Source organism: Microbacterium sp. CIAB417 (assembly GCF_022788845.1).
In genome coordinates this window covers 1-51256 of sequence record NZ_JAHZUT010000016.1, presented here as the reverse complement: position 1 = coordinate 51256, position 51256 = coordinate 1, and the positions used below count along the sequence as shown (strand labels likewise).

Genomic DNA, 51256 nt, shown 5'->3' with positions numbered 1-51256 from the left:
CCAGACACGAGCGCCCCCGACAGCTCCTCGAGCGAGTCGACAGGGGGCGCTTTGTGTCTCTGCCGCAGAACCGATCCGAGGAAGCCATGAAGTCGATCACCGTCGCCGAACTCGCCGAGCGTTCGGGCACCCCTCTCATCGACGTGCGTGAGCGCGACGAGTTCGCCCGCGGCCACGTGCCCGGTGCCGTCAACATCCCGATGTCCGAGATCGGCGGTCGCCTGGGCGAGCTCCCCGGCGAGGCGTTCGACGTCATCTGCCAGATGGGCGGCCGCTCCGCCCGTGTCGTCGAGGCGCTCGAGTCCCGCGGCTACGACGCCACGAACGTCGACGGCGGCACGGGGGAGTGGATCGCCCAGGGGCGCGAGATCGAGATCCCCGCAGCGTGACGACGCTCACGCTCATCGGCAAGCCCGACTGCCACCTCTGCGACGTCGCGCGCGAGGTCGTCGACGCGGTGCTCGCGGACCTCCCCGAGGAGACCGCGGACCGCATCGAGGTCATCGAGTCCTCGATCGCCGACGATCCCGCCCTGTACGAGCTGTGGTGGGAGAAGATCCCCGTCGTCCTCGTCGACGGCGAACTGCACGCGCACTGGCGGGTGTCGCCCGACCGGCTGCGCGAGAGACTGGAGAGCGCATGACCGTCCGTCACGTCGTCACGTGGAAGCTCGCGAGCGACGATGCCTCCGAGCGAGCCGCCCAGGCCGCCGAGGTCGCGCGGCGACTGAACGCCCTTGCGGGCGTCGTCCCGCAGCTGCTGTCGATCTCGGCCGGTGCGAACAGCCTGTATCCCGACGCGAACTGGGATGTCACCCTGGTCGCCGACTTCGCGGATGCCGCCGCTCTCGAGGCCTATCAGGTGCATCCCGCGCATGAGGAGGTCGCCGGGTACATCCGCTCGGTCGTGGCGGGCCGGGTCGCGGTCGACTTCGAGGTCTGAGGATCGGATGTGGAACCGGGTTCCACATCCGATGAAACCGAACCGTAACCTGTGACGGGCGAATATCCACGGTCAACGTCGCCGCGACGTGTTTAGATGTGTTCACCAACCCGTCAGCGGGCGTTCTCGCCCCGTCACACAGGAGCGATCATGTCCCGACGTCGCACCATCGCCTCCGGAGTCGCCCTCGCCGCGGCCTCCGTCCTCGTCCTCACCGCCTGTGCCGGCGGCACCTCACCCGACCCGGAGTCCCCCGCCTCCGGCGGCGAGGACTACGGACTGATCCAGGAGGGCGTGCTGACGGTCTGCTCCGATGTGCCCTACCCGCCTTTCGAGGACTTCGACGACAGCACCGAGAGCGGGTACACCGGCTTCGACATCGATCTGCTCACGGCGATCGCCGAGAAGCTCGACCTCACCATCGCGGTGCAGGACGTGAGCTTCGACGCGCTGCAGTCCGGCACGACCCTCGTCGCCGGCACGTGCGACATCGGGGCCTCGGCCATGACGATCACCGAGGAGCGCAAGGCCAACATCGACTTCTCCGACCCGTACTACGACTCGCTGCAGTCGCTGCTGGTCCCCGCCGACTCCGGCATCGCCTCGATCGACGACCTCGCCGGAAAGGTCGTCGGCGTCCAGCAGGGCACCACGGGCGAGGCGTACACGACCGAGAACGCGCCCGAGGACACCGAGATCGTCCGCTATCCGTCCGACGGCGAGCTGTGGCCCGCGCTGCAGGCCGGGCAGATCGACGCGATCCTGCAGGACCTGCCGGTCAACGTCGAGCACGTGCGCGCGGACGACACGTACACGATCGTCGAGGAGTACGACACCGAGGAGAGCTACGGCTTCGCCTTCGCGAAGGATGAGAAGCCCGAGCTGCTCGAGGCGGTGAACGGCGCGCTCGCCGAGCTGCGCGAGGACGGCACCTACCAGGAGATCTACGACACCTACTTCGCCGCCGAGTGACCGCCCCCGACGAGTACGACGAGGTACGACGATGGCGATGAGACGCCGCACCCGGCAACGGCTCTACCGCTTGGCGATGTACGCGATCTTCATCGCGGTGGTCGCGTGGGCGATCGTGGCGACGGACTGGCCGCGCCTGAGCAAGCAGTTCCTGAACCCCGAGGTCGCGGCGAGCCTGTTCCCCGACATCATCACGGTGGCTCTGGTGAACACGCTGATGTACACCGTGATCGGATTCGTCGGCGGCGCGCTGCTCGGCATCCTGCTGGCGATCCTGAAGCTCTCCAGCATCCTGCCGTTCCGCTGGTTCGCGACGGCGTGGATCGAGCTGTTCCGCGGGCTCCCGGCTCTGCTGACGATCTTCGCGGTGGCGTTCATGCTGCCGATCGGTCTCGGCATCAAGATCCCCGGCGGTGCCGCGGCGCAGGGTCTGGTCGGACTGATCCTCGTCGCCTCGGCGTACATGGCCGAGGTCATCCGCGCCGGAATCCAGGCCGTCCCGAAGGGTCAGACCGAGGCATCGCGGTCGCTGGGCATGTCGCCGACGAAGACGATGTTCTGGGTCGTGCTGCCGCAGGGCTTCCGCATCATCATCCCGCCGCTGACCAACGAGTTCGTCCTGCTCCTCAAGGACACCTCGCTGCTGTACATCGCGGGGACGACGATCCTCACCCGCGAGCTGACGACCTTCGCGCGCGACACCTCGACGGCGACCGCGAACGGCACGGCGCTCGTCGTCGCGGCGGCGCTGTATCTGCTCGTGACCATCCCTCTCACGCGCCTGGCCGCGTGGCTCGAACGACGACTGGCGAGGCAGCGATGAGCACGGATCTGATCGACATCCACGCTCCGGCGATCGAGGCTCGGGGCCTGGTGAAGAACTTCGGCGACAACGAGGTGCTCAAGGGGATCGACCTCACGGTGACCGCCGGCGAGGTCGTATGCGTGATCGGGCCGTCCGGCTCGGGCAAGTCGACCCTGCTGCGCTCGGTCAACCTCCTGGAAGAGCCCACCGACGGCGCGATCCTGATCGAGGGCATCGACATCACCGATCCCGACGTCGACATCGACCGGGTGCGCACCCGTATCGGCATGGTCTTCCAGAGCTTCAACCTCTTCCCGCATCTGAGTGTGCTCGGGAACCTGACGCTCGCGCAGCGCCGGGTGCTGAAGAGATCCAAGACGGATGCCGAGGCCATCGCCCGCGAGATGCTGGACCGGGTCGGACTGGCCGAGAAGGTCGACGCCTATCCCGGTCACCTCTCCGGCGGGCAGCAGCAGCGCGTCGCGATCGCCAGGGCACTGTGCATGAACCCCGACATGATGCTGTTCGATGAGCCCACGTCGGCGCTCGACCCCGAGCTGGTGGGTGAGGTGCTGCAGGTCATGCGGTCTCTCGCCGACGAGGGCATGACGATGCTCGTCGTCACCCACGAGATGGGCTTCGCGCGAGAGGTCGGGTCGAGGCTGATCTTCATGGACGGCGGTCGCATCGTCGAGGAGGGCGACCCGCGCGCCGTGCTCGCGGACCCGCAGCATCAGCGCACGAAGGACTTCCTCTCCCGCGTGCTGTAGGCGCGGCGGGCGCGGCTACGCCGATTCGCGCAGAACGAGGCGATGCGGCACGACGCGGTGCGGGCCGACGTCGCCGTCTCCTTCGCCGAACGCGACGGCGAGTTCGAGCGCATGGCGGGCGACCTCGTCGAAGTCCACCGCGAGGGTCGTGAGGGTGGGAGCGACGAGCGTGCCGACCGTGAGACCGTCCACGCCGGCGACCCGGATGTCGCCGGGGACGTCGAGCCCCGCGTGACGGCACGCCGACAGCACGCCGAGCGCCATCAGGTCGTTGAACGCCAGGATCGCATCGGGGCGCGTCGTGCGGCGGATCACCTGCGCGGCGACGGCGGAGGCGTGCTCCGGCGTCGGAACGGACGCATGGACCACCTCGGGGGAGAGGCCCCGTCGTTCGAAGGCCTCGACCATCGCGATGCCGCGCCTGCTCGGCATCGGGGGTTCGGAAGCGTCCAACACGACCGGTCGGCGCGTGCCGAGTGCGACGAGGTGTGCGGCGAGGTCGTCGATCGCCGCGATCGGGTCGAGGTCGACTCCGGCATGCGCGATGTCCTCTCCGGCGTCGAGGAGGACGAGCGGCGTCGCGCCGAACCGGCTCTCCCACGCGGAAGCCCACGTGCCGAGGTAGCCGACCACGACGTCCGCCTGGGCGTGCAGCGAACGCAGCAGGCGGTCCGCGGCTCCGGCGAGGCCGATGTCGACCAGCGAGACGCTCCATCCCTCGTCGGCGGCGCGGCGCACGACGGCCGCGGCCAACTCGGGCGAATACGGGTTGCGCAGGTCGTTCACGACGAGCCCGAGCTGGCGATCGCCGCCGGTGACCAGCCCGCGGCCGAACCGGGACGGCCGGTACGAGAGGGCTCCGGCGGCGTCGAGCACCCGCTTCTTGGTGTCGGCGCTGATGCCCGGCATGTCGTTGATCGCGCGCGTGACCGTCTGCCGGGACACGCCCGCCGCGGCGGCGACATCGAGGATGGTCGCGCGCCGGCGCGCGGCGGGCGCCGCGGGGTCACCCGCGCCGGTCAGCTGCGCAGATTCAGCCATGCCACCTCTTCGGGCGTGAGATCGACGGTGAGTCCCCGCATCGACGAGCGGGTCTCCTCGATCGTACGGGGTCCGAAGAGGGGGAACGTCGGGAACGGCTGCGCGAGCACGTAGGCCAGCGCGATCGCCGTCGTGGGCACGCCGCGCTCGGCCCCGAGACGCTCCGCGCGGCGGAGACGCTCGAAGTTCTCGTCGCTGTAGTAGCAGCGCACGAGCTCCGGGTCGCTGAGGTCCTCCGGGCGGGCGCGGCCGGCGAAGAACCCGCGCGCCTGCGACGACCACGGCAGGAGAGGCAGCTGCCGGTCCTCGAGCCAGCGCTTCGAGGCCTCGTCGGTCACGTGGACGCACCCCTCCCATGGCACGTCGTAGGCCTCGGCGAGTCCGAAGTGGTCGCTCACGACCCCGAATCCCTGCCGTCCGTTCGCCCTGGCGTAGGCGTTCGCCTCGTCGATGCGCGCGGGCGTCCAGTTCGATCCCCCGAACACGCGGATGCGCCCGGCGCGCGCGTGCTCGTCGAGTACGTCGACGAACTCGCCGACGGGAACCTCCGGGTTGTCCCGGTGGAGCATGTAGATGTCCGCGTAGTCCGTGCCCTGCCGCTCGAGGCTCTCGAGCAGCTGGCGCGAGACGGATTCCGGATCGCAGTACGGTGTGTGCCCGCCCTTCGTGATCACCACGACGTCCTCGCGGACGCCGCGGTTCGCGATCCACCGGCCCAGGCGCTTCTCCAGCTCGCCGTCGCCGTAGATGTACGCGGTGTCGAACACGTTGCCGCCGCGCTCGGCGTAGACGTCGAAGATCGCCGATGCGTGCGCGAGGTCCGGCTGGTTGTCGACGCCCATCACGAGCCGCGATACCGGTTTGCCGACCCCGGGGATCTCCCCGTACCGCATCTCGCCGTCACGGGTGTCGCCGCCCGGGACGAACGCACCGCGCACCGGGGGGATGTCGGCGTCCTCGGCCTCGAACGGGTAGCGCAGCCCGACGGCGGCGCGCCAGCGGTCCAGTGCGCGCGCGGTGGCCAGCGTCTCGGCCGTCGTCATCTCCGGGACATCGAGGCGACCCTCGCGCAGCGCGGCCAGAGTCGCCTCCGCCTCGAGGGCGTAGGCGTCGGCCTCGTCGATCACGATCGTCTGCACGCCGTCGGTCGTCGCGAGTTCGATCTCGGTGGCGCCGACCGGCACCCAGGGCTCGGCGACGCGGATGCTGCCCCGCTCGCCGAGGATCGTCACCGTGTTGGGCGCCGGGACCATGACACCGGTCGTGAGCGTCGCGGTGATGCCGCTGCGATAGGTGGCCCTCGCCACCGTCCACTCGTCGACACCGGTCGGCCCGATCGACCCGTCAGCCGTCAGCTCGACCGGCTCGGAGGCGTGCACGCCGTCGGCCGCGTCGACGACGGCGGCGGCCATCGTCACGGTGTACCCGCCGACATCGAGGATGCCTCCGCCGGCGACCCCCGGATCGAGGAGGCGTCCGCGGCGTTCACCGACGCGGAACGCGAACGACGCGTCGATGTGGAGGACCCGGCCGATGGCGCCCTCGCGCACGAGATCCAGCACGGCGCGCGTCTGCGGGTGGAAACGGTACATGTAGGCCTCGACGAGCGGCACGCCGGCCTGGCGGGCTGCGTCCACCATCGCCATGGCCGTGCCGTGGTTGACGGCGAGCGGCTTCTCGCACAGCACCGCCTTGCCGGCGGAGATCGCCGCGATCGCGAGTGCGGGGTGCGACGTGTGGACGGTGGAGACGTAGACCGCGTCCACGCGCGGGTCCGCCAGGGCCTGGGTGTAGTCCCCGGCGGTCACCTCCTCAGCGCCCTGCTGCTCGGCTTCGTCCGCGAACGAGCGGGCACGAGCGGCATCCGAACTGCCGACCGCGACGATCCGTCCGTCGCCCGAACCGATGCCGGTCAGGAATCGCCGCGCGATGCCGCCGGGGCCGAGCACGGCCCATCCGCCGGTGCGGGTATGCGTCTCTTCGACGGGGAGCTGAGGGGTCACCATTGTCCTTTCGAGCCGGGACCGTGAACGCTCACGGTCCTGTCACGCTAGCCCCGTATCCCTTGATCGTCAAGCCCGTCGTGAACGTTCACACGCTCGGTTCTCACCTCCGAGATCTCTCCCGAGCGACGGAGAGACCTCTCCGGAATGACGAGACCCCGTCGTATCCACGCGGATACGACGGGGTCTCGCAGGTAAGGCGGGGTCTCGAGCGAGCGTCAGCTCTCGACTTCGACGACCTCGGCATCCGCGGCGTTGCGCCGCACCGAGTCGATCCCGCCGAGTGCACTCGCCTTGGACGAGTATCCCTGGCCGGTCGCGATGACCTCGCCGTTGCCCGCCTTGAGGCGGAACCGGTAGTCGCCGCCCTTGTCCTGGAACACCTCGAACGTGCCTGCCATGCGGCATCCTTCCCCTGAACGATCGGGGACGGAGTGCCCCCGGATCACACGCTATCGACGCCCGCATCCGAGCGGAAGCGTCGGATCCCCGGCCGATCCGCCCCTCGAGACCCCGCCTGCGTGACGAGACCTCCCCGCATTCGCGTGAATGCGGAGAGGTCTCGTCAACAGGGAGAGGTCACTCGTGACGGGGATCCGTCGAGGGACCGAGAGGGGATGACGTGCGTCAGGCCTCGGCATCCTCGGGGACGAAGTCGACGCCGGCCTCAGCGCGCTGCTGGTCGGTGATGGGAGCGGGCGCAGCGGTGAGCGGGTCGAACCCGTTGCCGGTCTTCGGGAACGCGATGACCTCGCGGATCGACTCGGTCTTGGACAGGTGCTGCAGCACGCGGTCCAGGCCCAGCGCGATGCCGCCGTGCGGCGGTGCGCCGAACTTGAACGCGTCCAGCAGGAAGCCGAACTGCTCGTCCGCCTGCTCCTCGCTGATTCCCATGACCTCGAACACCCGCTTCTGGACATCCTCGCGGTGGATGCGGATGGAGCCGCCGCCGAGTTCGGAGCCGTTGCAGACGATGTCGTACGCGTAGGCGAGCGCCGAACCGGGGTCGGAGTCGAAGGTGTCCTCGAACTCGGGTTTCGGGCCGGTGAAGGCGTGGTGCACGGCCGTCCAGGCGCCGGCGCCGACCGCCACGTCGCCGGATGCCACGGCGTCCGCGGCCGGCTCGAACATCGGGGCGTCGACCACCCAGGTGAAGGCGAACGTGTCGGGGTCGAGCAGGCCCAGACGACGACCGATCTCGACGCGCGCCGCTCCGAGGAGAGCGCGGCTGTCCTTGGCGGAACCGGCGGCGAAGAACGCGCAGTCGCCGGGTGCCGCTCCCACCAGCTCGGCGAGCCCGGCCTGCTCGGCCTCCGAGAGGTTCTTCGCCACGGGGCCGCCGAGGGTGCCGTCCTCGTTGAACAAGACGTATGCGAGACCCCGGGCGCCGCGCTGCTTGGCCCAGTCCTGCCAGGCATCCAGCACCTTGCGCGGCTGCGAGGCGCCGCCCGGCATCAGCACGGCGCCGACGTACTCGGACTGGAAGACGCGGAAGGGCGTCTCCGAGAAGTACGAGGTCGCCTCGACGAGCTCGAGGCCGAAGCGCAGGTCGGGCTTGTCCGAGCCGTACTTCGCCATGGCGTCGGCGTAGGTGATGCGCGGAAGGGGAGTCGGCACCTCGACGCCGATGGTGGCCCACATCGCGGTGATGACGGCCTCCATCATCTCGATGACGTCCTCCTGGTCGACGAAGGCCATCTCGATGTCGAGCTGCGTGAACTCCGGCTGGCGGTCGGCGCGGAAGTCCTCGTCGCGGTAACAGCGCGCGATCTGGAAGTACTTCTCCACGCCGCCGACCATGAGCAGCTGCTTGAACAGCTGCGGCGACTGCGGCAGGGCGTACCAGCTGCCGGGGTGCAGGCGTGCGGGCACGACGAAGTCGCGGGCACCCTCGGGAGTGGAGCGGGTGAGCGTGGGCGTCTCGATCTCCGTGAACTCGCGCTCGTGGAGCACGTCGCGGATCGCCTTGTACACCTGCGAGCGCAGGCGCATGACGGATGCCGGCTGCGGACGGCGCAGGTCCAGGTAGCGGTACTTGAACCGGACGTCCTCGCCGATCGGGTCGCCGCCTTCGAGGCCGGTGGAGACCTGGAACGGCAGCGGGGCGGACTCGTTGAGGACGACGACCTCGGATGCGATGACCTCGATCTCCCCGGTGGGCAGGTTCGGGTTCTCGTTTCCGGCCGGACGCGCGGACACGGTGCCGGTGACCTTCAGGACGAACTCGCTGCGCAGCGGATGCGCGGTCTCCTCGTCGCGGATGACCACCTGGGCGATGCCGGAGGCATCCCGGAGATCGATGAACGCGACTCCTCCGTGATCACGACGACGATCGACCCAACCCGTGAGGGTGACGGTCTGACCGATGTGCTCGGCTCGCAGAGAGCCGGTCGTGTGAGTGCGAAGCACGGAAGATTCCTCCAGTTCGGAAAAGGGAACCTGGCTATTCTACGGGGGAGGGTTCACGCTCCGAGAGAGCCCGCTCGCTAGACTCGCGGCCATGGACTCCAACCTGATCACCGAACAGCTCTTCTCGACCAGTTCGGTGCTGCTCGGCGTCGTTCTGTACGTCCTGTACGCGGTGACGATGTGGAAGGTCTTCGCGAAGGCCGGCTATCCCGGCATCCTCGCGCTGATCCCTATCGTCAACTGGATCTTCCTGGTCAAGATCGCCGGGATGTCCGGCTGGTTGGCGCTGCTCTATCTGATCCCGCTCGTGAACGTCGTGTTCGCGCTCGTGGTCGCGTTCAAGGAGGGTGCCAACTTCGGCAAGGGCGGGGCGTTCTCGTTCTTCCTCCTCTGGCTCTTCCCTTACATCGGTCATCTGATCATCGGCTTCGGATCCGCCGAGTACCGGCGGGTGTGACCGGGTGCCTGCCGAGCGTCTGCACCTCGTCCGCCACGGCGAGGTGCACAATCCCGATCGCGTGCTCTACGGTCGGCTGCCGAACTTCCGTCTGAGTGAAGCGGGACGGGGGATGGCACGTGCTGCGGCGGAGTACGTGATCGGACTCGGGCACACGCTCGCAGAAGTGCGCTGCTCGCCCCTGCAGCGCGCCCGCGAATCGGCCGAGCCCTTCACCGAGCTGACGGGACTCGCGGCCGAGATCGACGAGCGGATCATCGAGCCCACGAACGTGTTCGAGGGCACCAGGATGCGTCGCGCACTGCGCGACCCGCGCAACTGGTGGCACCTGCGCAGCCCCTCGACGCCGAGCTGGGGCGAACCCTACGCCCTGATCGCGGCACGCATGCGTCAGGCCATGGACGACGCCTGGCACGAGACGGATGCCGGGGACATCGTCTTCGTCTCGCACCAGGCGCCCATCTGGATCACGCACCTGTCGGTCGCCGGTCTCCCGCTGCGCCACGACCCGCGGACCCGACGGTGCTCCCTCTCCAGCGTGACGTCCTTCGAGCGCGTGGGCGACGTGTGGCGCGAGGTCGACTACGCCGAGCCCGCGTCGGGCGGGGTGGACCTCGGCGCTGTCTGAGCGCTTACCCTCGCGGTCAGTGCTCCGCGGCCAGCTCCTGGACGAGCACAGCGGCCGCCATCTGCCCGGCAGCGGCCGCCATGACGACTGACGCCACCACCCCCGGCAGCGTCGCGCGGTGGGCGAGGTCGCCCGCCGCGCTCACACCGGGGACGGAGGTGCGCCCGAACTCGTCGATCTCGATCGCACCGGACGGCAGCACCTGCAGCCCGAGCTGCTCGGCGAACGGCGCCCGCTGCCGGATGGACCCTGCAGCGACGAAGAGCCCGGCGACCGCGATGTCTCCATCAGCGGTGCGGACCACGACCTGGACTCCATCGTCCTCGACGCGCTCGACCGGCACGGGGTGCACGCGCACGGAGGCTCGCTCCAGCTGGCCCACCACGGCCGGGTCGGGGGCCTCGCCGACACCGAAGACGGTGATCTCGCCGACGATGGGAGCGAGCATCCCGATCAGGTGGGCGGTCCGGTCGCTCGCGCCGAGGATGCCGATGCTCGCGTCGCTGAACTCGTGGCCGTCGCAGAACGGGCAGGTGAACGCGCGTCGTCCCCACAGCGCATCGAGGCCGGGCACGGCGGGGAGGTCGTCCGCGACGCCAGTGGCGAGCACGATGCGCCGCGCGCGCTCCGACGTGCCGTCGGCGAGGGCGACGGTGAAATCGTCCACCTCGCCCTCGATGCGCTCCACCGCCACATCTCGCACGCGGACGTCGGCGTACGCACCCAGTTGGGCGCGTGCCTTCGCCCGGAAGTCGGCGGGCGGCGTGCCGTCGTTGCCGATCACGTTGTGCATGTGCGCCACGGGGCCGTTGCGGTACTCGCCGGAGTCGAGCAGCAGGGTCGAGCGGTGCATCCGGCCGAGGCTGAGCGCGGCCTGCAGGCCGGCGGGGCCGGCTCCGATCACGATCACGTCGTACATGGTGTCTCCATCCTGATCTTGCGTTCGCGAACAGTCTGTGACTTCATGTCAACATGAAGTCAAGCGCGAATCATCCCTGGTCCGTCGGAGACGTCGCCGAGCGCTTCGGTCTGCCGACGAACGTCCTCCGGCACTGGGAGAGCGTCGGGCTGCTCCGACCCGATCGGGATGCGGCGGGGCGCCGGAGATACGGCGAGGACGAGGTGGTGCGCATCGCGATCATCCAGCGCAGCAAGGCCGCCGGGATGAGCCTCGAGCAGATCGGCGTCCTGCTGGACGACGGCCGTTCCGGCCGTCACGAGGTGCTGCACGCGCATCTGGACGACCTCGACCGGCGCATGGAGGAGATGCGCCGGTCGCGCGAGATGACCGAGCACGCGCTGCGCTGCCGCGCTCACGACATCACGATGTGTCCGAACTTCCGCGCCGGCGTCGAGGACGTCCTGGCACGGCTGTGAGGCTGGCAGAAGGCTCAGAGTACCCATAGAATCCGCCACGTAGACTGGGGCCCGTGCCCGATCACACGGTTCTCTCCGACCGCGCCGGCCAGCCCTCCCGATCCCGCTTGCGCGGAATGCTCGGAGTCGCGCTCGCCGCGGCGCTCGTCGTCGGCGTGACCGCGTGCGCTCCCGATCCCGTCGCCGAGCAGTACCTGAACGGTGAGGACAAGGGCTACATCGCCGCCGACGGATTCACCGTCGTCGAGATCGCGCCGGAGGATCGCGGCGAGCCCGTCGAGTTCGGCGGCGTGACCGAGGACGGCGAGCAGTTCGACAGCGCCGACATCGCCGGCGACGTCGCGGTCGTGAACTTCTGGTACGCGGGCTGCGCGCCGTGCCGGGTCGAGGCGCCTGAGCTCGAGGCCGTGTGGCAGGACTTCCAGGACGACGGCGTGTCGTTCGTCGGCGTCAACACGTTCGACGAGGCCGACACCGCCAAGGCGTTCGCCGAGACCTACGGCGTCACCTACCCGAGCCTGATGGACGCGAAGACCGGAGAGGCCAAGCTCGCCTTCGCCGGCGCCACGCCGATCCAGGCGACGCCGACGACGCTCGTGCTCGACAAGCAGGGCCGAGTCGCCGCCCGCATCATCGGACAGCTGGAGAGCGCGTCGATCCTGTCGACGCTGGTCAAGGACGCGCTCGCGGAGAGCGCGTGAACGTCCAGACGCTGATCGGCGACGGCAGTCTGCTCCTCGCGATCCCGGTCGCGATGCTCGCCGGACTCGTGTCGTTCCTCTCGCCCTGCGTGCTGCCGCTCGTGCCCGGCTATCTCGGCTTCCTCGGCGGCGCGGTCGCTCCCCGGGGCGGCGCAGGCGCGCAGTCGAACGGGAAGGGCCGGCTCCTGCTGGGCGTGCTCCTGTTCATCCTCGGCTTCACGATCGTGTTCGTCGCCTGGACGATCCTGGGCGGCGCGACCGGGCACTTCTTCGTCCGGTGGGGCGAGCTGGTCACGCGCATCCTCGGCGTGGTCATCATCCTCATGGGGCTGGTGTTCCTCGGGCTCTTCGGCTTCGCGCAGCGCGAGTTCCGCTTCCACGTCGACTCCAGGTCCGGCCTGATCGGCGCGCCGCTGCTGGGCATCGCGCTCGGCATCGGCTGGGCGCCCTGCATGGGACCCACGCTCGCCGCGATCGTGTCACTGTCCTGGCAGGTCGGCGATCCGTGGCGCGCCGCCCTCCTGGGCGTGGCGTACTCCCTCGGCCTGGGCATCCCGTTCGTTCTCGTCGCTCTCGGCTTCGGCTGGGCCGCGCGCGCGATCGGCTTCCTGCGCCGTCACATCCGCACCGTGAACATCATCGGCGGCGTGCTGCTCATCGTGCTCGGTGTGCTGATGGTCACCGGAATCTGGACCGACATCATGTCCCGCCTGCAGGCGGTGATGGCGAGTGTCGTCCTCCCGCTCTAGTTCGATCAAGAAGGATGCCGTGAGCCCCGAGTCCGCCGACCCGTTGCGCCCCTCTGACCACGTCGACGCCGTCGATGACGGCATCACGCAGCCCCGGCTGGGCTTCGTCGGGTGGCTGCGCTGGGGCTGGCGTCAGCTCACCTCGATGCGCACAGCGCTCGTGCTGCTGCTGATCCTGGCGATCGCCGCCATCCCCGGGTCGGTCTTCCCGCAGCGCATGGCCGACCCCAACGGCGTGACGCAGTGGGAGGCGGACAACCCGGATCTGTTCCCGGTGCTCGACGCGCTGAGCATGTTCGACGTCTACCTGTCGCCGTGGTTCTCGGCCATCTACCTGCTGCTGTTCACCTCGCTCGTGGGATGCGTCATCCCGCGCATCAAGCATCACGCGAAGGCGCTGCGGACCCGCCCGCCGCGGACGCCGGCGCGTCTCGCGCGCCTGGCCGATCACGTGGAGACCGACCGCGAGGTCGCGGACGGCGAGGATGCCTCGGCCGAGGCATCCCGTGCGGCCGACGTCGCGCAGAAGCAGCTCAAGGCGCTCGGCTATCGCGTCGAGCGCTACGACAAGGGCAGGACGTTCTCGGTGTCCGCGGAGCGCGGGTACTGGCGGGAGACGGGGAACCTGCTGTTCCACCTCGCGCTGGTCGGCGTGCTCGTCACCGTCGGGGTCGGCGGCGGGTTCGCGTACACCGGGCAGAAGGTCGTCGTCGAAGGGGAGACCTTCGTCAACTCCCTGGTCGACTACAACTCGATGAATCGGGGTCGCTTCGTCGGCGACGACGCCCTCGCGCCGTACGCCATGACGCTGGACTCCTTCGACGTCACATATCAGGAGTTCGGCTCGAAGGCGTCGGGGCAGGCGGGGGACTTCTCGGCCAACGTGTCCGTGCGCGACACGGACGGCTCCGAGTGGGAGGGCGCCGTGCAGGTGAACCACCCGCTCGACATCGCCGGCGACAAGGTCTACCTGCTCGGCAACGGCTACGCGCCCACCATCACCGTCCGCAACGCCGAGGGCACCGTGGTGTTCCGCGACTCGGTGGAGTTCCTGCCACAGGACAACAACATGACCTCCCTCGGCGTCGTGAAGGTGACCGACGGCATGCCGGAGCAGCTGGGCATGCTCGGGTTCTTCTATCCGACCCAGGCGAAGCTCGACTCCGGCGCCTATACCTCCATCTACGGAGACACGTACGCGCCGCTGCTGACCCTGCGCGTGTATCAGGGCGATCTGGGGATCGACGACGGCACCCCGAGGTCGGTCTATGTGCTGGACACGACGGATCTCACCGAGATCGCCGGCGGGGACTCGGGAGTCGAATCCCTCGAGCTCCAGCCGGGCGAGACCGCCGACCTGCCCAACGGGCTCGGCACCGTGACCTTCGAGGACGAGTCCCCGGAGGGGACGGCGGAAGGCGACTTCACCCAGTCCGTCAAGCGGTTCGCCTCGCTGCAGATCCATCACGACGCCTCTGCCGTGTGGGTGCTCGTGTTCGCGCTGCTCGCGCTCGGCGGCCTCGGTCTCGCACTGTTCGTCCCGCGACGGCGGATGTGGGTGAAGGCGACCGCCGCTACCGACACCGTGCACCTGGAGTACGCCGGGCTCGCGCGCGGCGAGGACCCCACGCTCGCCGCAGCCGTGGACGACCTGGCCGCCGGGCACGCCCGGCTGCTCGACGCCCCGAACCGGCGTGCACAGCAGGCCGCCCCTGCTCCGACCGACGACCCGAAAGTAGACTGACACCATGGAAGCGCTGGACGACTACTCGCTGCTGTGCATCTGGACGGCCATCGCGATCTACGCCGGGGCCTTCGTCGCCTATGCGTTCGATCTCGCGAGCCGCTCGGCGGCGACGGCGGATGCCCGCGCCGAGCGCGAGCTCGTGTCGGTGGGATCGGGCGGCTCGGCCGCGGACGCGGCGGCCGTGGCATCCGGCTCCGAGGCGCCCAAGAAGCCGCGCCACGTCATGGCGCGCATCGGCACTGCGCTGACGGTGCTCGCGTTCGTCTTCCACGTCGCAGCTCTCGTGCTGCGCGGCGTCGCGGCCGCGCGCGTCCCGTGGGCGAACCTGTACGAGTTCGCGATGATCGGGACCGCGCTCATCGTCCTCGTGTACCTGGTCGTGCTGACGCGCGTCGACCTGCGCTACCTCGGCACGTTCATCATCGGCCTCGTCGTCGTCCTGCTGGGCCTGGCGTCCACGAACTTCTACGTCGAGGTCGTGCCGCTCATGGATCCGCTCAAGAGCGTGTGGCTCGTCATCCACGTGTTCGTCGCGTCCCTGGCCACCGCGTTCCTGGCGCTGGCCTGCTCCTTGTCCGTGCTGCAGCTGTTGCAGGCACGACGGGAGCGCAAGATCGCGGAGCAGGCCGAGAAGACCGGAGCACGCTTCCTCGCGACGCTGCCGACCGCCGAACGCCTGGAGGCCCTCGCGTACCGCTTCGCGATCGTCGGCTTCATCTTCTGGACCTTCACGCTGATCGCCGGCGCCATCTGGGCGCAGGACGCGTGGGGTCGGTACTGGGGCTTCGACGTGAAGGAGACCTGGACGTTCATCATCTGGGTGCTGTACGCCGGGTACATCCACGCTCGCGCGACCCGGGGATGGCGCGGGAACCCGTCGGCGTGGCTGTCGATCACCGGGTTCGCCGCCGTGATCTTCAACTTCACCGTCGTGAACGTGTTCTTCAAGGGTCTGCACGCCTACTCCGGTCTGAGCTGATCTTCTCGAGCGCCCTCCCGGCGGCGGCGCGGGGCGGCGCTATCATGACGCCATGATCCGCTTCCTCATCCGCACGGCGATCTCGCTGGTGTGCTCCGCCCTCGCCCTCATGGTCTGCGCGTGGGTGCTTCCGGGCTTCGGCTTCTCATGGAGCGGATTCCTCACGGCCGTCGTCGTGTTCACCGTCGCGCAGGCGGTGCTGGGGCCGTTCATCTTCAACGTGGCGCGGCAGTACGCCAGCGCGATCCTGGGCGGCATCGGGCTGGTGTCGACGTTCGTCGCGCTGCTCATCGCCTCGCTGTTCCCCGGCGGGCTGAAGATCGACGGCATCATCACCTGGGTGCTCGCGACGCTGATCGTGTGGATCATCACGGCGCTGGGCACGTGGCTGCTGCCGCTCATCTTCCTCAAGAAGCGGGTCGAGCAGCGCCGCAGCTGACGTGCCCCTTCAGCGCTTCATCCGCACGGGGTACCGCCGAGCGGGATGATCTCGGAGTGCTCGACGCCGTTGTCGTACCAGATGAACTCGGCGTCGGAGATGACCTCGCCGACGGGGGAGAGGTCGCGGCGGGCCGCCGTCTCCAGACCGGACCACGCCTCAGCATCGAGCGCCCTGGCGTACACGACCGAGAGATGGAAGATCCAGTCGTCCACGTCGAGCTCGTCCAGCCGGTGGATGTCCGTCGCGGACAGAGCCGCCGTGAGGCTCGCGTACGCGTCGACCAGCGCCGGAGTCCTGACGAGCCGGACGATGATGATCTGCCAGGGGGCGGGGAACGCGTCCACGGCCTCGGCGATCACCTCGATCGGATGCTGCGCCGCAGCCCATCCGCGGATCAGCGACGCCAGCTCCGCCCGGCGTTCTGGCTCGTGGAAGCCGCGCAGCGTGACGTGGCCCGTGAGGGGATGCTTCAGCCCGCGTCCGGGTCCCTCCAGAAGCCGCGCCTGTGTGCGCTCGTACTCCCGCGCGACATCGGCGGTCGGGCGCAGCACGAGGTACTGCTGCCCGTCGAGCGAGTCGTGCTGGCGGGTGTCCATGAACGGTCGTCGCATCCGCCCAGCGTAGGGCGCCCGCGGCGCTGTACGGATCAGCCGGCCGCGAGCACCGCCTTCGCCGATGTCGTCCGGCGCAGCGCGACGGCGAGCGTGGTCGCGCCGAGCGCCAGCACGGCCCAGACGATCAGCGCCGCGACGGCCGAGCCGCTGCCGGAGATCAGGCCGGTGAACGCCGCCTGGGTCGGCAGCGCGGCACCGAGCGAGGCCAGCCACGCCGGAACCGTCGAGATGAGTCCGGTCGCGATCGCCAGGACGCCCACGAGCGCGCTGATCCAGCGGCCGATGCCGCCGAAGAGCGCCACGAGCGCCTGGTTGACCGCGGCGAAGGCGATCCCCGCGAGCACCGCCGTGCCCGCGAACGTCCACCACGCTCCCACCTCGTACTGCGCGACGATCTGCACGATCAGCGACACGAGCACACCCTGCCCCGCCCCGATCAGGGCGGCCGGGGCGAAGGCGCGCAGCGTGAGCGCGATCGACGGACGACGCGACGTGAGCGTGCGGTCCGTGTGCGGACGCAGCACCAGGAAGGTCGCGAGCGCGCCGAACCACAGCACGACCGCGGTGAGGAGCGGGATCGCGGTGGGCCCGAAGATCGTCGACGTCGAGGTGTTCGACGACACCGGATCCGCGATCACGGTCGCGAGTGACGAGGACTCCTCGTCGCTGAACGAGGGGAGCGCGTCGACCGCGGTGCTCAGGCCTCCGGCGAGCTCATCCGTGCCGTCGGCGAGCTGACCGAGGCCGTCGACGAGTTCCGTCGCGCCGTCGGCGAGCTGTGTCGCGCCGTCGCCGAGCTGGCCGGCTCCCGAGCTGAGTTCGTCCGCACCGGATGCGAGCTGGCCGGCCCCCTGACCGAGACCGATCGCTCCCGTGCTGAGGCCGGAGGCACCGGTCGCGAGCTCGCGCGCTCCGGCGGCCGACTGGGTCGTCCCGTCGGCGAGCTGGGTGAGACCTCCGCCGAGCTTCGTCGCGCCGGCACCGGCATCGCGCATCTGCGTCGACAGTTCAGCGGTCGCTTCGGTGTCGAAGGCGGAGAGGCCGTCGGCCGTGCCGGTTGCGGCCTGTGATGCACCTGTGGCGGCCTCCTGGAGGTCGGGCATGCTCTCGGAGATGCCGGTCAGTCCGGTGCATACGGGGTCATCGGTTCGGTCCTCACAGAGGAGGGCGAGCTTCTCGATGCTCGTAGCGAGCTCGTCGATGCCGGTCGACACTCCGGAAGCAGCGGTCGCGGCTGCGCCTGCGGCTTCGGAGAGCTGGTCCGGGACGAGCCCGTTCTGCTCGAGCGCGGTCGCACCCGATGTCAGGCCGGCTCCGAGATCGACCGCGCCTTTCGAGGAATCCGCGATGCCCGCAGCGATGGTGTCGAGCCCCGCAGCGAGCGCACCCGCGCCGCCGCTGAGCTGGTCTGCTCCGCCGGCGAGCTGGTTCGCGCCGTCCGAGATCTCGGACGCGCCATCTCCCAGCTGAGACGCCCCGTCACCGAGCTGGGTGACGCCGTCCGCGAGCTGCGTGGCCCCGTCGGGCAGGGCTGCGGCCCCGTCGGCGGCCTGCGACGCGCCGTCCGCGAGCTCCGTCGCCCCGTCCGCGGCCTCGCCGATCTGGTCGCCGAGCGTGGTGAAGCCGACGAGGACGTTCTCCATGGTCGCCTCGCTGAGCATCGTGCCCATGCTGGAGGTCGCGGCCGCCGCGATCTGCGACGTGATCAGGTCGTCGGCGACGCGACCGTCCTCCGGCGTGGTGACGGTGATCGTGGCCTGCTCCGCCTCGCCCCCGCCGTCCGCGATGGCCTGCCCCGAGGACGTCGCTGCGGCGGAGAAGTTCTCCGGGATCGTGATGACGGCCTGGTAGGTGCCGTCCGCGAGCCCCTCGGCCGCGTCGTCCTCGTTCGAGATCACCCAGTCGAGGTTCGAGTCGACCTCGTCCGATCCCTCCACGAGACCCGACGCGAGCTGGCGGCCGAGCGGCGTGTACTGGTCGTCGATCGTGACCGGCTCATCGAGGTTGACGATGGCCGCCGTCATGTTGTCCAGCCGCTCGGCCGGATTCTGCAGCGCGGCAACCAGCACACCGCCGATGATCGCCGGCAGCAGCAGCACGCCGATCACCGTCAGCCATGTGATCGGCTTGCGGGAACGTGCGCGTTCGATGGAGAGGGTCATGCGGTCACCTCGGTGGTCTCGGTGCGACGGGGGGATCGGGTGTCGAGCACATCGGCGTCGGGCCAGCCGGCGTCGGCGAGGACGGCGCGCGCGACGTACGCGTCGGATGCCGTGGCGAACACGGCCAGAGGGCGGGCCGTCGCGGCATCCCTCAGCATCGCCGCCGCCTGGTCGCGCTGAGCGCCGCCGAGGCGGTCGATGCCGTCGATGACGACGAGCTCGGAGCGCCCGCGCAGCGCCTCGCGCAGGTCGCCGAGCGCGGCATCCGCGTCGTCGACGAGCACGCAGCCCACGTGCGATCGCACCCAGACAGCGCGCCCCGGCAGCAGGTGCCCGGCCACGCGCAGGCGTCCGCCGTCCGGAGCCACGCGGCCCGCGACCGCCAGGGCCAGAGCGCGACGGACCCGGGCATCCGGACCCGTGGTGATCAGTGCGCTGCCCGGAGCCACCCGGAGGCTCACGCCGTCGACGACGGGAGCATCCGCGGCGAGCACGAGGTCGTCCGCCGCGACGATCGAGTCGTCGCCCGGCCACGCGGCCAGGTGCCGCTCGCGCTCGACGGCCTCGCCCTCGATGTCGACGCTCGGCAGGATCTTCTCCAGCCACGCGGGCAGCTCCCAGGCGCGCTGGCCGAGGATCGCCATCAGCGCGGGGATCAGGGTCATGCGCACGAGGAAGGCGTCGATCGCGATGCCGGCGGCAAGACCGAGGGCGATGGGTTTCAGTGACGAGTCGCCTTCCGGCACGAATGCCACGAACACCGCGAACATGATGAGCCCGGCGGCGGTGACGACCTTCGCCGATCCGCGGAAGCCGGTGCGCACAGCGCGGATCGCGGCCTCGCGGCGCTCCGCGCGGGAGGCGCTCTTCGACGACGGGTCGTGCACGTAGTCCTCGCGCATGCGGGACACCAGGAACACCTGGTAGTCCATCGCGAGGCCGAACAGCACGCCCATCAGGACGATCGGCATGAAGCTGATGATCGGTCCGACCTTCGCGACATGCAGCGCGTCGGCGAACCAGCCCCATTCGAAGACCGCTCCCACGACGCCGAACGCGGCGACGATCGACAGCAGGTATCCGAGCGCGGCGGTGATCGGCACCCACAGGGACCGGAACACGATGGTCAGAAGGATGAGCGACAGCCCGATCACGAAGATCCCGAAGGGCAGCAGCGCCGCACCGAGCTGATCGGAGATGTCGATCGCGACGGCCGTGAACCCGGTGACCTTCACATCGATGCCGTACTCGTCGAGCCATTCGTCGTGATGCGAGCGAAGCTCGCGCACGAGATCGCTCGTGGCGGGGTCGTCGGGTGCGGTCTCGGGGATCACCTGGACGATGCCGGTGTCGGCGGTCTCGTTGGGGGTCGCGAGGGCGACCTCCTTGACGCCGTCGATCTCGTCCACGGCGTCGCCGAGGTCCTCCATCAGCGTCAGCGGATCGGTCGAGGTGACGATCGTGCCGGTGAGGATCAGCGGCCCGTTGAATCCGGGGCCGAACTCCTCCGCCACGAGATCGTAGCTCTGCCGGGCCTCGGAGTCCTTCGGGAGCACACCGGCGTTCGGCAGGGCGAGGTTCAGGCTGAGCGCGGGGATCGCGACGACGCCGAGTCCGATGACCACGGCGAGGGACGTGAGGATCGGTCGCTTCGTGATGCCGCCGACCCAGCGCTGACTGAACGTGCGCTGCGGCGCGGTGGACGCCTTCTTCTTCCGAGGCTTGCGCTTCCAGCCGATCACGCGCCCCTTCATGAAGCCGAGCAGCGCGGGTGTGAGGGTCACCGCGATGGCGACCGCGATGGCGACGGCGACGGAGGCGGCTACGCCCATCGTCGTCAGGAACGGGATGCCGGCGAAGCCGAGGCCGATCAGGGCGATGAGGACGGTGATGCCGGCGAACACGACCGCGGACCCGGCGGTGCCGACGGCCCGCGCCGCGGACTCCTCCGGGTCGACTCCGTCGCGCACCTGGTCCTGGTGCCTTGCCATGATGAACAGTGCGTAGTCGATGCCGACGGCGAGGCCCAACATCAGCGCGAGCAGCGGCGTGGTCGAGGACACGGTGGCGAACGCCGTGGCGGCGAAGATCCCGGCGATCGAGATGCCGACGCCGAGGACCGCCGTGGCCAGCGGCAGCCCGGCCATCGCGAAGGAGCGGAACGTGACGATCAGCACGACGAGCGCGATCAGCAGGCCGACCGCCTCGGTGATCGTGACGCCCGGGATCGAGGTCGCGAACAGGTCGCCCCCGAGGGCCGTCTGCGACCCGTCCGGCAGCGCCGCGGACAGCTCGTCGACGACCGCGCCCAGCTCGTCCTTGGTCTCCTGCGACACGTCGGTGGACTGTCCGTCGAACTGGAGCTGGACGATCGCCGCGGTCTCCTCCTCGTTGACCATGCCAGCGACCATCTCGTCAAAGGGGGACGTGACGGCGAGGACCCCGTCGAGGTCCTCGAGCTCGTCCACGGCATCCTCGATGTCCGTGCGGTACGCGTCGTCCGTGATGCTGTCGCCGTCGGCCGCGACGACGATGAACTGCGCGTTCGTGCCGCTCACCTGCGGGAACGACCGGGAGAGCTGCTCGAGACCCGCCTGAGATTCGGTGCCCGGGATCGAGAACGTGTTGTCCGTACCGGTGCCGAGCACCAGCGCTCCTCCGCCAGCGATGCCGAGGACCAGCAGCCAGGAGACGAGCACGCGCCAGGGGTGGCGGAACGACCAGCGTCCGAGCGACGACAGGAGAGTGGACACGGAATCCTCCGAGGGGCCGAGGTGGATTCGATACACAGGTGTATCCGATACAACTGTGTATCCTACGGTGAGTCGGCGGTGCGAAACTGTGCGCGGGGTGTGAGAGTTGAGGGGAGGAGGCTTCGATGACGATTCCGGTGACCCGACGTCGCGAGAACACGCGTGCCCGCCTGCTGGATGCCGCGGCGCAGGTGTTCGCCGAGGTGGGCCTCGAAGGAGCGAGCGTGGAGGCGATCTGCGAGCGCGCCGGCTTCACGCGCGGAGCCTTCTACTCGAACTTCGAGTCCAAGGACCAGCTCTTCCTGGCTCTGGCGTCCACGGTGGCCGAGCAGCGTCTCGCCTCTGTGCGGGGGCGTATCGACGAGTTCGTGGCCTCCGGCGTCCTCGCCGGTGACGCTGATCCGACCGAGCTGGTCCAGAAGATCATGGATTCCGGTCTCGACGACCGCCTCGGTGTGCTGATGATGAGCGAGATCCGCATCCGCGCGCTGCGCGATGAGGCGTTCGGGCGCGCCTACGTCGAGCAGGACCGTGCGATGGTCGCGAGCATCGAGGGCATCATCCAGGGCATCATCGACTCCGGGCTCTTCTCACTGCGGATCGACGTGCCCTCCGCCGCGCGCATGCTCATGGTGCAGTGGGAGGGGTGCATGGCTCGCGCCGCGATGGAAGGGCTGGACGGCGATCGCCTGCATCATGTCGGCGCCGAGGCGCTCGGTCAGCTGGTGGATCTGATCATCGCTCCGGCCGAGTAGCGCGGACGCCGTTCTCCGAGAGCACGGCATGGCAGCGGGAAAGGCGGTCCAGCCACCAGTCCCGGCGGTCCTCGGAGGCCGCCAGGCGGTCGAGCCGCGCCGGATCAGGCACGACGCGGTGGGCCGGGACGGCTCCGTCGACGGGGATCAGCTCCGCGACATCGTCGGTGAACAGGGCGCCGGTGCCGAGGCCGCAGTCGTGCTCGAGATCGGGGAGGGATGCCGCGAGCATCGCGCCCTGCGCCAGGCCGACGGCGGTGTCCAGGGCGCTGGAGACGACCGCGGGGAGACCGGCCTCCGCGACGATGTCGAGCGCGCGGCGGATGCCGCCCAGGGGCTGCGCCTTGATCACCACGAGGTCGGCGGCTCCGGCCCGCGCCACCGCGAGCGGGTCCGCGGCCTTGCGCACGCTCTCGTCGGCGGCGATCGGGATCCCCATGTACTTCACCCGACGGCGCAGTTCGGCGAGCTCCGCGACGCTCCCGCACGGCTGCTCCGCGTACTCCAGGTCGAACGGGGCCAGCGCGTGGATCGCGTGCTCGGCCTCGTCGACGTTCCAGGCGCCGTTGGCGTCGACGCGGATGCGCCCCTCCGGACCCATCGCCTCACGCACCGCGCGCACGCGCGCGACGTCCTCGGCGAGCACCTGGCCGGACTCGGCGACCTTGACCTTCGCGGTGCGGCACCCGGGGAACCGTGCGAGGACCGCGTCCACCCGGGCGGCCGCCACGGCGGGCACGGTCGCGTTGACCTGGACGGTCTTCCTGCGCGCTTCGGGCTGGGCTGACCAGCCGAAGTCGATCGCGGCGGCGAGCCACGTGGATGCCTCGGCATCCGGATACTCGACGAACGGCGAGAACTCCGCCCAGCCGTTCGGGCCCTCGATCAGCAGGGCTTCGCGCACGTCGACGCCGCGGAATCTCGTCGCCAGGGGGAGCGCGACCACTCGTGCCGTGTCGAGCAGGTCTGCCAGCGCCGGGATCATGACCCTATTCTGCTCTCGGTGTCAGCCTACATAAATGTGCGATTGACAATAGTGTGTGACGCACAGTAATGTGGCGGACATGGACGAGACGTTCGACACACATCTGCAGGAGCTGCGGCGCGGCACGATCGTGCTCGCGTGCCTGCAGCTGCTGCGGGAGGCCGGCTACGGCTACAGCCTCCTGGAGCAGCTCGAGGCGCACGGCTTCGCGACCGACGCCAACACGCTGTATCCCCTGCTGCGACGGCTGGAGAAGCAGGGATACCTCACGAGCGAGTGGAACACCGAAGAGGCCAGGCCCCGGAAGTTCTACCGCACCTCCGAGGCGGGCATCCGCCTCGCCGACACACTCACAGACGAATGGCGCGCGCTCACCGGAGCGATCGCCTCGCTCACCGAAGAGGAGCACTGACATGACCGCCACACTGACCGAACGCTACATCTCCGCGACGATCCGGAGCCTCACACCTGAGACTCAGGGCGACGTGCGCGCCGAACTCGAGGCCTCCATCGCCGACGCCGTCGAAGCGCGCGTCGAGCAGGGCGAGGATCCGGCGGAGGCCGAACGGGCCGTGCTGACCGAGCTCGGCGACCCCGGCATCCTGGCCGCCGGTTACGCCGACCGCTCGCTGCACCTGATCGGCCCGAAGTACTACCTCACCTGGTGGCGGCTGCTGAAGCTGCTGCTGTGGATCGTGCCGGTCAGCGTCGTCGGCGCCCTGGTCCTCGGGCTGCTGCTGTCCGGGGCCGGCGTCGGCGAGACGATCGGGCAGGCGGTGTCCGTCGGGATCACCGTGATGGTCCACATCGGCTTCTGGACGACGCTCGTGTTCGCCGTGCTGGAGCGCACCGGCGCCGACACGGGCGCGAAGTGGGACGTCGATCAACTGCCGGAGATCCAGGAGGACGGGGCCGGCCGCAGCGAGCTGATCGCCTCCCTCGTCTTCCTCGGCATCGCCGTCGTGGCGGTGATCTGGGATCGCGTGCGCGGGTTCTTCCCCACCGGAGGCGAGCCGATCCCGATCCTTGACCCCGCGCTGTGGCCGTGGTGGATCGGTGCCCTGTTCGTCCTGATCGCTTTCGAGGCGGTCTTCGCGGTCGTGATCTTCCGGCGCGGGTGGACGACGGCGCTCGCCGTCGTGAACACCGTGCTCGCTCTCGCCTTCGCGGCGTGGGTGCTGATCCCGCTGATCTCCGGAGACCTCATCAACCCGGAGTTCCTGGCGCACATCGTCCAGGCCGGAGGCGAAGGCTTCGCGGCGGGTGACGCCGAGGCGGCCGGCAACGGCGGCATCTTCCGCATCCTCGCTGTGCTCGTGGGCTTCGGCATCGGAGCGGGAGTCATCTGGGACATCATCGACGGCTGGCGGAAGGCCCGCCGCGCGGTGCGGGCCTGATCGCTGCGCAGGATCCTGCAGCGGTTCCCCGGGGAGCGGGCATGCTCCCCGGGGAACTCCGCGTTCGGCTCAATCGTCGGAGAGCATCTTCGGCAGATAGCCCAGCGCGTCGAGCTGACGGATGAGGCGCGGTGCCAAAGGGCCGCGAGACAACGCGAGTCGGTAGAACCGCGGACCCTCGACGGAATGCTGAAGAAGTTGTCGGTCCAGAAGGTCGCGAATGATGCGGGAGCGCTGCGAGGCTGTGCCGAGCAGCACCTCCGCGAGGTCCCCGGCCTTCACCGTCCCGCGGTTCAGGACTTCATTCAGCGCTCGATGCTCGCTGGTCGTGATCTGTCCGTCGCGGGCGAGGCGCGCCAACGCCGGGCCCACGAGTGCATCGATGACATACTCGCGATCTTGAAGTCGGATCAGACGAGTGATGTCCTCCCGGATCCCCTTCGCGAAGAAGGAAGCCCAGGCGATCGTCCCTTCGTCATCGAGTGCGTCTGCCGCTTCCAACGCGGCGATGTATGCAGCGCGGTCGTTGCCGAAGACGGCTGTGGGGTTCAGCGCGCTGAACCCCCGAGTGGCGAAGATCGTCCGCCGCAGCATGGCGTACGTGAACAGGCGGGAGACGCGACCGTTTCCATTGCGGAACGGGTGGATCCAGACGAAGCGATGATGCGAGAGAGCGATCTGCATCATCTGCTCATGAAGCGGGCGCTCCGCGTTCGCGAACTCGAGCAGAGACGACATCTCAGCATGAACGGTCACCCAGGGCGGTGGCCGGTGAGCGGAACCGGTGATGGCGACGTCCTGGTTCCGGTAGGCGCCGGGGGTCGGATCACCTTCGCGCGAGAGTCCTTGGACCGTGCGGGCGTGGAGATCGCGGATGAGTCCGTGCGTGAGCGGTTCGGCCGGATCAAGCTCGTCCAAGTGTCGAGCGACTTCGGTGATGTTCGCGATCTCGCGCAGCTGCTCAGTGAGCGGATCCTCAATCCCGTCGACAAGATCGATGGCCTCGTAGACGGTCGTATGGTTGCCCTCAATGCGGGCGGATACCACACTCATGACGGTATCGAATAGGCGATGCAGTTCTGCGTACGTGTCGCGTGGGGTGGTTCCCGTTCCGATGTCGGCGCGCAGCCGTTCGATCTCGAACAGGGTGGCGACGAGATCCGAGTCGAAAGCGAGAGGCGGCAACCGGTAGAGGTCGGTCATGGTCCTTGCTCCTGGATGCGTGAGAAATTGCAGTCATTTCCTCGATTATTTGCAGTCTAGGTGTACATACACCCGAAAAGAAGCTCCTTCTCGCATATGACAAGCCCCAACTAGTTGCGCACAGGGTCTGAGAGACTTGCAGGTCCAAGGCGGCCGACTTGCTTTCTACTCCCTGCCGACGCGGAATATGCTCGTAGACGTGCACAATGCGTTCGTCTCCGACCTGTTCGACCCCGCCGAGTGGGTGCTCGCCCCCGGCGCCGAGGCTTACACCGACATCACGGCTCATGTCTCGGTGGACGGCGGCGTCGCGCGCATTGCATTCGACCGACCGGAGGTGCGCAACGCCTTCCGCCCGCACACGGTCGACGAGTTGTACCGGGCGCTGGACGTCGCGCGTCAGGACCCGAAGATCGGCGCCGTCCTGCTGACCGGCAACGGGCCGAGCCCCAAGGACGGCGGCTGGGCGTTCTGCTCGGGCGGCGACCAGCGCATCCGCGGTCGCGACGGCTACAAGTACTCCGAATCCGCGACCGAGGTGGCGGATCCGGCCCGCGCCGGACGTCTGCACATCCTCGAGGTGCAGCGCCTGATCCGCTTCATGCCGAAGGTCGTGATCGCGGTCGTACCGGGGTGGGCGGCCGGCGGGGGCCACTCGCTGCATGTCGTGTGCGACCTGACGATCGCGAGTGCCGAGCACGGCAGGTTCAAGCAGACGGATGCCGATGTCGGCAGCTTCGACGCCGGATACGGCTCGGCGTACATGGCGCGCCAGACCGGACAGAAGTTCGCGCGCGAGGTGTTCTTCCTCGCTGAGGAGTACTCGGCGCAGCGCGCGTATGAGATGGGCGCCGTCAACCGTGTCGTCCCGCACGCCGAGCTCGAGCGCGAGGCCCTGGCCATGGCGCGGACAGTGCTCACCAAGTCGCCCACCGCCATCCGGATGCTCAAGTTCGCCTTCAACGCGGTCGACGACGGGATGGTCGGCCAGCAGGTGTTCGCCGGCGAGGCGACGCGCCTGGCCTACGGCACCGACGAGGCGGTCGAGGGACGGGACTCCTTCCTCGAGAAGCGCGCTCCGGACTGGAGCTCCTTCCCCTGGCATTTCTGAGCGCAGACCCATGGCACGGCTGATCACGAGTTCCGCGGACGACCCCCTGGTCCTTCAGGATCAGCTGCGCGCAGCGCTCGACGGCGGGCCGGCTCTGGGGCTCGGTCTGCTCGGCGGGGAGCCGGAGGCCGTGCCGGAGGGCACGGCGGTGGTCATCGGGACGTCCGGATCGACCGGTATCCCGAAGCGCGTCGTGCTCAGCGCGGACGCCCTGCGTGCGAGCGCCGAGGCGACCGGCGCGCGCATCGGCACCGGGCGCTGGCTGCTCGCCCTGCCGGCGGGATACGTCGCAGGACTCCAGGTCCTCGTGCGATCCATCCTGGCGGGTACGCAGCCGGTCGTGCTGTCCGACGGATTCTCCCCGACCTCCTTCGCCGAGGCTGTGCTGTCGAATGTTCGCTCGACCGATGAGGCGATGTACACCTCGCTGGTCCCCGCGCAGGTCGCGAGCCTCCTGGACGCGATCGACGAGCCGGGTGTGCGCGCCGCGCTGGGGACCTTCCGCGCGATCCTCGTCGGCGGGCAGGCGCTGCCGGACGTCCTGCGCGAGCGGGCGGACGAGGCAGGCCTGCGGATCGTGCGCACCTACGGGTCCACGGAGACGAGCGGCGGATGCGTCTACGACGGCATCCCGCTGGACACCGTGACCGTGCGCGCCGTCGATGGCGAACTGCGGATCGCCGGCCCTGTGCTCGCGGACGGGTACCTCGGCGACCCGGCGCTCACCGATCGCATCTTCCACCGCGACGACCGCGGCATCCGCTGGTACCGCACCGGCGACCTCGGCATCGTCGAGGACGGCGTGGTGCGCGTGCATGGCCGCGCCGACAACGTCATCGTCTCGGGCGGCATCAACGTCTCGCTCGACCGCGTCGAACGCATCGTCCGACGGGTGCCCGGCCTGACATCGGCCGTCGTGGTCGGCGTCGACGACGAGCGCTGGGGCGAGGCATCCGTCATCGTCGCCGTGCGCGGCGAAGCGCTGCGACGCAGCGAAGCAGAGCAGCTCGAGCACGCCCGCACCGCCGTCGCCGAGGAGATCGGCAAGCATGCCCGGCCCGCTCGGCTCATCCTCGTCGACGAGCTCTCCACGCTGCCCAGCGGCAAGCCCGATCGTGACGCGATCTCCCGTCTGGCCGCGCAACTGCGCTGAGACCCGCCAGACTGAAGGCATGGCGACTTACACCCACGGACATCACGAATCGGTACTGCGTTCTCACAGCAACCGGACGATCGCGAACTCGGCGGAGTATCTGCGCCCGTTCCTTCACCCGGATGCCGCGCTCCTCGACGTCGGTGCCGGGCCGGGCACGATCACCGCCGAGTTCGCCGAGCACGTCGCGCGCGTCACGGCGACCGAGATCGGGGATGCCGAGCTGGAGCTGTCGCGGCGGGAAGCGGCCGCGCGGGGCCTCACCAACCTGGACTTCTCGGTCGAGGACGCTCATGCGCTGAGCTTCGCCGACGATTCGTTCGACATCGTGCACGCCCATCAGGTGCTCCAGCACGTGGCCGATCCGGTCGCGGCGCTGCGCGAGATGCGTCGCGTCGCGAAGCCCGGTGGTGTCGTCGCCGCGCGCGATGCGGACTACGCCGGGTTCCTGTGGTTCCCGCTGATCCCGGAGCTGGACGAATGGCTGCAGCTCTATCGCGACGCGGCCCGCGCGAACGGTGGAGAGCCGGACGCCGGCCGACGGCTGCTGTCCTGGGCCAAGGCGGCGGGATTCCAGGACGTCACGGCGACGGCTTCCACCTGGTGCTACGCGACTCCGGAGGAGCGCGCGTGGTGGGGCGGCATGTGGGCCGACCGCATCGTGGAATCCGCGCTCGCCCGCCAGGCCGTCGATACGGGACTGGCCACCCGCTCCGACCTCGCTCGCCTGAGCGCGGGCTGGCGGGAGTGGGCCGACGCCGAGGACGGCTGGTTCCTGGTGCCGCACGGCGAGATCATCGCGCGGGCCTGATACATCCGCAGACGGACGCGCCGCATCGTCCCCTCGCGTAGCGTGAGAGGGTGATCCGTCCGCTGTCCCGCACCGCACTCGTCCTCGACATCCTCGGGGCCGTGCTGCTGTTCCTGACGCTGACGCCGATGTCGCTGGTGTTCTACGCGCCGGGGAGTCTCACCTTCATCGGCATCTCCGAGGCGGCGGGCATCGCGGCGACCGTCCTCGCGGGAGCGATCCAGTGCGGAGCCGTCGCGGTCGGCCGGCTCGCCCCCGGGATCGCGCTGACGGTGGCCTGGATCGGGGCGCTCGTGCAGATGGCGGCTGGGCTGTCGCCGCTGCCGTTCAACGTGGCGATCCTGATGGTGCTGTACGCGACGGCGGCGTGGGGATCGCGTCGCGTGATGTGGGCGGGACTCATCTCCGCCGGGGCGGGCGCCGTCATCGCGGGCGTGTACATCTCACTGGTCAACAACGCGTCGTCGGGCGGATTCGGCATCACCTTCGCCGCGGCGACCCTCCTCGTGCTCGTGTCGGTGCTGGCCCTCGGCTTCGCCTGGGTTGGCGGCTTCGGCTGGCGCATGGTGCTGCGCGCCCGCCGCATCCGCGTCGAGCAGATGCGGGCCGAGGCGGCGACCGCGGAGGAGCAGGAGCGCGTGCGCATCGCCAGAGACATGCACGACATCGTCGCGCACTCCCTCGCGGTCGTGATCGCGCAGGCGGACGGTGCGCGCTACGCCTCGGCCGTGGACCCGGATGCCGCACCCGCCGCCCTGACCACCATCGCGCAGACCGCGCGCGGCGCGCTGTCGGACGTGCGGATGCTGCTCACCCAGCTGCGTCACCGGCAGGGCGACGGCCCGCAGCCGACTCTCGCCGACCTCGAGACGCTGTTCGCGCAGGTCAGGCAGGCGGGCATCGAGCCCCGCGTCACCGTCGACCCGATGCCACCGGGAGAGCCACCGGGAGCCATTCAGCTCGCGGTGTACCGGATCCTGCAGGAGGCGCTCACGAACGCGCTCAGGCACGGAGACGGGGGCTCCGTCGAGATCCACCTCGCCTGGCATCCGGACCGCGTCGACCTCACGATCGCGAACGTCGCCGGAGCACCGACCGGTCCGAACCTCGGCGGCGGCCACGGCATCATCGGCATGCGCGAGCGCGCGCAGCTGGTCGGCGGCGTCCTGCGGGCCGAACGCGAGGGCGGGCTCTTCGTCGTCCGGGCGCGCTTGCCGATCGGCGCGGGCGGCACCGGGCAGGATGAGAGCGGCGCACCCGGCGCCGCGGAGGGAGACGCATGATCCGCGTCGTGCTCGTCGACGATCAGGCGCTGTTCCGCGCCGGCATCCGCATGCTCATCGACTCGCAGCCCGACCTCGAGGTCGCCGCGGAGGCGGGCGACGGTCGCGAGGCGCTCGCGGTCATCTCGGCGACGCGTCCGGACGTCGTCCTGATGGACATCCGGATGCCGGTCATGGACGGCCTCACCGCCACTGGTGAGCTGCTCGCGCAGCCGGATCCGCCCAAGGTCGTCATGCTCACGACCTTTGACCTCGACGAGGCCGCCGCACGGGCCATCCGCCAGGGTGCGAGCGGGTTCCTGCTGAAGGACGCCGACCCGGAGTTCCTGCTCGCCGCGATCCGCACCGTTCACGCCGGTTCCAGCGTCATCGCCGCCGCGGCGACGCGGGATCTGTTCGCGCATTTCGCGCAGGAGGCGACGCCGGTGCCGGCATCCTTCGGCGAGTTGACCGAACGCGAACGCGAGATCTTCGCGCTCGCGGCCCGCGGGCTCTCCAACGCCGAGATCGCGGCGCGGGAGTTCCTCAGCGAGGCGACCGTCAAGACGCACATCAGCCGCATCCTCACCAAGCTGGGGCTGCGCGACCGCGTTCAGCTGGTCGTCTTCGCCTTCGAGCACGGACTGGCCTGACTCAGGGCACAGCCCTGCGGTGCAGGATCCGTTCGGGAAGTCATCCTCGGGATGTACGCGGATGCTCCCGGCGGGCGATGTGCCGCCAGGGAGCCGCGAAATAACGTCGAAGGCATGGAGATCACGACCACCGACCTCGGGCTCGCCGCCCGCGTCCAGCACCTGAAGAAGTCCTACGGCTCCGGCGATGCCGCGGTCCACGCGCTCGACGGCGTGAGCGTCGGCATCCGCCGCGGCCAGTTCACCGCGATCATGGGGCCGTCCGGATCCGGCAAGTCGACCCTCATGCACATCATGGCCGGTCTCGACGCCCCGACCGAGGGGCGTGCCTGGATCGGCGACACCGAGATCACCGGACTCGGCGACCTCGAGCTGACCATTCTGCGCCGGCGCCGCGTGGGCTTCATCTTCCAGGCCTTCAACCTCGTCCCGACGCTCGACGCTCTGGGCAACATCATGCTGCCGTTCGAGCTCGACGGCCGGCGTCCCAGTGCCATCGAGCGCGCTCGCATCGATGGGCTGATCCAGACGCTGGGGCTGTCCTCGCGGCTGCGTCATCGTCCGCACCAGCTGTCCGGCGGACAGCAGCAGCGTGTCGCGATCGCGCGCGCCCTGGCCACGGCCCCCGACCTCGTCTTCGCCGACGAGCCGACCGGCAACCTCGACTCGAAGACGGGGCGCGAGGTGCTGCAGCTGCTGTCGGACGCCAGCCGCGAGCACGGGCAGTCGATCGCGATGGTCACGCATGACGCGATCGCCGCGAGCCACGCCGACCGCGTGCTCTACCTCGGAGACGGACGCATCGTCGCCGACCACCCGCAGCAGAGCGCTGAGCAGATCGCGGCCTACATGCTCGCCGCGGAGGTGGCGGCGTGAGCGCCGTCGCGGCGGCCATCGCCGACACCGCCAGGACCGGCCCGCGTCTGGGCTGGCTGCGGGACCGCGGGATGGGGGCCAGCATCCTCGTGGCGGGACTGGCGTCCGCGTTCGGCGTCGTGCTGGTCGAGGCCACCGCGTACATCGGCGTCATGCTCAAGGCCGATCCGTACATCGGCGACAGCGGGACCCTCGCCGTCGTCGTTTCGATCCTCAGCGTGCTGCTCATCGGCGTCGCTCTCTACGTCGCGGCGATCGTCACGGCCAACACGTTCTCAACCATCATCGCTGGGCGCACGCGTCGGATCGCGCTGCTGCGGCTGATCGGAAGCACGTCCCGGTCGCAGCGTGCGGAGGTCGCGCGGCAAGGGCTCGCGGTGGGCATCATCGGCGCCCTCGTCGGTGTGGCGGCCGGCACCCTCATCTCGGTGCTCGGACTGGTCCTGGCCGACCGGATGCTGGGACAGCTGCCGGAGTTCTCGCTCGCGCAGCCCGCGATCGTCGTCCCGGCCGTCGGCGTCGCGTTGACGACCTGGGCTGCGGCCTGGGCGGGGTCGCGCCGCGTGCTCGCCGTCACGCCGCTGCAGGCGATCGGCGGTTCGGTCGAACGGACCCATGAGGATGCCGTGGCGCGCCCCGCGCGGCACGTCGGCGCCCTGATCCTGCTGATCCTCGGTGTCGCGCTGCTCGTGTTCGGCGTGCTCGTCGGCCTGGTCACCCCGCTCGGGGTCATCGTGGCGTTCTTCGGCGGGCTGCTCTCGTTCACCGGTCTGTCGCTCGCCGCCGTGCTCGTCATGCCGCCGGTGCTGCGGCTCGTCGGGAGGCTGTTCGGCTCGTCGGCGACCGCGCGGCTCGCGGCGGAGAACGCGCTGCGCTACCCGGAGCGCTCCAGCCGTATGGCGATCGGCGTCGTGATGGGCGTGACGCTCGTGACGATGTTCGCAGTCGCGCTGGAGTCCGTGAAGGCGCTGCTGACGAAGGCCGCCGGCGGCGAGCTCGACGCGCAGTTCTCGCTCATCATGGACAGCTTCGCCGCCGTGATGATGGTGCTCGTCGGCATCTCGGCCGTGATCGCGGCCGTGGGTCTGGTGAACCTGCTGACGATCGGCGTCGTCCAGCGCCGTCGCGAGCTCGGCCTGTTGCGGGCCATCGGGCTGTCGAATCGGCAGGTGCGCCGCATGATCCTGCTCGAGGCGCTGCACATCACCGTCACGGCTACCGTCACGGGCCTCGTGCTCGGTGTGGCCTACGGATGGATCGCGGCGCAGTCTCTTCTCGGCTCGGTGCGCATGCCTCCCGCGTTCGAGGAGACCGCGGGCCTCGTCGCCCCCGCCGTGCCGTGGATCCCCGTGGTCGTGATCGTGGTCGCGACGGCCGTCCTCACGCTGGTCGCAGCCGCGACGCCGACGCGCCTCGCGACGCGGGTCGCGCCGGTGGAGGCTCTGGCCGTCGACTGACGCTCGCGTTCCCCTCCGCGAGACTTGCTTTGCGGAGTGAGACTTGGCCCGCCAAGGTCGGTCTCACCTCACAAAGCAAGTCTCGCGGCAGCTGCGGCAATGGGCGGCAATAGGGTGGAGGGATGCCGCAGCCGTTCGACCAGTCCACCTACCAGGTCCGCTTCGAGTGGGGCCTCCCCGGTCTCGCCCGGTTGGCTGCGGCCGATGTCGTGGTCGTGGTCGATGTGCTCCGATTCTCCTCGACGCTCCCGGACGTCGTGGCAGCCGGCGTCGAGGTGCAGCTCGCGGATGCGATGACATGGTCGTCCAACGGCGCCGCTGTTGTGGCGAGTGCCGCCGCGGACTCCGCCACGGTGCTCGTCGGCGGCCTGCGCAACGCCTCGGCCGTCGCCCGCGCCGTCATGGCGATCCAGGATCGGCGACAGCGGCGCACCTCGGTGGCGGTGATCGCGGCGGGGGAGGTCACGCCCGACGGCGGCCTGCGCTTCGCGGTCGAGGACCAGCTCGGCGCGGGGGCGATCATCGCGGCGCTCGGCGACCTCGGTATCGATCACACCTCGCCCGAAGCGGCCGTCGCCGCGGAATCGGCGCGCGGGCTCCGGCGTGCGCTGCGGCACCTGCTCTCGGCATCCGGGTCCGGGCGCGAGCTCGTGGACGGCGTCGCGTCGACGGCGCGCATGGAGGCGTCCGGCATCGCGCCCGTCACGACCGCCGCTGCCGCCGAACTGGACGCGATCGACCTCGTCCCGACGCTCGTCGACGGTCGCTTCGTCGCGTTCGCGCGCTGACGTTCTGCGACGCCTCTCGGCGAATGCGCCAGAGGACAACAGACGCAGACTCAGAGAAATGGCGCAGAACCCGCTGAGCGGATCCGTGGCTCAGCGCGGGGTCTGCGCGGCGAGCCGCGTCGCGGCCGTGATCTCGCGCCGCGTCCATTCGAACTGGAACCGCGCATCGTAGTTTCGGGAGCACTTCGCACAACTGGTCGCGCGCGAGGGGCGGCGGTGGCGGTACGTCACGTGCCCCGCCGGGCAGCGGCCCACCCACGGCGCGAGCTCGGTCGCCGTCTCGCCGTGATGCGTCGTCCCGCCGACGTAGCCGAGATCGCGGGCGATGCGCTTCCAGGTCGCGCCGTGACCGGCCTGGTGTCCGGCCAGGGCGTGCGCGACCTCGTGCAGCAGCACCTGATGGATCTCGTCGTCGTCGAACCGAGCGGCGAGATAGCGGGACACGGAGATCCGCTGGGTGCGGTAGTCGCACTGGCCGGCGCGTCGCTTCGCGTTGTCGAACGCGAACGTCCAGCCGTCATCCAGATGCATCCGGATGAGCGCCTCGCCCCAGATGCGCACACGGTCCAAATCCGCCATACGCTCAGGCTAGATCACCCCGGCGACATCGGCACCGGCGACACCTCAGCTGGCGACCGGAGCCTCCACCCGATGGCGCTCGACGGTCTCGATCGCCAGGAGCACGGTCTCGAGGTCGCGATCCTCGGCCCCGGTCTCGCGCCGCAGGAACAGCGCGCGCTTGAAGCTCTCCTTGGCCTGCTCGAACTCGCCGGCGTCGAAGGCGTTCTTGCCGCGGTGCTGGTGCGCGAACGCGGCGATCGACGCCCAGCGCTGTCCTTCCGCTTCGTCGGCGCAGGTCGCGAGTTCCTGATCGGCGGCGGCGTGCGCGCCGCGGTACTGCAGGATCGTGGCGTGCAGCACCCGGGCGCGCAGCACGTCCTTGCGGGTGCCGGCCATCCTCGCCTGGCGCACGGTCTCCTCGGACAGCGCGAGTGCATCGTCCAGCCGGTCGAGCACCTTCAGCAGCCACACCCGCTCGAGCATCGCCGGCAGGCTCCGCTGCGCCTCGATCTCCTCGAGACGACGGGCGCACTCGGTCGTGTCGACCAGTTCCCGGAGGGTCTCGGAGTCGTAACCCCGGATGTAACTCATGTGCTCTCTCCCTTCCGCAGCGCCCGGCATCCAGTCTGCCCTCCGGGGCGCGCGGGGCTGAGGCGGCACGCCCCGGACCGCCGGATCCGGATGCCGGGGACAGCGACCGGACGCTCAGCGCAGGAAGATCGACGCGTCCGGTTTCGGGGAGGCGCTGGCGTCGGCATCCGTCACGATCCGGGCGCCCTGCGCGAACGACGCCACCTCGGCGCCCTGCGCGATCTTGGCCGGATGCGGGCCGGCTGCCAGCATCCGGGGCAGCCAGTCGGTCGGCAGGGGAGAGGCGGATGCCGCGATCACGAGGTTCCCGAACCGACGGCCTTTGAGTACCTGGGTGTCCGCGAGCACCGCCACCTCGGGGAGGACGGCGGAGATCGTGGCGACCTGGCGGCGCGCGAAGGCCAGCCCTGGGCCGTCGGCGACGTTGACGAGCAGCACTCCGGCGGGGGCGAGCAGCTGCGCCAGCTCTCGGTAGAACTCGACGCTGGTCAGGTGCGCGGGCGTCTGGGCGCCGGAGTAGACGTCGGAGACGACGAGGTCGCACGCGCCGGCCAGTGCGGACGGGAGCCGGGTCACGCCCTCGCGGGCGTCGCCGATGCGGATGCGGATGGCGGCTCCGCGCGGCAGCGGCAGATGTTCCCGGACGAGTGCGGCCAGTGGCGCCTCGAGCTCGATGACCTGCTGGCGGGATCCTGGACGGGTCGCTTCGACGTAGCGCGGGATCGTCAGTGCTCCGGCACCCAGGTGCACGGCCGTGAGGGCCGTCCCCGGCAACTGGTCGATCACCGCGCCCATGCGGACGATGTACTCGAAGTGCAGATGCGTCGGGTCGTCGAGATCCACGTGAGACTGCGGAGTCCCGTCGACCACCAGCTCGAATCCGCTGGTGAACTCGCTCGGGACGATGGAAGCGATCCCACCGTGGTCGAGCCGGGCGCTGGGGTGCTTGGCATCCCGTGCGCGTGACCGTCCCATGGCCCCCAGCGTACGTGTTACGGCTGGATGACGATCCTGGCCAGAAGTTGCAGGGAGTTTGTTAGTCGTGAATACTTTTTCCTGATCGGCATGCATCCCTGCGTGACGAGGAACGTTTTCAATGAGGAGATTCACCCGATGAAGAAGCGCATTCTTCCCCTCGTGGCGCTCGGCGTCACGGCGACGCTGGGGCTGGCAGCCTGCTCCGGCGACAGCGGCAACGGCGGTGGCGCCGATGGCGAGGGCAAGACCCTCACCGTCTGGATCATGCAGGGCACCAACCCCGACTCGACCGCGTTCCTCGACGAGGTGGCGGCGGAGTTCAAGGACCAGACCGGCGCGGACGTCGAGTTCGAAGAGGTGCAGTGGGCCGACGCCCACGACCGCTTCGTGACCTCGATCGCCGGCGGCACCACCCCTGACATCGCCGAGACCGGCACGACCTGGACTGCCGAGTTCGCCGACGCCGGAGCGCTGCTGCCGATCGACGAGTACGTGGACGGCGAGGACGGCCTGCGCGACGACCTCGTCGAGGGTCTCGAGGTCGCCGGAACGTACGAGGAGGAGCTGTACGGCATGCCGTGGTACGCCGGCGTCCGCTCGATCATCTACCGCGCCGACATCTTCGAGGAGCTCGGGCTCGAGGCGCCGAAGACGTGGGATGACATCATCGCGGCGGGCGAGGCCATCAAGGCCGCGCACCCCGAGATCATGCCGTTCCCGGTCCCCGGTGACGCCGAGTTCCAGGTCTACCCGTGGGTCTGGGGCGCAGGTGGCGAGATCGCCACGCAGGACGGCGAGACCTGGACCAGCGAACTGGACAGCGCGGAGTCCCAGGAGGGCATCCAGTTCTACACCGACCTGGCCACGAAGCACGGCTTCTCGTCGGCCGGTGCCACGACGTGGAAGGAGACGGACCTGCGTGACGCGTTCGTCGCCGGGAACGTCGCGATGATGCTCTCGGGCTCCTGGACCCCGAACGCGATCATCGAGGCCAACCCCGACCTCGAGGGCAAGCTCGGCGCCGCGGTCATCCCCGGCAAGGACGGCGGCATCGCGCCGTCGGTGCTCGGCGGATCGCACCTGTCGATCTTCAACAACACCGAGAACGCCGACCTGGCCTGGCAGCTCGTCGAGCTGATGACCACGGGCGAGTTCGCCGAGAAGTGGGCGGATGAGACCGGCTACTTCCCGGGTGTCCAGTCCGCCATGGAGGAGGCCCTGGCCTCGACCGACCCGCTCGTCGCCCCGTTCGCCCAGCAGATGGTCGAAGGCGGAGCATCCGTGCCGGTCACGCCGAACTTCGGTGCGGTGCAGGCCAAGAAGACCACCAACGCCATGATGCAGTCGATCCTCAGCGGGCAGAAGGACGTCGCGACCGCGACGGAGGACGCCGCAGCCGAGATGACCGAGCTGCTCAACCAGTAAGCAACGCTAAGGAAGTATTCCTTCATGTCGATGGTGCAAGCACCAGTGCCGACCACCACGGAGGCGGGGAACACCCCCGCCTCCGTGGCCGGAGGCCGAAAGGGCCGAGTCCTCACCTGGGCGAAGGCGCGACCGTGGGTCCTGCTGGCCCCCGGTCTGATCCTCCTCGCGGGACTCATGCTGTGGCCGCTGGTGCAGGTCTTCCTGTACTCGCTGCAGGACTACGGTCTCCGTGAGATCAACACCGGCGAGTCGAACTTCATCGGGTTCGACAACTACGTGGAGGCCGTGACCAACTCCACGCTGTGGACGGTCGTGCTGCCGAACACGGTCGGGTTCGCCGCGGTCGCGGTGTTCGCCACCGTCGCCCTCGGCACGCTCGTCGCCCTGCTCCTCGCGCGTCTCGGGACCGTGTGGCGCACCATCGTCTCCAGCTGCATCATGATCGCCTGGGCCATGCCCGCGGTGACCGGGACGTACGTCTGGACCTTCATCTTCGATGCCGACCACGGCATCTTCAACGCCATGCTCCTCGAGCTCGGCCTCATCGACGGACCGGTCAACTGGTTCACGAACCAGTGGTCGTTCTACGCCATCGTGCTGCTGAACGTGGTGCACCACGGCTTCCCGTTCGTCGCGGTCACCGTGCTCGCGGGGCTCCTCGGCGTCTCCAAGGAGATGCTCGAGGCGGCGGCCCTCGACGGCGCCGGCGCGTGGCGCCGCTTCTGGCAGATCATCTTCCCGACGCTGCGCCCGGTGTTCTCCGTCGTGATCATCCTGTCCACGATCTGGGACTTCAAGGTCTTCGCGCAGGTCTACCTGATGCCCGGAGGCTCCGGTTCGAACCGGTCCGTGCTGAACCTCGGCGTGTGGTCCTACGTCGAGTCGTTCGGACAGAACCGCTACGGCTTCGGTGCGGCTCTCGCCGTGCTGCTCACGCTCGTGCTCATCGGGATCACGATCGTGTACATCCGCTCGCTCATGAAGGAGGACGAACTTTGAGCACCCGTCCGTCCGTCCTGTCCCGCATCGGCATCGGCGTCGCCGTCGCGGCCGTCCTGCTGTTCACGCTGTTCCCCGTGTACTGGATGATCTCCAGCGCCTTCGACGCGAAGGCGTCCAGCGGCGGTCAGTCGTTCCTGCCGCAGGAGTTCACCTGGGACAACTTCGCCTACGTGCTCACCGACGGCGGCTTCGGCGTCTACCTGCGCAACTCGGCGATCGTGGCGATCGCCACCGTGCTCGTCAGCGCTCTGGTCTGCCTGCTCGCGGCCGTCGCCGTCGCGCGCTTCCGCTTCAAGTTCCGCACCACGATCCTCATGATGATCCTCGTGGTGCAGATGGTGCCGCTCGAGGCTCTGGTCATCCCGCTGTTCCTCCAGGTGAAGAGCTTCGGTCTGCTCAACACCCTGCTCGGCCTCGTCATCGTGTACATCGCGCTGTCGCTCGCCTTCGGCATCTGGATGCTGCGCGGATTCGTCGCTGCCGTCCCGGTGGAGCTCGAGGAGGCGGCCTACATCGACGGCGCGAGCTGGTGGCGGATGTTCCGCTCCGTGCTGCTGCCGCTGGTGATGCCGGGCCTCGTCGCGACGAGCGTGTTCAGCTTCATCACGGCCTGGAACGAGTTCATCTTCGCGATGACGATGCTCGGCGGCGCGACCGACCAGTACACCGTCGCGATCGGTCTGAAGTCGTTCTTCGGCCTGCACTCGAACGACTGGGGCAGCATCATGGCGGCGTCCACGATCATCACGATCCCGGTCATGATCTTCTTCGTCATCGTGCAGCGACGGCTGTCCGCCGGTCTCGTCTCGGGGGCCGTGAAGGGATGACGGACGAGCTCACCCGCCTCGCCAACGCGGTCCTCTGGCCGGGGTTCTTCGGCACCGAGGCGCCGGAATGGCTCCTCGCGGAGCTGCGCGATGGGCTGGCCGGAGTGGTGTACTTCGGTCAGAACATGTCCGAGCGGCTGCCCGAGCTGAGCGCGGCGCTGCGCGCCGCCAACCCGGACGCCCTCATCGGCATCGACGAGGAGGGCGGCAGCGTCACCCGGCTCGAATCGGCGACCGGTTCGACGCTTCCCGGGGCTGCTCAGCTCGGCGCCGTCGACGACGTCGAGGCGAGCTGCGCGACGGGGGCCGAACTGGCACGTCGGGCGCGCGAGGCGGGCATCGACGTCGTGCTGGGGCCGGTCGCCGACGTCAACACGGACCCGCGCAACCCGGTGATCGGAGTGCGCTCGTTCGGAGCGGACCCCGCGCTCGTGTCCCGGCATGTCGCGGCGACGATCGAAGGACTCCAGACCGGCGGCGTCGCCGCCTGCGTCAAGCACTTCCCGGGCCATGGCGACACCCACCTGGATTCGCACCACGCGCTTCCGGAGATCACCCTGGATCCCGCCGAGATCGAGGCGGTGCACCTGGAGCCGTTCCGTGCGGCGATCGCCGCCGGTGTCGACACCGTCATGACCGCGCACATCGTGGTCCCGGCGTGGGGGGCGAAGCCGGCGACCCTGAACCCGGACGTGCTCGGACGGCTGCGGGACCTCGGATTCGAGGGGGTCATCATCACCGATGCCCTGGACATGGCTGCCGTCCGCGAGAGCGTGGGGATCGGCGGGGGAGCGGTGCAGGCGCTGGCCGCCGGCGCGGATCTGCTGTGCATCGGCAACCCCACCAACCCCGGCGCCGCCGCGTTGCCCGATCAGGACGAGCGCGACTTCTTCGCTGCCCGCGAGGCCGTCGTGGCGGCTCTGCGCGACGGGTCGCTGCCGCGTGAGCGGGTCGAGCAGGCGCGCGATCGCGTGCGGGCTCTGGCGGCGAAGCTGCGTGCGGCGGAGCCTGCGGCGCAGGGGGCGTACGACGCCGCCGCCATCGTGCGTCGCGCGCTGCGCGTCGTCGGAGAGCCGGATGCCGCGGCATCCGCACTGTCCGTCGTGGACGCCCGGCGGAGATCGACCCTCGCGGTCGACAGCGCGGCCGGATATGTCGCGGCTGCTCTCGCCGGTGACGGCTTCCGCGCGCGGCTGGACGTCGACCGGGCGTCGGAGGCTGAGCGGGACGCGGCGCTCGAGGCCGCACGGGCCGCCGGTGGCCGGCTGGTGCTGCTCGTCGACCGGCCCGAGGTGGAACCGGCTCAGCGCGCGCTCATCGAGCACGTCGCGGCTCGCGATTCCGGTGCCGTCGTGGTGAACGTCGGCCTCCCCGTCCGGGGCGAGCTGCCGTTGCCGTTCATCGACGCGGCGGCCGCGAGCCGGATCTCCGCCGAGGTCGCGCGCGAACTCCTGACGGCCTGACCCGCCCCTTTTCGTTCGTTGAGCGAGCCCGTTTTCGTTCGTTGAGCGAGCGAAGCGAGTCGAAACCGGGTGGTCCGTCGGGACACTGCGTTTCGACTCCTCGCTGCGCTCGTCGCTCAACGAGCGGGGAGGGGGCGGTCCGTTCGCGAGCCGGCCCCCTTTCGTTCGTTCGTCGGGTACTGCGTTTCGACTCCTCGCTGCGCTCGTCGCTCAACGAACGGGGATGGGGCGGCGCTCGTCGCTCAACGAGCGAGGGAAGGGACGGCCGTTCCCCCGTCGCGAGTCGAACGCCCATTTTCGTTCGTTGAGCGAGCGCAGCGAGTCGAAACGCGGTGCGGTCCGGGGAACGAGAGAGGGGCAACCCCGTCGCTCAACGGACGAGCGCGCGGAGCGCGGCATCCGGCGTCGCGTGACGGAAGGCGAAGCCGTCCCGGATCAGCCGTTCCGGGACCGCCTGCTGGTCGGCGAGCAGAAGCTCGTCCGCGGCAATACCCATGCCCGCGCGCAGGGCGAACGCGGGGAGCCGGAAGAGATGAGGCCGGTGCAGGACCCGCGCGAGACCCCGCGTGATGTCTCGTGACGTCGCCGGCGCCGGGCCGACCAGGTTCACCGGGCCGTCCAGCGCGGATGCGGTGGCCAGATGCAGCAGGGCGGCGGCCTCGTCCTCGAGGGAGATCCACGGCCAGTGCTGGCTGCCGCCGCCGATGGTCGCGCCCAGGCCGAGCCTCGTCGTGAGCATCAGCGGCGTGAGCGCCCCGCCCGAGGCGAGCACCAGACCCGTGCGGGCGTGCACGACGCGCGTGCGCGGACGGGCGGGATCCGCAGCGCTCTCCCACGCGCCGACGACGTCGGCGAGGAATCCCGTCCCCGGCATGGCATCCTCGGTCACCACCTCGCCGGGGCGATCGCCGTAGATCCCGACGGCGGATGCCGACACCCACGCGTCCGGCGGCGCCTCCGAGCCGGCGATCGCCCGCGCGATCGCGCTGGTCGCCGCGACACGGCTGCGGAGGATTTCCGCGCGGTAGCGGGCGGTCCAGGGCAGGCGCGACAGGCTTGCCCCCGACAGGCTGATCACGGCGTCCGCCCACGCGATCGGCTCCGCCGGGGCGGTCCGGGCCGAGGCATCCCAGCGGTGCTCGCTCGCGTCCACCGGATCGCGCCGCACCAGCGCGCGCACCTCGTGGACGCCGCCGGCCCGTGCCGCGACGGCCGAGCCGATCAGGCCCGACGCGCCGACGAGGAGGATCCGCATGGATCGAACCTACGCCACCGGAGTGAGGCCCTCGTGCCGCGGTCGTTACACAGCCGATACCGGATCGCAATGCGTGTGGGATTGGATTCCTGGTGCGGGCTGGGTAGCGTCGAGGGATCACCGTATCCGGAAGCGACGACGCTCCCGGTGCGCGCAACGAAGCGCTATACAGGGAAGGGCATCACCCATGCACCAGACACCTCTGCGACGGCGGGGAATCCTCGCCGTGACCGGCACGGCAGTGGCAGCACTGCTCCTGGCCGGATGCGTCGCCAGCGAGCGCGGCGACGACTCCGGTGAAGGATCCGGCGAGGTCGACACGACGTTCATCTTCGCGGCGTCCTCGGACCCGGCGAGCCTCGATCCCGCCTTCGCGCAGGACGGAGAGACCTTCCGCGTCTCACGGCAGATCTTCGAGGGCCTCGTCGGCACGGAGCCCGGAACGGCCGATCCGGCACCCCTTCTCGCCGAGGAGTGGGACTCGGCGCCGGACGGCATGAGCCACACGTTCACGCTGAAGGAGGGCGTGACCTTCCACGACGGCACTCCGTTCAACGCCGAGGCCGTCTGCGCGAACTTCGACCGCTGGTACAACTGGACGGGTCTCGCCGCGAGCGAGGCGTTCGGGTACTACTACAACAAGCTGTTTCACGGGTACAAGGACAGCCCCGAGAACGCCGTGTACAAGTCCTGCTCGGCCGACGACGAGTACACCGCGACCGTCACGCTGAACAAGCCGTTCGCCGGATTCATCCCCGCGCTGTCGCTGCCCGCGTTCTCGATGCAGAGCCCGACGGCGATGAGCGAGTACAACGCGGACGAAGTCGGCGGATCCGCTGAGGCGCCGCAGATGTCCGAGTACGCGATGGGCCACCCCGCGGGCACCGGCCCGTACCAGTTCGAGGAGTGGGCTCCGGGCGAGCAGGTCACCCTGACCGCGTACCAGGACTACTGGGGCGACCCCGGCCAGATCGAGGAGATCATCTTCCGCACGATCGACGACCCGACCGCGCGCCGCCAGTCCCTCGAGGCGGGCGACATCGACGGCTACGACCTGGTCGGCCCCGCCGACACCGCCGCCCTCGAGGAGGACGGGTTCACGATGGTCCCGCGTCCGCCGTTCACGATCCTGTACCTGGCGTTCAACCAGGCGATCCCTGAACTGCAGGACGTCACCGTGCGTCAGGCGCTGTCGCACGCGATCGACAAGGACGCGCTCATCTCGCAGGTGCTTCCCGAGGGCACCGAGAAGGCGATCGAGTTCATGCCGGACAGCGTCAACGGCTACAACCCGGATGTCACCACCTACGACTACGACCCCGAGAAGGCCAAGGAGCTGCTGGCCGAGGCCGGGTACACCGAGGCGAATCCGCTGAAGCTGACGTTCAACTACCCGGTCAACGTCTCGCGGCCGTACATGCCGGACCCGGAGCAGATCTTCACCGTGCTCTCCTCCCAGCTCGCCGAGGTCGGCGTCGAGACGACACCGGTCTCCGAGGAGTGGGTCGAGTACCTCGACCGCACCACCGGCACGGCGGATCACGGCATCCACCTGCTGGGCTGGACCGGTGACTACAACGACACCGACAACTTCGTCGGCGTGTTCTTCGGCGCTCAGAGCTCGGAGTGGGGCTTCGACAACCCGGAGCTGTTCCAGAAGCTTGCCGAGGCACGGGGCGTCTCCGACCTCGAGGAGCAGTCGGCGCTCTACGAGGAGATCAACGAGGATGTCGCGCAGTTCATCCCCGGGGTCCCGCTCGCGCACCCGGCGCCGACGCTCGCGTTCGACCCGCGCGTCGAGAGCTATCCGGCCAGCCCGGTGAACGACGAGGTCTTCACGGACATCGTCCTCACCGAGTGATCGTTCCGCACGTCGTGATCATTTCCGCTCGTTGAGCGAGGAGCGGAGCGACGAGTCGAAACGCCGTCTCCGACGGGCGGCGTTCCGACCTGCTCCGCTCCTCGTTCGACGAACGAGGGACCGAACCGGAGACCTATCCGTGCTGCGCACCATCGGCAGGCGACTGCTGCTCCTCATCCCCACTCTCTTCGGCCTGAGCATCCTGCTCTTCGCCTGGGTCAGAGCCCTCCCCGGCGGACCCGCCGTGGCCCTCCTCGGCGAGAAGGCCACGCCCGAGGCGATCGAGCGGGTCAACGAGCTCTACGGCTTCGACCAACCCCTGATCCAGCAGTACTTCACCTGGATCGGCCGACTCCTGCAGGGCGACTTCGGCACGTCGATTCAGACGAACCGTCCGGTCGTCGAGGAGTTCATGCGACGGTTCCCCGCGACGCTCGAGCTGTCCGTGGCGGCCCTGATCATCGCGATCGGCATCGGCATCCCGCTCGGCTACTGGGCCGCGAGGCGGCACGGCAGGTTCACGGATCACGCGTCCGTCGTGCTGAGCCTGGTCGGTATCACGATCCCGGTGTTCTTCCTCGCGTTCATCCTCAAGTACGTCTTCGCCGTCCAGCTCGGGTGGCTTCCGGCGGACGGCAGGCAGAACCCGCGCATCGACGCCACGCATCCCACCGGCTTCTACGTGTGGGACGGCATCATCACCGGGGAGCTGGATGCCGCGTGGGACGCCATCCTGCACCTCATCCTTCCCGCGCTCGCGCTCGGCACGATCCCGCTCGCGATCATCGTCCGCATCACCAGGGCGAGCGTGCTCGAAGTGCAGAACGCCGACTACGTCCGAACCGGCCGCGCCAAGGGCGTCGCCCCGGGGACGCTGCGTAGCCGGTTCATCCTGCGCAACGCCATGCTGCCGGTCATCACGACGATCGGCCTGCAGGCCGGGCTGCTCATCGCGGGCGCCGTGCTCACCGAGACCGTGTTCGCCTTCCCGGGGATCGGCTCGTTCCTGGCCCGGGCCATCTTCACCCGTGACTTCCCGGTGCTGCAGGGTTTCATCATCTTCATCGCGATCGCGTACGCGCTCATCAACCTCGCGGTGGACGTCTCCTACAGCGTGATCGACCCGAGAGTGAGGGTCCAATGACTTCCCCCATCCTCCCTCCGGCGCAGGGCGCCGGGATCATCGACACCGTCGCCGTCGCCCAGGAGGGCCTGAAGAGCAGCGGTGGATTCTGGCAGGACGTCTTCCGCCGGCTGCGCCGCAATCCCACGGCGTGGATCGGCGCCGCGATCGTGTTCGTGTTCCTGCTCATCGCGTTCCTCGCGCCCGTCATCGCCCCGTATCCCGAGACGGCGCTGCCCGGCGCGAAGTACATCACGCCCACCCACATCCCCGGCCCGGGGGAGCTGGCGCAGTTCCCGCTGGGCCTGGACCGGTTCGGCGGCGACGTGCTGTCCAAGCTGATCTGGGGTGCGCAGGCCTCGCTCCTGGTCGGTGTGGTCTCGACCGCGCTCGGCCTGGTGGGCGGCATGCTGCTCGGACTCATCGCCGGCACGTTCGGCGGCTGGGTGGACACCCTGATCATGCGCATCGTGGACATCATCCTGTCCGTGCCGAACCTGCTGCTGGCCGTGTCGATCGCGGCGATCCTGGGCCAGACTCCGTACGCGGTCATGATCGCGATCGGAGCTTCGCAGGTGCCGATCTTCGCACGACTGCTGCGCGCGTCGATGCTGCAGCAGCGCTCGAGCGACTACGTGCTGTCGGCGCAGACACTGGGCCTCGGACGCGGCCGGATCACGATGTCGCACGTGCTCCCGAACGCGATCGGCCCGGTCATCGTGCAGGGCACGCTGACCCTCGCGACCGCCGTCATCGACGCCGCGGCGCTGTCGTTCCTCGGTCTCGGCGGGGGTCGCCCCGAGACCGCCGAATGGGGCCGGATGCTGACCTACGCACAGGCGGAGCTCGCCATCGCGCCCTGGCTGGCGTTCTTCCCCGGCATCTGCATCGCCGTGACCGCTCTGGGCTTCACGCTCTTCGGTGAGGCGCTGCGCGAGGCGATGGATCCGCGGACGAGGGCACGGTGATCGCGATGGAGGACAGGACGATGAAGACGCAGCTGCTGCTGCAGGTGGAAGGTCTCGCGGTCGATTTCACCACGATGGACGGCACCGTCCACGCGGTCGAGGACGTGAACCTCGAGATCGCGCCGGGGGAGACCGTCGCGATCGTCGGCGAATCGGGCTCCGGCAAGTCGACCACGGCGATGGCGATCATCGGGCTGCTCGCGGGAGGAGGTCGCGTGGCCGCCGGGAGCATCCTCCTCGACGGGCGCGAGATCGCGCATGCGCCGGAGAGCGAGCTGCGCACCATCCGCGGACGGGACATCGGACTCGTCCCGCAGGATCCGATGTCCAATCTCAACCCGGTCGCGAAGATCGGGACCCAGGTCGCCGAGACGCTGCTCGCGCATGGTCTCGCGAACAGGCAGAACGTCTCGGCCAAGGTCGTCGAGGCGCTCGCCGCAGCAGGGCTCCCCGACCCCGAGAGCCGCGCGAAGCAGTATCCGCACGAGTTCTCCGGCGGCATGCGCCAGCGCGCCCTGATCGCGATCGGCCTCGCCTGCAAGCCTCGCCTGCTCATCGCCGACGAGCCGACGAGCGCGCTCGACGTCACGGTGCAGCAGACCATCCTCGACCAGATCGGCGAGATGACGCGTGAGCTCGGCACCGCCGTGCTGCTCATCACGCACGACCTCGGGCTGGCCGCCGAACGCGCCGAGCGGGTCATCGTGATGCACCGCGGCAAGGTCGTCGAGCAGGGGCCGGCGAAGCGGATCCTCGCCGACCCGCAGCATCCCTACACGCAGTCCCTCGTGAAGGCGGCGCCGTCGGTCGCGGCGGCCCGGCTGATCCCGCAGGCGTCCCGGGCCGTCCCCCCTTCGCCTGGTGAGCGGGTCGTTCCCTCTTCATCTGGTGAGCGGGCCGTCCCCCCTTCGCTCGTTGAGCGAGCCGTCCCTCCTTCGCTCGTTGAGCGAGCCGAAGGCGAGTCGAAACGCGGTTCCGACCGCGCGGCGGCAGCTCCGGCATCCGACCACATCGTCGAGATCGAGAACCTGACCAAGGTGTACCCCGTGCGGGGACGCGCGGAGGACTTCGTGGCGGTGAAGGACGTCTCCCTCGCGATCCCGCGCGGCGAGACGGTCGCGATCGTGGGGGAGTCCGGATCCGGCAAGACCACGACCGCCCGGATGCTGCTGAAGGTCATCGAGCCGACGAGCGGCTCGATCCGGTTCGAGGGCAAGGACATCGCGACCCTGAGCCGTGCCGAGACGCGCGAGTTCCGCCAGCGGGTCCAGCCGATCTTCCAGGACCCGTACTCCAGCCTCAACCCGATGTTCACGATCGAGCGGCTGATCGGCGAGCCGCTGGAGTTCTACAAGCGCGGGAGCAGGGGCGAGCGCCGCACGCGCGTGCGCAAGCTCCTCGACGACGTGGCGCTGCCGCAGTCCATGCTGCGCCGGTATCCGTCCGAGCTCTCCGGCGGCCAGCGGCAGCGCGTCGCGATCGCCAGGGCGCTCGCGCTGTCGCCGGACCTCGTGGTGTGCGACGAACCGGTGTCGGCGCTCGACGTCCTCGTGCAGGACCAGATCCTCACGCTGCTCGGCGACCTGCAGCGCGAATACGGGCTGAGCTACCTGTTCATCTCGCACGATCTGGCGGTCGTGCGACTCATCAGCGACTACGTGTGCGTGATGAAGGACGGTGCGCTCGTGGAGGCTGCGGACTCGGAGGAGATCTTCACGAACCCCCGCGATCCGTACACCCGGCGCCTGCTGAGCTCGATCCCGGGCAACGAGCTGGGCATCGCCTCGTGAGCCGGACCGGGCTTTTACCGCAGCATCCGAAATTGGTCAAGGATCTGACTGGACATGTCGCGAAATCGGACGTATAGTTGATCTTTGCGTTCGTATCTCCCTGCCCTCATATGGTGGTCGGCAGATGTTGAGCTCTTTCGAGCGCACTCCACCTGACGACAAAGGAATCGAGAAGCCCTGCGGGGCTCACGGAGGTTATTCCCTTGGCTGCTGCTCGCAACGCATCCACATCCACCACCACCAAGAACGGACGCGGAGCATCCCGTCTCTCGTTCGCCAAGATCTCCGACACGCTGACGGTCCCCGACCTTCTCGCGCTGCAGACCGAGTCGTTCGACTGGCTCGTCGGCAATGAGGCCTGGAAGGCGCGCGTCGCCGAGGCCCGCGAGGCCGGACGCAAGGACGTCAACGAGGTCTCCGGCCTCGAGGAGATCTTCGAGGAGATCTCGCCCATCGAGGACCTCAGCGAGACGATGCAGCTGAGCTTCACGAACCCGTACCTCGAGCCCGAGAAGTACTCCATCGACGAGTGCAAGGAGCGCGGCAAGACCTACGCCGCCCCGCTGTACGTCGAGGCCGAGTTCATGAACCACCAGACCGGTGAGATCAAGACCCAGACGGTCTTCATGGGCGACTTCCCGCTGCAGACCGGCAAGGGCACGTTCATCATCAACGGCACCGAGCGCGTCGTCGTTTCGCAGCTCGTCCGCTCGCCCGGCGTCTACTTCGACAAGACGCCCGACAAGACCAGCGACAAGGACATCGTCTCCGCTCGCGTCATCCCGAGCCGTGGTGCCTGGCTCGAGTTCGAGATCGACAAGCGCGACCAGGTCGGCGTGCGCATCGACCGCAAGCGCAAGCAGTCCGTCACCGTGTTCCTGAAGGCGCTCGGCCTGTCCAGTGAGGACATCCTCGCCGAGTTCGCCGGCTTCCCATCCATCGAGGAGACCCTGGCGAAGGACACCATCCTCACCAAGGAAGACGCGCTGCGCGACATCTACCGCAAGCTCCGTCCGGGCGAGCAGGTCGCCGCCGAGGCCGCCCGCGCGCTGCTGGACAACTTCTACTTCAACGCCAAGCGCTACGACCTCGCCAAGGTCGGCCGCTACAAGATCAACCAGAAGCTCGGTCTGGACGCCGCGCTGAACGAGTCGGTCCTGACCGTCGACGACATCGTCGCGACCATCAAGTACCTCGTCCGCCTGCACCGCGGCGACGAGACGTTCGAGGGCATCCGCGGCGGCAAGAAGGCCGAGATCCGTCTCGCGGTCGACGACATCGACAACTTCGGCAACCGTCGCATCCGTGCGGTCGGCGAGCTGATCCAGAACCAGGTCCGCACGGGTCTGTCCCGCATGGAGCGCGTCGTCCGCGAGCGCATGACCACGCAGGACATCGAGGCCATCACGCCGCAGACCCTGATCAACGTGCGTCCGGTCGTGGCGGCGATCAAGGAGTTCTTCGGAACCTCCCAGCTGTCGCAGTTCATGGACCAGAACAACCCGCTCGCGGGTCTGACCCACAAGCGCCGCCTGTCGGCCCTCGGCCCCGGCGGTCTCTCGCGCGACCGCGCCGGCGTCGAGGTCCGCGACGTGCACCCGTCGCACTACGGCCGCATGTGCCCCATCGAGACGCCTGAAGGCCCGAACATCGGTCTGATCGGCTCGCTCGCGACCTTCGCGCGCATCAACTCGTTCGGCTTCATCGAGACCCCCTACCGCAAGGTCGAGGGCGGCCGGGTGACCGAGGAGATCGTCTACCTCACGGCGTCCGAAGAGGCTGAGCACGTCGTCGCCCAGGCGAACGCCGTCCTGAAGAAGGACGGACACTTCGCCGACGAGCGGGTCCTCGCCCGCCGCGGCCGCGACGGCGAGGTGGACCTGTTCCACCCCGAGGAGATCGGCTACATGGACGTCTCGCCGCGCCAGATGGTGTCGGTGGCGACCTCGCTCGTGCCGTTCCTCGAGCACGACGACGCGCAGCGCGCGCTCATGGGCGCCAACATGCAGCGTCAGGCCGTGCCGCTGCTGCGCAGCGACTCCCCGCTGGTCGGAACCGGTATGGAGGGCTACGCCGCGATCGACGCCGGTGACGTCATCACCGCCGACAAGCCCGGCGTCGTGACCGAGGTCTCGGCTGACCGTGTCGTCGTCATGCTCGACGAGGGCGGGACGCAGGAGTACTACCTGCGCAAGTTCGACCGCTCCAACCAGGGCACCTCCTACAACCAGAAGGTCGTCGTCTCGGCCGGTGAGCGCGTGGAGAAGGGCGAGGTCATCGCCGACGGTCCTGCGACCGAGAACGGCGAGCTGGCGCTCGGGAAGAACCTCCTCGTCGCGTTCATGACATGGGAGGGCTACAACTTCGAGGACGCCATCATCCTGAGCCAGGACCTGGTGAAGGACGACACCCTCTCGTCGATCCACATCGAGGAGTACGAGGTCGACGCCCGCGACACCAAGCTCGGCAAGGAGGAGATCACGCGTGACCTCCCCAACGTCAGCCCGGAGCTGCTGAAAGACCTGGACGAGCGCGGCATCATCCGCATCGGCGCCGAGGTCCGCCCCGGCGACATCCTGGTCGGCAAGGTCACGCCGAAGGGCGAGACCGAGCTGAGCGCCGAGGAGCGCCTGCTCCGCGCGATCTTCAACGAGAAGAGTCGCGAGGTCCGCGACACGTCGCTGAAGGTGCCGCACGGCGAGCAGGGCACGATCATCGCCGTCAAGGAGTTCAACGCCGAGGACGGAGACGACGAGCTCGGCTCCGGCGTCAACCGCCGCGTCGTGGTCTACATCGCCCAGAAGCGCAAGATCACCGAGGGCGACAAGCTCGCCGGCCGCCACGGGAACAAGGGTGTCATCGCCAAGATCCTCCCGATCGAGGACATGCCCTTCCTCGCCGACGGCACGCCGGTCGACATCGTCCTGAACCCGCTCGGCATCCCGGGTCGAATGAACTTCGGCCAGGTGCTGGAGACCCACCTCGGGTGGATCGCCAAGCAGGGCTGGAAGGTCGAGGGCACCCCCGAGTGGGCCGCGCACCTGCCGAAGGAGGCCCTCGAGGCCGCGCCCGGCACCAAGGTCGCGACCCCGGTGTTCGACGGTGCCGAGGAGCAGGAGATCGCCGGTCTTCTCGACTCCACGCTGCCGACGCGCGACGGCATCCGTCTGATCGACCGCTCGGGCAAGACCCAGCTGTTCGACGGCCGGTCGGGAGAGCCGTTCCCGATGCCGATCTCGGTGGGCTACATGTACATCCTGAAGCTGCACCACCTCGTGGACGACAAGATCCACGCGCGTTCGACCGGCCCGTACTCGATGATCACCCAGCAGCCGCTCGGTGGTAAGGCGCAGTTCGGCGGTCAGCGCTTCGGTGAGATGGAGGTGTGGGCCCTCGAGGCCTACGGT

Annotated in this window: 48 protein-coding genes; 34 read left to right on the top strand and 14 right to left on the bottom strand. The window is 69.4% G+C overall.

Annotated elements, in window-relative coordinates; genetic code table 11:
- Positions 1-86: 86 nt before the first annotated feature.
- The 6 genes from KYX17_RS30805 to KYX17_RS30780 all read left to right on the top strand — a co-directional run bounded on the left by KYX17_RS30805 (position 87) and on the right by KYX17_RS30780 (position 3489).
- A complete protein-coding gene (locus KYX17_RS30805; protein WP_243233473.1) occupies positions 87-389 on the top strand; it encodes a rhodanese-like domain-containing protein in 303 nt (100 codons plus the stop codon).
- A complete protein-coding gene (locus tag KYX17_RS30800) occupies positions 386-643 on the top strand; it encodes a glutaredoxin family protein (protein WP_243233472.1) in 258 nt (85 codons plus the stop codon). The genes KYX17_RS30805 and KYX17_RS30800 overlap by 4 nt, the downstream gene beginning before the upstream one ends.
- Positions 640-942: a Dabb family protein gene (locus tag KYX17_RS30795; protein WP_243233470.1), complete on the top strand. Its 303-nt coding sequence runs from the start codon at positions 640-642 to the stop codon at positions 940-942. The genes KYX17_RS30800 and KYX17_RS30795 overlap by 4 nt, the downstream gene beginning before the upstream one ends.
- 150 nt (positions 943-1092) lie before the next feature.
- Positions 1093-1914: a basic amino acid ABC transporter substrate-binding protein gene (locus KYX17_RS30790; protein WP_243233469.1), complete on the top strand. Its 822-nt coding sequence runs from the start codon at positions 1093-1095 to the stop codon at positions 1912-1914.
- A 37-nt stretch (positions 1915-1951) separates the two neighbouring features.
- Positions 1952-2737: an amino acid ABC transporter permease gene (locus KYX17_RS30785; RefSeq protein WP_243233461.1), complete on the top strand. Its 786-nt coding sequence runs from the start codon at positions 1952-1954 to the stop codon at positions 2735-2737.
- A complete protein-coding gene (locus tag KYX17_RS30780; protein WP_243233460.1) occupies positions 2734-3489 on the top strand; it encodes an amino acid ABC transporter ATP-binding protein in 756 nt (251 codons plus the stop codon). Before KYX17_RS30785 ends, KYX17_RS30780 begins: the two co-directional genes overlap by 4 nt.
- A 15-nt stretch (positions 3490-3504) precedes the next feature.
- Here KYX17_RS30780 and KYX17_RS30775 read toward each other — a convergent pair whose 3' ends face one another.
- The 4 genes from KYX17_RS30775 to aspS all read right to left on the bottom strand — a co-directional run bounded on the left by KYX17_RS30775 (position 3505) and on the right by aspS (position 8942).
- Positions 3505-4530: a LacI family DNA-binding transcriptional regulator gene (locus KYX17_RS30775; RefSeq protein ID WP_243233458.1), complete on the bottom strand. Its 1026-nt coding sequence runs from the start codon at positions 4528-4530 to the stop codon at positions 3505-3507.
- The gene (locus KYX17_RS30770) at positions 4509-6536 is read right to left on the bottom strand and encodes an aldo/keto reductase (protein ID WP_374209009.1); all 2028 of its coding nucleotides are present in this window, start codon (positions 6534-6536) and stop codon (positions 4509-4511) included. Before KYX17_RS30770 ends, KYX17_RS30775 begins: the two co-directional genes overlap by 22 nt.
- Positions 6537-6751: 215 nt before the next feature.
- Positions 6752-6934, bottom strand: coding sequence for a YegP family protein (locus tag KYX17_RS30765; RefSeq protein ID WP_243233454.1), 183 nt, complete (start codon positions 6932-6934; stop codon positions 6752-6754).
- A gap of 226 nt (positions 6935-7160) precedes the next feature.
- The gene (gene aspS, locus KYX17_RS30760; RefSeq protein ID WP_243233452.1) at positions 7161-8942 is read right to left on the bottom strand and encodes an aspartate--tRNA ligase; all 1782 of its coding nucleotides are present in this window, start codon (positions 8940-8942) and stop codon (positions 7161-7163) included.
- A 91-nt stretch (positions 8943-9033) separates the two neighbouring features.
- Here aspS and KYX17_RS30755 point away from each other — a divergent pair, with 91 nt between their 5' ends.
- A complete protein-coding gene (locus KYX17_RS30755; protein WP_243233450.1) occupies positions 9034-9399 on the top strand; it encodes a DUF5684 domain-containing protein in 366 nt (121 codons plus the stop codon).
- 4 nt (positions 9400-9403) lie between these two features.
- The gene (locus KYX17_RS30750; protein ID WP_243233448.1) at positions 9404-10027 is read left to right on the top strand and encodes a histidine phosphatase family protein; all 624 of its coding nucleotides are present in this window, start codon (positions 9404-9406) and stop codon (positions 10025-10027) included.
- Between the two features lie 16 nt (positions 10028-10043).
- Here KYX17_RS30750 and KYX17_RS30745 read toward each other — a convergent pair whose 3' ends face one another.
- Complete coding sequence (locus KYX17_RS30745; RefSeq protein ID WP_243233445.1) at positions 10044-10946, bottom strand: NAD(P)/FAD-dependent oxidoreductase; 903 nt, start codon at positions 10944-10946, stop codon at positions 10044-10046.
- Between the two features lie 53 nt (positions 10947-10999).
- Here KYX17_RS30745 and KYX17_RS30740 point away from each other — a divergent pair, with 53 nt between their 5' ends.
- The 6 genes from KYX17_RS30740 to KYX17_RS30715 are packed head-to-tail and all read left to right on the top strand — an operon-like array spanning position 11000 to position 16019.
- Positions 11000-11404 carry a MerR family transcriptional regulator gene (locus tag KYX17_RS30740; protein ID WP_243233443.1) on the top strand — a complete coding sequence of 135 codons (405 nt, stop codon included), beginning with the start codon at positions 11000-11002 and terminating at the stop codon, positions 11402-11404.
- A gap of 53 nt (positions 11405-11457) precedes the next feature.
- Complete coding sequence (locus KYX17_RS30735) at positions 11458-12105, top strand: TlpA disulfide reductase family protein (RefSeq protein ID WP_243233440.1); 648 nt, start codon at positions 11458-11460, stop codon at positions 12103-12105.
- The gene (locus tag KYX17_RS30730; RefSeq protein WP_243233437.1) at positions 12102-12854 is read left to right on the top strand and encodes a cytochrome c biogenesis CcdA family protein; all 753 of its coding nucleotides are present in this window, start codon (positions 12102-12104) and stop codon (positions 12852-12854) included. Before KYX17_RS30735 ends, KYX17_RS30730 begins: the two co-directional genes overlap by 4 nt.
- A gap of 19 nt (positions 12855-12873) precedes the next feature.
- A complete protein-coding gene (locus KYX17_RS30725) occupies positions 12874-14598 on the top strand; it encodes a cytochrome c biogenesis protein ResB (RefSeq protein WP_308220993.1) in 1725 nt (574 codons plus the stop codon).
- Between the two features lie 4 nt (positions 14599-14602).
- Entirely contained in the window at positions 14603-15580 is a 978-nt protein-coding gene (gene ccsB / locus KYX17_RS30720; protein WP_243233426.1) for a c-type cytochrome biogenesis protein CcsB, read from the top strand.
- A 52-nt stretch (positions 15581-15632) separates the two neighbouring features.
- Positions 15633-16019 (top strand): phage holin family protein, encoded by a 387-nt coding sequence (locus KYX17_RS30715; RefSeq protein WP_243233421.1) that lies wholly within the window; start codon positions 15633-15635, stop codon positions 16017-16019.
- Positions 16020-16036: 17 nt separating this feature from the next.
- Here KYX17_RS30715 and KYX17_RS30710 read toward each other — a convergent pair whose 3' ends face one another.
- The 3 genes from KYX17_RS30710 to KYX17_RS30700 are packed head-to-tail and all read right to left on the bottom strand — an operon-like array spanning position 16037 to position 21551.
- On the bottom strand, positions 16037-16633 hold the full coding sequence (locus KYX17_RS30710; protein WP_243233419.1) for a 2'-5' RNA ligase family protein: 597 nt from the start codon (positions 16631-16633) through the stop codon (positions 16037-16039).
- A gap of 35 nt (positions 16634-16668) precedes the next feature.
- Entirely contained in the window at positions 16669-18798 is a 2130-nt protein-coding gene (locus tag KYX17_RS30705) for a YhgE/Pip domain-containing protein (RefSeq protein WP_243233416.1), read from the bottom strand.
- Positions 18795-21551: an efflux RND transporter permease subunit gene (locus tag KYX17_RS30700; protein ID WP_243233414.1), complete on the bottom strand. Its 2757-nt coding sequence runs from the start codon at positions 21549-21551 to the stop codon at positions 18795-18797. Before KYX17_RS30700 ends, KYX17_RS30705 begins: the two co-directional genes overlap by 4 nt.
- A gap of 125 nt (positions 21552-21676) precedes the next feature.
- Between KYX17_RS30700 and KYX17_RS30695 the strand changes: the two genes are divergently transcribed.
- Entirely contained in the window at positions 21677-22306 is a 630-nt protein-coding gene (locus KYX17_RS30695) for a TetR/AcrR family transcriptional regulator (protein ID WP_243233411.1), read from the top strand.
- On the opposite strand, the gene KYX17_RS30690 is transcribed toward KYX17_RS30695, so the two are convergent.
- Positions 22287-23291 carry an o-succinylbenzoate synthase gene (locus tag KYX17_RS30690; protein ID WP_243233408.1) on the bottom strand — a complete coding sequence of 335 codons (1005 nt, stop codon included), beginning with the start codon at positions 23289-23291 and terminating at the stop codon, positions 22287-22289. The genes KYX17_RS30695 and KYX17_RS30690 overlap by 20 nt on opposite strands.
- Before the next feature lie 79 nt (positions 23292-23370).
- On the opposite strand from KYX17_RS30690, the gene KYX17_RS30685 reads away from it, so the two are divergent.
- Together KYX17_RS30685 and KYX17_RS30680 are read left to right on the top strand one after the other, a co-directional pair.
- Positions 23371-23703 carry a PadR family transcriptional regulator gene (locus KYX17_RS30685; RefSeq protein ID WP_243233474.1) on the top strand — a complete coding sequence of 111 codons (333 nt, stop codon included), beginning with the start codon at positions 23371-23373 and terminating at the stop codon, positions 23701-23703.
- Between the two features lies 1 nt (position 23704).
- Positions 23705-24688 carry a permease prefix domain 1-containing protein gene (locus KYX17_RS30680; RefSeq protein WP_243233401.1) on the top strand — a complete coding sequence of 328 codons (984 nt, stop codon included), beginning with the start codon at positions 23705-23707 and terminating at the stop codon, positions 24686-24688.
- A 69-nt stretch (positions 24689-24757) separates the two neighbouring features.
- Here the strand turns inward: KYX17_RS30680 and KYX17_RS30675 are convergent, their stop codons facing one another.
- Positions 24758-25891 carry a Fic family protein gene (locus KYX17_RS30675; protein WP_243233398.1) on the bottom strand — a complete coding sequence of 378 codons (1134 nt, stop codon included), beginning with the start codon at positions 25889-25891 and terminating at the stop codon, positions 24758-24760.
- A gap of 199 nt (positions 25892-26090) precedes the next feature.
- Here KYX17_RS30675 and KYX17_RS30670 point away from each other — a divergent pair, with 199 nt between their 5' ends.
- The 8 genes from KYX17_RS30670 (at position 26091) to KYX17_RS30635 (ending at position 34002) form a co-directional block, all read left to right on the top strand.
- On the top strand, positions 26091-27002 hold the full coding sequence (locus tag KYX17_RS30670; protein WP_374209008.1) for a 1,4-dihydroxy-2-naphthoyl-CoA synthase: 912 nt from the start codon (positions 26091-26093) through the stop codon (positions 27000-27002).
- Positions 27003-27012: 10 nt separating this feature from the next.
- Positions 27013-28155, top strand: coding sequence for an AMP-binding protein (locus tag KYX17_RS30665; protein ID WP_243233392.1), 1143 nt, complete (start codon positions 27013-27015; stop codon positions 28153-28155).
- A gap of 19 nt (positions 28156-28174) precedes the next feature.
- A complete protein-coding gene (locus tag KYX17_RS30660) occupies positions 28175-28966 on the top strand; it encodes a class I SAM-dependent methyltransferase (protein WP_243233390.1) in 792 nt (263 codons plus the stop codon).
- A 50-nt stretch (positions 28967-29016) separates the two neighbouring features.
- Complete coding sequence (locus KYX17_RS30655) at positions 29017-30249, top strand: sensor histidine kinase (protein WP_243233388.1); 1233 nt, start codon at positions 29017-29019, stop codon at positions 30247-30249.
- Complete coding sequence (locus KYX17_RS30650) at positions 30246-30881, top strand: response regulator transcription factor (RefSeq protein WP_243233387.1); 636 nt, start codon at positions 30246-30248, stop codon at positions 30879-30881. The genes KYX17_RS30655 and KYX17_RS30650 overlap by 4 nt, the downstream gene beginning before the upstream one ends.
- A gap of 114 nt (positions 30882-30995) precedes the next feature.
- A complete protein-coding gene (locus KYX17_RS30645; protein ID WP_243233386.1) occupies positions 30996-31757 on the top strand; it encodes an ABC transporter ATP-binding protein in 762 nt (253 codons plus the stop codon).
- On the top strand, positions 31754-33214 hold the full coding sequence (locus KYX17_RS30640; protein ID WP_243233384.1) for an ABC transporter permease: 1461 nt from the start codon (positions 31754-31756) through the stop codon (positions 33212-33214). Before KYX17_RS30645 ends, KYX17_RS30640 begins: the two co-directional genes overlap by 4 nt.
- A 122-nt stretch (positions 33215-33336) precedes the next feature.
- The gene (locus KYX17_RS30635) at positions 33337-34002 is read left to right on the top strand and encodes a 2-phosphosulfolactate phosphatase (protein ID WP_243233383.1); all 666 of its coding nucleotides are present in this window, start codon (positions 33337-33339) and stop codon (positions 34000-34002) included.
- 90 nt (positions 34003-34092) lie between these two features.
- On the opposite strand, the gene KYX17_RS30630 is transcribed toward KYX17_RS30635, so the two are convergent.
- The 3 genes from KYX17_RS30630 to KYX17_RS30620 all read right to left on the bottom strand — a co-directional run bounded on the left by KYX17_RS30630 (position 34093) and on the right by KYX17_RS30620 (position 36129).
- The gene (locus tag KYX17_RS30630) at positions 34093-34581 is read right to left on the bottom strand and encodes a SprT-like domain-containing protein (protein ID WP_243233382.1); all 489 of its coding nucleotides are present in this window, start codon (positions 34579-34581) and stop codon (positions 34093-34095) included.
- A gap of 45 nt (positions 34582-34626) precedes the next feature.
- Positions 34627-35154, bottom strand: a complete 528-nt coding sequence (locus KYX17_RS30625) for a hypothetical protein (RefSeq protein WP_243233381.1) — start codon at positions 35152-35154, stop codon at positions 34627-34629.
- 114 nt (positions 35155-35268) lie between these two features.
- A complete protein-coding gene (locus KYX17_RS30620; protein ID WP_243233380.1) occupies positions 35269-36129 on the bottom strand; it encodes a spermidine synthase in 861 nt (286 codons plus the stop codon).
- Between the two features lie 138 nt (positions 36130-36267).
- Between KYX17_RS30620 and KYX17_RS30615 the strand changes: the two genes are divergently transcribed.
- From KYX17_RS30615 to KYX17_RS30600, 4 genes are read left to right on the top strand one after another with little or no spacing between them, the layout of a single operon-like run.
- Positions 36268-37557, top strand: coding sequence for a sugar ABC transporter substrate-binding protein (locus tag KYX17_RS30615; RefSeq protein WP_243233379.1), 1290 nt, complete (start codon positions 36268-36270; stop codon positions 37555-37557).
- Between the two features lie 24 nt (positions 37558-37581).
- Positions 37582-38559, top strand: coding sequence for a carbohydrate ABC transporter permease (locus tag KYX17_RS30610; RefSeq protein WP_243233378.1), 978 nt, complete (start codon positions 37582-37584; stop codon positions 38557-38559).
- Positions 38556-39389 (top strand): carbohydrate ABC transporter permease, encoded by an 834-nt coding sequence (locus KYX17_RS30605; protein WP_243233377.1) that lies wholly within the window; start codon positions 38556-38558, stop codon positions 39387-39389. Before KYX17_RS30610 ends, KYX17_RS30605 begins: the two co-directional genes overlap by 4 nt.
- Positions 39386-40852, top strand: a complete 1467-nt coding sequence (locus tag KYX17_RS30600; RefSeq protein ID WP_243233375.1) for a glycoside hydrolase family 3 protein — start codon at positions 39386-39388, stop codon at positions 40850-40852. The genes KYX17_RS30605 and KYX17_RS30600 overlap by 4 nt, the downstream gene beginning before the upstream one ends.
- 370 nt (positions 40853-41222) lie before the next feature.
- Here the strand turns inward: KYX17_RS30600 and KYX17_RS30595 are convergent, their stop codons facing one another.
- Positions 41223-42107: a TIGR01777 family oxidoreductase gene (locus KYX17_RS30595; RefSeq protein ID WP_243233373.1), complete on the bottom strand. Its 885-nt coding sequence runs from the start codon at positions 42105-42107 to the stop codon at positions 41223-41225.
- Between the two features lie 187 nt (positions 42108-42294).
- Here KYX17_RS30595 and KYX17_RS30590 point away from each other — a divergent pair, with 187 nt between their 5' ends.
- The 5 genes from KYX17_RS30590 to KYX17_RS30570 all read left to right on the top strand — a co-directional run.
- The gene (locus tag KYX17_RS30590; RefSeq protein ID WP_243233371.1) at positions 42295-43968 is read left to right on the top strand and encodes an ABC transporter substrate-binding protein; all 1674 of its coding nucleotides are present in this window, start codon (positions 42295-42297) and stop codon (positions 43966-43968) included.
- Positions 43969-44107: 139 nt separating this feature from the next.
- Positions 44108-45112, top strand: coding sequence for an ABC transporter permease (locus KYX17_RS30585; RefSeq protein WP_243233368.1), 1005 nt, complete (start codon positions 44108-44110; stop codon positions 45110-45112).
- Complete coding sequence (locus KYX17_RS30580; RefSeq protein ID WP_243233366.1) at positions 45109-46059, top strand: ABC transporter permease; 951 nt, start codon at positions 45109-45111, stop codon at positions 46057-46059. Before KYX17_RS30585 ends, KYX17_RS30580 begins: the two co-directional genes overlap by 4 nt.
- A 20-nt stretch (positions 46060-46079) precedes the next feature.
- Positions 46080-47849, top strand: a complete 1770-nt coding sequence (locus tag KYX17_RS30575; RefSeq protein ID WP_243233363.1) for an ABC transporter ATP-binding protein — start codon at positions 46080-46082, stop codon at positions 47847-47849.
- Between the two features lie 203 nt (positions 47850-48052).
- Positions 48053-51256: DNA-directed RNA polymerase subunit beta (locus KYX17_RS30570; RefSeq protein ID WP_243233362.1), on the top strand; the 3204-nt coding region annotated here is incomplete at its 3' end.

What these genes read in the sequence shown, in the direction of transcription:
- KYX17_RS30790 (WP_243233469.1), top strand. Translation starts at nt 1,093, where the DNA reads ATGTCCCGACGTCGCACCATCGCCTCCGGAGTCGCCCTCGCCGCGGCC.
- KYX17_RS30665 (WP_243233392.1), top strand. Translation starts at nt 27,013, where the DNA reads ATGGCACGGCTGATCACGAGTTCCGCGGACGACCCCCTGGTCCTTCAG.
- KYX17_RS30805 (WP_243233473.1), top strand. Translation starts at nt 87, where the DNA reads ATGAAGTCGATCACCGTCGCCGAACTCGCCGAGCGTTCGGGCACCCCT.
- KYX17_RS30755 (WP_243233450.1), top strand. Translation starts at nt 9,034, where the DNA reads ATGGACTCCAACCTGATCACCGAACAGCTCTTCTCGACCAGTTCGGTG.
- KYX17_RS30785 (WP_243233461.1), top strand. Translation starts at nt 1,952, where the DNA reads ATGAGACGCCGCACCCGGCAACGGCTCTACCGCTTGGCGATGTACGCG.
- KYX17_RS30705 (WP_243233416.1), bottom strand. Translation starts at nt 18,798, where the DNA reads ATGACCCTCTCCATCGAACGCGCACGTTCCCGCAAGCCGATCACATGG.
- KYX17_RS30600 (WP_243233375.1), top strand. Translation starts at nt 39,386, where the DNA reads ATGACGGACGAGCTCACCCGCCTCGCCAACGCGGTCCTCTGGCCGGGG.
- ccsB (WP_243233426.1), top strand. Translation starts at nt 14,603, where the DNA reads ATGGAAGCGCTGGACGACTACTCGCTGCTGTGCATCTGGACGGCCATC.
- KYX17_RS30685 (WP_243233474.1), top strand. Translation starts at nt 23,371, where the DNA reads ATGGACGAGACGTTCGACACACATCTGCAGGAGCTGCGGCGCGGCACG.
- KYX17_RS30625 (WP_243233381.1), bottom strand. Translation starts at nt 35,154, where the DNA reads ATGAGTTACATCCGGGGTTACGACTCCGAGACCCTCCGGGAACTGGTC.
- KYX17_RS30680 (WP_243233401.1), top strand. Translation starts at nt 23,705, where the DNA reads ATGACCGCCACACTGACCGAACGCTACATCTCCGCGACGATCCGGAGC.
- KYX17_RS30715 (WP_243233421.1), top strand. Translation starts at nt 15,633, where the DNA reads ATGATCCGCTTCCTCATCCGCACGGCGATCTCGCTGGTGTGCTCCGCC.
- KYX17_RS30660 (WP_243233390.1), top strand. Translation starts at nt 28,175, where the DNA reads ATGGCGACTTACACCCACGGACATCACGAATCGGTACTGCGTTCTCAC.
- KYX17_RS30765 (WP_243233454.1), bottom strand. Translation starts at nt 6,934, where the DNA reads ATGGCAGGCACGTTCGAGGTGTTCCAGGACAAGGGCGGCGACTACCGG.
- KYX17_RS30775 (WP_243233458.1), bottom strand. Translation starts at nt 4,530, where the DNA reads ATGGCTGAATCTGCGCAGCTGACCGGCGCGGGTGACCCCGCGGCGCCC.
- KYX17_RS30710 (WP_243233419.1), bottom strand. Translation starts at nt 16,633, where the DNA reads ATGCGACGACCGTTCATGGACACCCGCCAGCACGACTCGCTCGACGGG.
- KYX17_RS30590 (WP_243233371.1), top strand. Translation starts at nt 42,295, where the DNA reads ATGCACCAGACACCTCTGCGACGGCGGGGAATCCTCGCCGTGACCGGC.
- KYX17_RS30595 (WP_243233373.1), bottom strand. Translation starts at nt 42,107, where the DNA reads ATGCGGATCCTCCTCGTCGGCGCGTCGGGCCTGATCGGCTCGGCCGTC.
- KYX17_RS30575 (WP_243233363.1), top strand. Translation starts at nt 46,080, where the DNA reads ATGAAGACGCAGCTGCTGCTGCAGGTGGAAGGTCTCGCGGTCGATTTC.
- KYX17_RS30635 (WP_243233383.1), top strand. Translation starts at nt 33,337, where the DNA reads ATGCCGCAGCCGTTCGACCAGTCCACCTACCAGGTCCGCTTCGAGTGG.
- KYX17_RS30675 (WP_243233398.1), bottom strand. Translation starts at nt 25,891, where the DNA reads ATGACCGACCTCTACCGGTTGCCGCCTCTCGCTTTCGACTCGGATCTC.
- KYX17_RS30795 (WP_243233470.1), top strand. Translation starts at nt 640, where the DNA reads ATGACCGTCCGTCACGTCGTCACGTGGAAGCTCGCGAGCGACGATGCC.
- KYX17_RS30745 (WP_243233445.1), bottom strand. Translation starts at nt 10,946, where the DNA reads ATGTACGACGTGATCGTGATCGGAGCCGGCCCCGCCGGCCTGCAGGCC.
- KYX17_RS30610 (WP_243233378.1), top strand. Translation starts at nt 37,582, where the DNA reads ATGTCGATGGTGCAAGCACCAGTGCCGACCACCACGGAGGCGGGGAAC.
- KYX17_RS30740 (WP_243233443.1), top strand. Translation starts at nt 11,000, where the DNA reads ATGAAGTCAAGCGCGAATCATCCCTGGTCCGTCGGAGACGTCGCCGAG.
- KYX17_RS30615 (WP_243233379.1), top strand. Translation starts at nt 36,268, where the DNA reads ATGAAGAAGCGCATTCTTCCCCTCGTGGCGCTCGGCGTCACGGCGACG.
- KYX17_RS30690 (WP_243233408.1), bottom strand. Translation starts at nt 23,291, where the DNA reads ATGATCCCGGCGCTGGCAGACCTGCTCGACACGGCACGAGTGGTCGCG.
- KYX17_RS30645 (WP_243233386.1), top strand. Translation starts at nt 30,996, where the DNA reads ATGGAGATCACGACCACCGACCTCGGGCTCGCCGCCCGCGTCCAGCAC.
- KYX17_RS30580 (WP_243233366.1), top strand. Translation starts at nt 45,109, where the DNA reads ATGACTTCCCCCATCCTCCCTCCGGCGCAGGGCGCCGGGATCATCGAC.
- KYX17_RS30770 (WP_374209009.1), bottom strand. Translation starts at nt 6,536, where the DNA reads ATGGTGACCCCTCAGCTCCCCGTCGAAGAGACGCATACCCGCACCGGC.
- KYX17_RS30780 (WP_243233460.1), top strand. Translation starts at nt 2,734, where the DNA reads ATGAGCACGGATCTGATCGACATCCACGCTCCGGCGATCGAGGCTCGG.
- KYX17_RS30630 (WP_243233382.1), bottom strand. Translation starts at nt 34,581, where the DNA reads ATGGCGGATTTGGACCGTGTGCGCATCTGGGGCGAGGCGCTCATCCGG.
- KYX17_RS30620 (WP_243233380.1), bottom strand. Translation starts at nt 36,129, where the DNA reads ATGGGACGGTCACGCGCACGGGATGCCAAGCACCCCAGCGCCCGGCTC.
- KYX17_RS30695 (WP_243233411.1), top strand. Translation starts at nt 21,677, where the DNA reads ATGACGATTCCGGTGACCCGACGTCGCGAGAACACGCGTGCCCGCCTG.
- KYX17_RS30650 (WP_243233387.1), top strand. Translation starts at nt 30,246, where the DNA reads ATGATCCGCGTCGTGCTCGTCGACGATCAGGCGCTGTTCCGCGCCGGC.